The sequence below is a fragment of the Amycolatopsis sp. NPDC043889 genome (genome assembly GCF_056435645.1).
In genome coordinates, this window is the sequence record NZ_JBWKEC010000002.1 from 458,775 (window position 1) to 516,445 (window position 57,671).

A 57,671-nucleotide genomic window follows, 5' to 3' on the forward strand; every position below is an offset into this window, starting at 1 on the left:
GGGGGGGGGGGTGGGGGGGGGTTTTTGGGTTCCCACCCAAAACCCCCCCCCACGACCCCCTCGTGACATCGCCCATCTGGGCATCACTCGGACATTGAGTCAGCGAAAAGTGTCCTTGGTGGAACACTCGGAGGGGGGCGCGGTCGGCTCCTGTCGGCCAGTCCAGAACCACGGCCACGAAGGCCGCCTCTGCCTTAAGCCAGTGAAGGGGTCCTTCACCGCAGAGGCTCGGTCGCGCCACATTCGCCCTTCCCCTCAATAACCGCCTTTAGCACTCACGACCCCCTCGCGAACCCGCGCGAATGCCTCAAACCGGGCACCGGATTCAAGGAGGGTGTCCCTTGTGGACGGTCGCTGGAACTTCGGTTTCGGCATGGACTCGCTCGGCGCGACGGTCGCGATCCGTCCTTGCGTCTCCATCGGCGCCCGAGCGTTCGGGTAACCGGCGTAGTAGCCGGGCACGACCCCGTTCCACGGCGAGCGCGGCCGCGAGATTCTGCTCGGCCGCCGCCCACGACGTCGAGCCGCACGACGGTTCCGAGGAGATGCCACCGGTGGAGGTAGTCGTCCATGGCCCGGCGCCGGTGTTCACCAGTCCGTGCACCGGCGATGATCTCCGGCGGTTCCCGCCCACCCGGCGGGCGACCTCCTGGAGACCTCGGATGTGGGGCAGCACCTTGTCGCGGAAGTCCTCGTCGCCGGAAGCCTGAGCCGATGGAGGCAGGCCCGGCCGCAGGGCGAGCCAGAGGCCGAGAAGTCAGACGTATCCCGCGGCGAGCGGTGCCCGGAGCTCCCGCAGCCCGGGAAGAAGACTCGACAGCATGACCCTCCGCCCGCCGACGACCGGTCGCACCAAAGGCGACGTCTCCCGGTCTCTCACCGTTACAGAACCCGCGACGTGAGCCGAACGGCGCAACCCGCACCCCCACCAGCGCCAATCGGCGGGCCTTCGGGTTTAGCGCTCGCACCGCGGGGTAACGGGAATCGGCACGACGAACGAGGGGCCCGACATGACACTCACTGCCAAACGCGCGCACATCGTCGCCCGCGATCTCCTTTCGCTCACCAGATCGGGTGAAGCCGACCGGCTCGCCACCGCGCTGGTGTCCATCGCTTCCTCCACCCGGCGCGCACCGGCGTTCGGCGACGTCGTCGGACGACTGGTCGACACGTTCTCCTTGGCGGCCAAGGATCGCCGCCGGTCGCTGCGGATCGGCGAACCGTTCACCCTGCGACTGCGGGATCACGCGGGTATGGCGGTCCGGCCGGACCGGCTCGATCCCGGCGTGGCCGCGATCGTCCGCGCCATCGCCGCCAGCGTCCGCGACGACCGGGTCACCTGCGCCGACCAGATCGACGAGGCCTGCGAGAACGCCGATCTCGCCCAGCGGATCCGGGTTCTCGCGCATTGCCTGGTCTGGACGTCGGATCTCCTCAGCACCGATACCACCGCCTATCCCCCAGTACTGTCCTGCTTCAAGGTGGCGCGCGACCAGTGTCCACAGTAGACATTGCGCGGTTCGGATGACTTCCGGCACGTCGTGTGGACATCCCTCTCGGGGAGCGGCAAGCTGGACCACCGCGCACGAAGTCCCAGTCCCCGATGACGGGCGCACCTTGGCAGGCAGTTCCCCTGAACCAGGAGTGCAGACTTGGACGAGGTAGCGCCATCGACGGTCCCCGCGGACTCCCGTGCCGCCGCCACGGCGGGACGACTGCCCAACCCGGACAGCAGAGTGGTCCGGGCGGCCGTGGCCGGTGATCCGGACGCGATCCAGGAGTTGACCCGTTTCCTTTGCCCACATGTGTTCCGCTACTGCGCGAGCAGGCTCGGGAGCGCCGGAACGGGAGCTTGCGACGCACAGGACTGCGCACAGGAGGTACTGCAGGCGGTCCTGATCGCCTTGCCCCGCTACCGGTACCGCCCGGACCGGTTCCTCGCGTTCGCCCTCGGGATCGCCGGGCACAAGGTGGCCGATCTACACCGGCGCCGTTCCCGCGAACCGGTCGCCTCCGTCCCGGAGATCGGCGACGGGCTGCCGCTCTGGACCCGCCGCGACCCGGACGAGATCGAACGCCTGGAAAACCGGCTGCAGGCCGGTGTCCTGCTGGCGAGATTGCCGATGCCGCACCGGCAGGTGCTGGCGCTCCGGTTCGTGTTCGGGCTTTCGGCCGAGGAGACGGCCGAACGGCTCGGCCTGCCGAGCGCGGGAGCGGTCCGCGCGGCCCAGTTCCGCGCGCTCGCGCGGCTTCGGACACTGCTCACCGAGCGGAACGCCCATTGCGCGAATGATGTCCCGATCATCGGTCAGGCCGCCGAACCGGAGCTCGTCCCGGTATAGAACCGTCCACTTCGGACAGTTGATTTCTTGTACGCGCCTTGTACGGGGATCCGCCATCCTGTCCCCCTATTCGGGGAAACCACTGGAGGACAGAGATGAAGATCCGATCGAGGATCGCCAGAGGCGCGGTGGGCACGATCGCCCTGGCCGGGGCGATCATGCTCGGCGGCGCGGGCGAGGCACTCGCGGCGACGGGCACGGTGAACACCGACTCCGGGGTGGCGGTGACCGTGCGGTCGAGCCCGAGCACCAGCGCGAGTTCGGTCGGCACCGTCGCGAGCGGCACCGCCGTCACGATCGACTGCCAGACGAACGGCTCGACCGTGACCGGGAAGTACGGCACCACCGACATCTGGGACTACGTGCCGTCGAAGGGCGGCTACATCAGCGACGCCTACGTCTACACCGGTTCGGACGGCCGCGTCGCCCCGGACTGTGCCGGCAGCACCCTTTCCTGCTCCACCGCGGGCACCGGCAACCCGCGGACCTGCGCCGAAGCCGTCGCGTGGGCGAAGGCGCACGTGCACACGAACAACGATCCCAACTACTACCGCTGGTGCGACCGGATCAACGCGTGGGCCTACGGCTGGACCGCGAGCGGTTCGGAAACCGCCTACGTGCACTGGACCCAGATCCCGGGTTCGTACAAGCACCCCGGTGACACCCAGGTCCCCGCGGGCGGGCTTGCGTTCTTCAGCAACGGCGGCACCGGGCACACGATGATCTCCATCGGCGGCGGCAAGTTCCTGTCGAACGACATCCACGGCCCCGGCAGCTTCACCGAGACCACGATCTCGGAGATCAAGAACGCGTGGAACTACACCTATCTCGGCTGGTCGCAGCCGTGGTTCAAGATCAACCACTGAGCGCGCGAGTGGCCTCGAAACGCTGCCGGACGAAGGGGTCCTCGTCCGGCAGCGTTTCCTCCGCCCGCCAGGAGAAACTCTCGCCGGTCAGCTCGGAGAAGATCCACCGGCGCCGGACACCGTCGGTGTCGGCTTCGATCTCGAAGCCGTCCCCCGTCGGCTTCCCGAGGAACGGGATCACCCAGCCCTTGCCGGGGCCGAGCCAGGCCGACCGGAACGCGCCGATCTTCTCGTCGTAGAAGCGCAGGCTCATCCCCCACTCCCCGTCCACCCCGTCGCCCTTGCTCGCCCGGGCGGGACTGATCCACACGTCGGCCAGCGCACGGCCGTCGAGCGCCCAGCCGAAATGCCATTCACCGTCGACGGTCCGGACACTCCCGTCCTCGGCGTAGTCGTGCACCACGAGATCCCAGCCGCCGATCAGCGGCTCGAACACGTCCAGCCGTCCGGCGAGTTCGGGACGCGGTCCCTGGGCGGTGAAGACGGCGGCGATCCGTTCCGTGACGTCCATACGGGCCAGGATGACGATTTGACAGCATGCTGTCAAATATGACCGACCTCGTCCGCGACTACCGGCTGCTGATCGCCGACGTCTACGAAGTGGCGGGCCTGAGCCGCCGGATCAGCGAGCGGGAGGCCACCGGACCGGGCACCACGGTCGCCCGCTGGCACGTGCTCAGTACGGTGTCCGAGGAACCGCTCGCCGTCCCCGCCATAGCGCGGCGACTCGGACAGGTCCGCCAAGCCGTGCAACGCGTCGCGGACGACCTCACCGAGGCGGGCCAGCTTCGCGCGGAGCCGAATCCCGCCCATCGCCGCTCGCCCCCGTACGCCATCACGCCCGCGGGCACACGGTTGCTGGAGCGCCTGTGGGACGCGAGTGAATCCCGGCGTCGCGCCGTGCTCGACGACAGCGGTGTCACCCCCGATGAGCTGCGGCAAGCCCGCGACACACTCCGCAGGTTGTCAACGGCGCTCAGCTCGTGAAACCACCCTTTCGTCGCATCGTGATAAAAAGCGGCCACTCGATCGGGTTAGAGTTGACGGATGGGCACCGAAGCTCTCGCTACTCCCGCACCCCGGGAGCAGCGTGTGCTCATGCAGGCGATGCTCACCCGGCTGCCCGAATTCAGTGATCGCCTCGCCCAGCTCCTCAGCGACGAGGACGAGTTCTATCACCAGGTGGACAGCACCGCGCCGGACGAGTTGCGCAAGGTCTGCCGCGCGAATCTCGAACGGGCGCTGACCGCGCTCGTCGAGGGGCGGGGACTCCCGCTCGACGCGGCCCGCAAGACCGGGCTGGCCCAGGCCAGGCAGGGTATCCCGCTGCCGTCCGTGCTCCGCGCGTTCCGGATCGGCGGGATCTTCGTCTACGAGCGTCTGCTGGAGCTGGCCGGCCCCGGCTTCATCAACCCCGCCCGCACGGTGGAGATCAACTCCAACGTGTGGAAGACCATCGACCTCTACTCCGACGCGCTGACCACCGCGTACAGCGAGGTCGCCGCCGAACTCTCCCAGGAGAAGCTCGCCCTGCTGGACGGCCTGCTGCAGGGCCGGTTCGCCACCCAGGCCGAGCTCGAGAACGCCGCAAAGGAACTCGACCTCCCGGCGGCGGGCACCTTCGTCGCCGTCGTGACCGAATCCATCGAACCGGACGAACCGCCCGGCGTCGAAGCCCTGCTGCGAGCCCGGCGCTGGAAATCGGCCTGGCGGCCCGGCGCCGAGGTCGGCCTGGTCGTGATCGACCGCGTCGAGGACGTCCGGCGGCTGCGCGACGTACTGGGCACCCTGCCCCTGGCGGTGGGGATGAGCAGGCCGTTCAACGGATTCCTCGAGATACCGGACGCGGTACACCGCGCCCGGATCGCCCGCCGCTCACTGACCACCGGTGCCGCCGGCGTCGCCGTCTTCGGCGACTCCCCGGTCACCACGCTGGTCGCGAGCGCGCCGGAGATGTCGCGGGACGTCCTGCGCTCGGTGCTGGCCGGGCTCCTGGTGCTGCCCAAGCCGGAACGGCAGGTCCTGCTCGACACGCTGGTCGCGTGGTTCGCCGGGCACGGCTCGGCCAAGGAGGCCGCGGACCGGCTGATCGTCCATCCGAACACGGTCCGGTACCGGCTGCGCCGGGTGCAGGAACTGACCCGGCGCGATCTGTCCGACCCGGTCGACGTCGGTGAGCTCTACGTCGCGCTGGAGGCGGTCCGGCTGGCGGACGCCTAGCTCCTTCTCTCCGGCGCCATGTCGGCGTCGATGATCCTCGCGAGGTCCAGCAGCGTGTGCCCGAGACCGGGCCGCGCGGTCAGCCGCACCGCGAGGGTCCGGCCGCGCGCGGTCGTGGCGACCGGCAGGGTCACCTCGGGGTTCGCCGATCTCGTCCACTGTGGACGCCTGCCGGCCGCCGACAGGACGATGTCGGGATGCGGGGACCGCCGCCCGGGGCGCCACCGTGATCTCCTGGCGTCGAGATCACGGATCACGTTGCCGTGCAACGAAAGCAGCGCGGCGACGTCGGCGACCGCGTCGCGGAGCTCGACGTCGGTGATCGAATCCGAGTAGGCGCCGATGTCCAGCGCGCGGGGATCGTTCAGGTCCTGCGGCACAGAGTTCCTTTCCACGCACCGGAAGTCGTCCGATGGTGGTCCCGCTCACGTTGTTCCCGGGAACAAACATGTTTGGCTACCTGCGCCGAATGGCGGCGCGCGTACCGCCTTCCGGTCGCACGCGGTGCCTATGACCGCCGGTCACACCTTTGACGCTGACCGGCCCAGGAGCCAGTATCTGGCGACTGATTACCGATGGGTAATGTGGATTTTTCCGTGGTCTCACCAGGAGGACCGTTGCGTCGAGCGTTGAGCCTGATCTTCTTGGCACTAGGGGTGTTCGCCGTCGCCGGCGCGGTGTTGCTGCCGACCTACGTGAAGCCCGAGCTCGCCAAGGTGCCGCTGAACCAGGAATCGACGTCGGTCCTCGAAGGCACCGCGTCCAAGGTGCTCGCGGTGAAGACCGAAGGCGGCAAGACCGTCACGGAGATCCGTGACGACGCCAAGCTGAAGGCGACCGCCCGCGTGGTGGCGAACTTCGCGCCGCCGGAGATGCGGGAGGGCACGGACGTCGCCGTGTGGCTGATGGCCGTCTCGGTCGTCGACACCAGCGACCAGACCGTGGTCAGCGCGAGCAAACGCCAGGTCTGCTTCGACCGCCGCACCGCGGAGGGGTACGTCCCGCCGGGCGGCGACCAGGAGGCGAAGTGCTCGGCCAACAGCAGCTTCGTCACCAAACTCAAGGAGAAGCCCGAAAAAGAGGGCGAGAAGCCCGAGGAGGTCCAGGAGTACAAGCCGCAGCCCGGCCTGAACTTCAAGTTCCCCTTCGGCACCGAACAGAAGGATTACCAGGTCTACGACGACAACACCGGCCGCCCCGTCCAGGCCCGGTTCAAGGGTGTCGAGGACATCAAGGGCGTCGAGGTCTACAAGTTCGTCCAGGAAATCCCCGACACGAAGATCTCGACGAAGAAGGTGCCGGGCTCGCTCATCGGCGCCGCCGGCGGCTCCGTCGAGGCGGGCCAGTTCTACCAGGGCACCATCACGAGCTGGATCGAGCCGGTGACGGGGATCCAGGTCAAGCAGGAACAGCGGTCGCACCAGGAACTGCGGTCGGCCGCGAATCCCACGCCCACGGTGGTCTTCGACGGCAAGCTGGCCTTCACCGACGCGACGGTCGACGCGATGGTCAAGCAGGTGGACGAGAACAAGGGCAAGCTGGACTTCATCGGGAGCACCGGGCCGATCGTGCTCGGGATCGGCGGCGCGGCTTTCCTCGCGCTCGGGGTCTTCCTGCTGGTGAAGCGCCGCCCCGCCCCCTCACGTCACTGACGCTTGCGCAGCACCATCACCAGATTCCACGACGCGACTTCCCGGATCCCGGGGACGTGCGCGATCCACTGGGCCCAGGAGGGGTGGTAGCGCGGGTAGACCTCCTGAAGATCGGCGAGCGGCGCGGCCTTCCCCCACCGGATGGCCGCGCCGGCGGAAAAGGCGAAAAGGCTCTCCCCGAATTTGTTCTTCGGCTCCTTGCCGTTCTTTTCGAGATAACGCCGCCGGGCGTAGTGGCCGCCGAGGAAATGCCACGGCGCCGTCTCGTGACCGCCCCACGGCGAATACCACGGCGTGAACGAGGCGAAAATCGTGCCGCCGGGTTTGGTCACCCGGCACATCTCGGCCAGCATGACCTCGGGTTCGGAAACGTGTTCGAGGACGTTCGACGAATAGCAGACGTCCACGGACGCGGTGCGCACCGGCAGTTTCGTCCCGCTGCCGCGGACCATGTTCTCACCTGCCTCTCCGCGCGCCGTCAGCTCTCCGACGTCGGGATCTATGCCGAGGTACGTGGCTCCGGCGGCGCGAAACGCATCAGAGAAATAGCCGGGCCCGCCACCGACGTCGACGATGGTCCGTCCGTTCAACGGAGTGTGCCGCGCCAATTGACGGACCGAGTCGTCGGCGAGCACCGAGTAGAAACCGTCCGGATCCGTCTGTTCGGTGAGAAAGGCCCGGAACAACGTCACCGATCTGCGCAAAGTGGCGCGATGAGGCATCGTTGCTGGGGTCACCGACCGATTACCGACCATCGAACCATCGCTTTCCGAGAATGATTCCTCTACCGTGTACGCACCGGTAACCTAGCATTGTCGCTAACAGGTTGGGAGAACCACGATGGAAAGGCCACGTGTGCTGCTCGTCAACTGGCGCGACACCGGACATCCGGAGGGCGGCGGCTCCGAGCGGTACGTCGAGCGGATGGCCGAGGGACTCGCCAAAGCCGGATACCGGGTCGAGATCCAGTGCGCCGCGTACCCGGGCGCGAACGCCGGGGAATGGCGCGACGGTGTCCGCTACCGCCGCCGTGGCAACAAGTTCGGTGTCTATCTCCATGCGCTCCGGGCGATCCGTAAAGCGCACGCCGACCTCGTCGTCGACGTCCAGAACGGGATGCCGTTCTTCGCCAGGCTCGTCGCCGGCTGCCCGGTTCTCGTGCTGGTGCACCACGTCCACAAGGAACAGTGGATCAGCGCGCTCGGCGAGACGCTGGGCCGTATCGGCTGGTGGATCGAGTCGCGGCTGGCGCCGTGGCTGTTCCGGCACTGCCGCTACGTCACGGTTTCCGAGATCACCAAGGGCGAACTGACCGGACTCGGTATCGAAGGCTCGCGGATCACCGTGGTACCCAACGGGTTGGACACTCCCCCGCGCGGCAAGGCCGTCCGCGAGACCGAGCCGACGCTGGTCGCGGTCAGCAGGCTGGTGCCGCACAAGCGGATCGAGCACGCGATCGACGTCGTCGCGGAACTGAGCCGGCGCTGGCCGACGCTGAAGCTGGAGATCGTGGGCCAGGGACCGTGGGAAGAGGTCTTGCGCAAACACGCCCGCGACCGGGGCGTCGAAGACCGCGTGCGGCTGCACGGCTGGGTGGACGAGGACGAGAAGCACGAGATCCTGGAACGGTCCTGGCTGCACCTCTGCCCGTCGGTCAAGGAAGGCTGGGGAATCGTCATCATGGAGGCCGCCGCGCACGGCGTGCCCTCGGTGGCCTACCGGGCGGCGGGCGGGGTGGCCGAATCCATCGTGGAGGGCAAAACCGGGCTGCTGGCCGACGACTTCGCCGATTTCACCGCGCAGGTCGACGGTCTGCTCGCCGACCGGGTGCGGCGGACCGAAATGGGCAAGGCCGGCATCACCTGGGCGAGCCTGTTCGACTGGGAACACAGCGTGAACCGTTTCGAATCACTCGTGCGCGACTTGGCCGGGGTGGCCATCCCCCATCCCAGGGTCCTTACGCCTGTTGGCGGAGCTGAGGTTTTGTCCGGAACGTGACCCTAGCCGTGAACCCGCTGTGTCGAATCACCGGCGGGTTCACCTACAGACACTGACGCCGCAAGGCTTCCACGATCCCGTCGGCCAGGTCGGCCGTGGCGGCGTCGTCGAAGTCCTTGCGGCGTGCGCGCACGGTGACGGTACTCGTCTCGCCGACGGTCACCGCACCGAACGCCACGCCTGAGCGGCCGCTGGCGGCGGGATAGAACGCGATCGACGTGACCGCGTCCGCCGCCGAAACGACGCCGAGATTGGAAACCAGGTAGGTCGAACCGAGCCTGCTCGCCAGCAGCCGGGTGCCCAGCCGGGCGATCCTGCTGCTGCGGGCGGGAAAATCGGGTTCCGGCGGCTGCGCGGCCAGCAGCGCGCCCACTTCGGCGACCGTGGGTTTCCCGCCGAGTCGCAACCGGAAGAACGCGCTGTCGTGCAGGGGTTCGGGCGCGGCTCCACTTCGCCAGGACGCGCCGACCGCGGCCACCACCCTGATGGCTTCCTCGCCGTGGCGGGCGTTCCACGTCTCGGTCAGCTTGGCGGCGGCCGCCGCGAAGGCCGAAGACCCGAGCCGCGAGCGAGGGAGAATCCTCGCGCTGAACACGTCTCCTGGGCGGCTTTCGGCCCGTTCCGGGGTGATTCTCGCCGGAGGCGCGAAAAGTGCTTCCGCGAGGCGCTGGAAGGCGGAAACGAGAAAGGATCGATCGGCCGTGCGTGCGCCGATTCCCTTGGCGGCGGACGAGATCGGGATGTCCAGGGTCAGCCCGAGAACGGCGAGCAGGCCGAGACCGTCGAGGGCGCCGTGATGCGCGGCGATCAGCACGACGGGCTCGTCGACACCGACCGCGACCCGGATCAAGGGCGCACCGCGTTCGTACGAGGTCTCGGCGAATCGATCGCGGATCGCCGGAAGTTCTTCGCCGGAAACGGCCACGACTTCGGGAGCGGCTCCGAGCCACGGCCGTTCCTCGACCGCGACCGCCAGCCGCATCCGCGCCTTTTCCGGCGTCAGCACCGAAGACAGTCTCGCTTCCAGGAGGATGCTCCAGGAAACGGTGGGGTCGCCGTAGAGCCCGACGACCCGGCCGGCGTGGTCGGAAGCGAGCTCGGACACCGGCTCAGCGGTTGCCGTAAATGACGTGCTCGGGGCTCGAGTTTGGGTTGAACTGCTCCTTGATCTTCGCCTGCACCTGGGGTGCGGCGTCCGGATCTGCGGTGTTCGTCAGCGCGTAACTCCCGCCCGCGGCCGTCGCGAGCCCGATGATGACGGCGGCTGCCGCGCCGATGAGGGTGCCCAAGACCTACTCCTTCCGAGACAGGGAATTCCTGCGTCGGCTCAATGTACGCACCGGTAACTTAAGGCACAACAGTGCGGCCGCGATCGATAACAGCGCTACTCCGTTTGCCAGCACCACGGGGATCGGCGATCGCGTCCCGGTCACGGCGGGCTCACCGGGAGTGCGGTAAAGCGTGAGCCAGTCACCGGACCACACCGGTTCCGCGCCGGTCAGCAACCGCGGGTCTACCCGGCCCGGCGTCCCGTGTTCGACCAGGATCCAGCCGATTCCCGCCGATGACAGGTCTTCCGCCGACCGCGCGGCACGGACACGGTCCATTCTGGAATCCTCGCCGGAGATCTCCTCGCCGCCGACGCGCAACGTGTCGTCGACGAGCACGGTCTCGGGCAGTGCCCGCGGCGCCGGATCCAGCTGTGTCCGGTGGTCATTCCAGGCGAAACTCCGGAACGTGGACAGCGGCAGCGTGACGACGTCGCCGGGCCGGCCGTCTTCCGCCAGCACCCGGTGCACTTCGCTCCAGTCCGCCGGGTAGCGCACCGCTTCGAGCCTTCCCCAGCCGCCCCAGGCGAGATCGGGCATGGTGAGCAAGGGAAAGAGCGCGGCGGCCACGACGAGAGCCCCACGCGCCGCCCCGGTCCGCAGGCGCGCGGCGGCGGCTTCGACCGCCAGCGCGAACCCGAGCGCGACCGGAAGCGCCCACCAGGCCACCCATTTCTGCGCGTCCCGCAGCAGTCCCGCGCCGGGGACGTGCCCCATCGCCCAGGAGAGCACGGGCTCGCCGAACGGCAGTGTCGCCAGCGCGGCGAGCACGACACCGAGAACTCCCAGCAGCAGCAGCGCTCTCGCCGGCGGTGTCCCCCACTTTCGCGCGAGGGGGCGGAGCCCGGCCAGCGCCACGGCGACCGTGACGAGGATCAGCACCGGGGCCATCGGCGCGCCCCGGCTGCCGGGGACGACGTCACCGTTCCAGATCCCGCCGAGCCCCAGCACGCTCAGGATCGCAGGGCCCCAGCTTTCCGCGCGGGCACTGAAGGTGGCCACTCCGGCGGGATCGGACAGCGTGCCGCCGTCGTGCAGGAGAGTCGGGACGAGCCACGGCAGATTGAGCACGAAGGCGAGACCGAGGGTATGGCCGAGTTTTCGCGGTCCGGCCAGCGCGATCGCGGTGAGCGCGGCCAGCACGCCGCCGGGTGGCGTGAGCACCGCGGGGGCACAGGCGAGCACCAGTCCCGCGAGCGCCCTCGGTTCGTTCCGGCGTAGCGAGAGCGCGGCGCGCACGATCCACGGGAGACAGGCGTACGTGAGCAGCAGCGGCCAATGCCCGATGAACAACCGCTCCGCGAAATAGGCCGTCCACGCGTACCCGGTGGCCGCGACGATCCGCGTACCGAGTTGCTCCGTCGGGACCAGCCGCCCTGCGCCGTATGCCGCAAGGAACAGCGAGAGCAGCAGAATGATTTTCTGGACGACGTCGCCGGGGACGACCGCGGTCGCGAGCGCGATCACGGCGTCCGCGGGAACCGATCGCGGCAGGGCGGAACCGAGTCCGAGCGCGTCCGGGATCAGCGACTGACGCTGGGCGAACACCATGTCGTAACTCAGCACGAAGCCGCGTCCGAGCACGGGCAGGAACACCAGCGACGCCAGCCCGGCCGACACCGCGGCCAAGACGAGACGTTCGCGCCGTGCGTCCAACTGCTCTTCCCTTTCCGCCTCGATCGCGGTTATGGTCGCCCGATTACTCGCCGGTAATGGGAGCACCGTTGAGCGTAGACGTCGAGGTCGAAGAGACCAGGACCGACAAGCGTGTCGCGGCGATCCTCGTTTCGCTCGCGCTGGCGGCCAACAACGCCGGCGCCTACGCGCTGAGCATCATCGCCGCCCGGCTGCTCGCGCCGAGCGCTTTCGGCGAGCTGAGCTCGCTGCTGGCGGTGCTGGTGATCGGCGTCGTCCCCGCGATGGGTCTGCAAACCGTCGTCGCGCTGCGGGTCGCCCGCAAACCGCAGGACAGTGGGACACTCCTCGCGCTCGGCCTCACGACGAGTGCCATCGTCGCGACCATCGGCCTGCTCCTGGCGCCGGTACTGGTCTTCGTGCTGCACCTGGATTCCGTGGTGCCCGCGCTGCTGCTCGCCGTCACACTCGGCCCGCTGACGCTGCTCGGCCTCTTCCACGGCCTTTTGCAGGGCAGCGGCCGCTTCGCCCTCCTGGCCGGACTCATGGCGCTCGAAGGCGCGGGCAAGGTCGGCGGATCGCTGATCGGCCTGCTGATCGGCGGCGACGCCACCGGCGCGCTGGCCGGTACCGCGATCGGCTCGTACCTGGTGATCTTCTGCGGCTGGGTCCTCTGTGGACGGCAGCGACCGCGGAAGGCGGGCTGGCACGCGGGCGAAGTCCTGCACGCGGCGCAGGCGATGCTGGCGCTGGTCCTGCTGGTGAACCTCGACCTGGTGCTGGCGCGCCACACCCTCCCCGCGACCGAAGCCGGCGAATACGCACTCGGCGCGATCGTCACGAAGATCGCCTACTGGCTCCCCCAAGCCGTCGGCGTCCTGGTACTCCCCCGCTTCGCGAACGGCGACGACCGCCGCCGCATCCTGCCCGCCGCCCTGGCCGTCTGCGCCGCCCTCGACGCCGTCGTGCTCCTCGTCTCGGTGGTCGCCGGCCCACGCCTGCTCTCCTTCATCGGCGGCTCCGGCTACGCCGCCAGCACCATGCCGGTCTGGCCGTTCGCCCTCGCCGGCTCGATGCTCGCACTGGTGCAGATCCTGCTCTTTTCGCGCCTCGCCGCCGGTGACCGGCGGGTGACCGTGCTGATGTGGACGACCGTCGTGGTGGAAACGGTGCTGGTGACCGCTTGGCTGCACTCGTCGGCTGTTCAGGTGGTGACCGTCGCTGCCTGCTGCGCCGGGGGTCTGGCTCTGTCCGGTGCCGTCCTGGAGTTGCGGTCGCGTCGCGCCTGACCGGCACTGTGTGGATTTTGGGACGTCAGATGTCCCAAAATCCACACAGTCACGCATCAAAGGTCCGGTCACGAAGCCGGGCGCCGGGTTATGTCGGTGATCGACTCCATGCTGGTCCCGTGCGAAGGGGAGACTGGGCTCGCCACCCACTGATCACCAGCGGTTCGCGGGTGATCACGGCGAAGGAACTCGAAGCCGTGGGCATGCCGCGCCGGACGGTCTCGCGACGCTGCGAGCCCGGCGGGACGTGGCGGATGCTGCTGCCCGGCGTCGTGCTGCTCCAGAACGGCGAGCCCACCGACGAACAGCAGATCCACGCCGCCCTGCTGCATTCCGGCAGCGGCTCGATCCTGACCGGTGTACGGGCCCTGGAGCGATATGGCCTGCGCAATCTCCCGGACACCGAGGAGGTCCACGTTCTCGTCCCGGCGGAACGCTCGGTCACGAACAGCGGCTTCGTCCACGTCGAACGGTCACGACGTCTCCCGAATCCCAGGCCACGGTCCGGCGTCCCGACAGCTCCAGTACCCCGAGCCGTGATCGACGCGGCGCGGAGGACACCGGATCAGGACACCGTCACGGCGATGATGGCCGAGTCCGTCCAGCGCGGCTTTTGCCTTCCGCGGGCGCTCGCGGACGAACTCGACGAAGGCAGGCGGCCAGGCGCAGAGCCGTTGAGAAGCATGCTCCCGCCGATCCTGGGCGGTGCCCGGTCGGTCGCGGAAGCCGATGCCTGGCGTCTCTGGCAACGATCGGACCTTCCCGAATGCCGCTGGAACGTCAAGATCTTCGACGCGAACGGCACCTATATCGCCCAGCCGGACGGCTGGTGCGACGAATTGGGCTTCGCCTGGGAAATCGATTCCCTCGGGTACCACGCGGGAGATGCCGGCTTTCGGGACACGCTTGCCCGCAACGCCCGCTATGCCGCGGCCGGGATCGTCGTACTCCAGACGCTGCCCTCACGGCTGCGTTCGGAGCCCGGCAGGGTCGCGGCCGAACTTCGGGCGGCACTGGACAGTGCCCGCCTACGACCTCGGCCCGACGTCCGTCTCAAGTGAACGTCCACCGAACCAAGGCACACAAGTCGCCACCATCGCCGCCGCCGCCAGCAGCAGCGAAGCCTGGGTCACCGGACCGTAGGCCCACTCCTGACCGTGCCCCAGCAGCCGCCCCACCACCGCGACGATCGTTCCCACGACCATGCCGCCGACAGCGAGGTACCGTGGCGCGCGTTCGCTGAACTGGCGGGCGAGCAGGACGGCGATCAGCAGCACGATCGGCAGCATCCCGCCCAGTACGGCCAGCAGTCCGATGAGGACCACCGGGACCACCCGCCCGGAGCCCGCCTCCACCGGAAGACGTCGACGGCGGGCGGGCCAGAGCGCACCGATCAGCACCAGCAGGATCGCGACCGCGCCGATCAGCAGACCCGACCGGTACTTCCAGTCCGGGGCGAACTCCAGCTGCACCACGCCACCGGAGCCGGCGGGCAGGATCCACGCCTGCTGCCAGCCGTCGACGCGGGTCTTCACCAGCGGAGTCCCGTTCAGCGAGGCGGTCCAGCCCGCGTTCGCGTTCTCCGGGACGGCCAAAATGGACTCGTCACCACCCGCGACGGTGACCGACCGGGACGTCGCGTCCCAGGAGTCCACGGTGACTGCACGATGCGTAGCGGGCGAAACGGCACGGCCGGCGGGTTTGAGCCACAGGTCCTGGACCACAAAGGACTCGGACCGGTCGGTCCGCAGTTCGTGCCCGCCCGCCGCCAGGTCGACGCCGCCCGCCGAATCGGGGCACGCGGACAGCGTCAGCGGCCGGTGCGCGACGAAGTCGGCGAGGGTGCCGCGTACGGACGTGTCGTAGTCGAAGCCGTCCAGGCGGACGTTCGGCCCCGATCCACAGGGCAGGGTGAATTCCGCTGCCGGGGCGGGAAGTTCAACACCGGTCAGGGACAGGCTCCCGATACCCAGCGAGTTCCGCGTCCGCTGGTCGTCGTCGAGGCCGGCGAACGTGATCTTCAGCTGCGAGGTTTCCAAAGGGGCGAAGGTCGCGGCACCGGAGGAGTCGAGTTCGACCGAACGGCTCGACGTCGGTGTGGTCAGTTCCAACCGCGCGGGCGCGCCGGTGTCGGCGGCGACGCGGATTCCCGAGATCGTCTGGGGTTTCGCCCAGTCCAGGGTCAACGTCGGCCGCAGGTCGGTGACGTCGGGCAGCCACGTGGTCTCGGGATTCCCGTCCACCGCGGCGAATCCGCTCGCCGAGGGATCCCCGCCCAGTTGCGAAGTCGCCGATACCTGCACGCCGGGCAAGGTCACCGGGAACCGGCCACCGCCGGCGGGCAGCACGGTGCCGCCGAACTCGTAGGCGCTCGGCGACGTCGTCGAGAACAGCCGCCGGATCCCGTCCGGTTCTTCACCGTCGCGGCCCGCGTTGGCATCGCAGCGGACATGCCCTCCGTCGGGCACGCACGCGTAACGCGGTTGCGCGCCCCTGGTGAACGCGAAGCCCGGCGCAGGGCCAGGCCCGAGGTCGGCGGGGACTTCGAGCGCGCGTTGCGGGTCGACGCCGGGGATCTTCAGTTCCGAGATCCCGACGTTGCCGTCCTGCCTGCCGACCACGAGCGACAGCAACGTGATCCGCACCTTGCGCGTCACCCCCGCGGGCGCCGGGTAGGTATGCGCCCCCGCGCCCCGGACGACCTGGTGATCGACGGAACCGTTGTCCGTGGTGATCCGGATCCGGGTCGGCGGCCAGCCGACGCGGATGTCGTCGACCATCGCGAGATCGACCGAGTTCACCAGCCGCGGGGTGTCGAGTTCGACTTCGAGCCACTCGCCGATCGGGCCGGTGAAACTCGACGAATGCCAAGCGGTGCGTGGATCCCCGTCCAGCGCGGCGAACGGCTGATGGCTCGGGTCCGAACCGCCGAACGCGTCCGCGAACGAAGCCGCCGTCGACGCGTCGACCGAACGGATCCCCCGGTACGCGGCCACGGTCTGGTGCTGCTCGCCGGGGAACGGCAGCACGTCCAGGGCGGCTCGTCGCTGCCGCGCGGATTCCCCGGCGGTCAGGGTCTGGCTCAGGTTGTCCCGCACGCCGCCGACGTTGCGTTCGGCGCGACGCAGCCCGTCGGTGACCAGCCGCGGCCCGGTCGGCGAACCACCGTCCCCGGTCAGCACCGTCGGCGTGCCGGGGTCGAGCTGCCCGGAGTTCATCAGCGGCAGCAGGTTCTCCGGACCGCCGCTCACCGTCGGGACGTCCTTCGCGGACGTCGCGGTGACGAGCGGCACCGGCCGTTTCACCTCGAAGATCTCCAGCGGCCCGAACTGGGCCGACTTCTCGATCCCCGGTGACCCGGCCAGCCCGGCGCGCAACGTCGTGAAATCGGGCGCGCCGACCTTGGCGCGGTCGATGTCGCCGCGCAGCACCAGGAACCGGTAGCCCGATCGCGCGAGCAGCGCCGCGAGCCCGGGATCCCCTCTGCCGTCGGCCAACGCCGCGTCGATGGAGTCCATCAGGCGGGTGTTGCCTTCCGAGCCCAACGGGACCTGATTCCGCACCGCCCACGGACTGTCCGCGATGGCCTGCGCAGGTTCGTCCACCGTGCGGCCCCAGTCGTACTCGCCGAACCCGGTCGCGGGCAGCAGCAGGGTACGTGCCGTCGCGTCGGTCTTGGCGACGTAGCCCATGGCGTCGTACCAATATCCCGGCACTTCGTCCCAGCCCGGTCCTGGCCGCAACGTCAGCAACCACACCGGTGCGGCCATCGCCACGACCAGCAAGGCGCCCAGCGCGGGCCGCAGATTCCGGCGCAGCGCGGGCGCGGCGCTCGTGATGCCGTGGACGAACGCCAGCATCAACGGCAGTCGCAGCACCGGTTCGAACTTGTGCACGTTCCGCAACGGCGCGAGCGGGCCGTCGAGCAGATGCCGCACCGGTTCCGCCAGCGGGCTGTCGAGCGTCCCGACATAGCCGACGGTCAGCAGCGTCAGCCCGGTCAGGACGCCGAGCACCAGGAAACGCCGTTCGGGCAGGCCACGCCGCGCGAGGCCGAGCAGCCCCACCGCGGCCACCAGCCCGGTGGCCGCCATCAGCACGGGATTGTCGATCAGCGCCCAGCCCGACGGCCACCACGGCGTGCCCTGCACGACGTAGGCGACCCACTGGTTCGTGCCGCGCAGCACCTCGAACAACGACATCGGCGCCGTGGTGTTGGTCGCGGATTCGATGTAGTCGAGGAACGGCAGGCTGTATTGGCCGAGCAGCACCAGCGGCAGGAACCACCACAGCACCACGCCGACGACGAAGACGAACCACCAGATGACCAGCGCGACGTGTGTGCTCCGCCATTTCCGGGTCAGCAACCACAACCCCGGGAGCACGAGCGCCATCACGACCATCGCGCCGTTGATCCCGCCCATGCACAGCACGGCGAGCGCGGACAACCCGGCGGCACGGCGCGGCGAGCCGATGCGGTCGGCGAGGATCAGCGGCAGCAGCACCCACGGCAGCAGGACGGCCGGCAGCATTTCCGAGGACAGCGAACCGATTTCGGTGACCATCCTCGGCGCGAGGGCGTAACCGACTGCTCCGATCAGCCGAGTCCGTTCGTTCCCTATTTTCAGCGCGCGGGCCACCAGCAGGGCGCCCCCGAAGGCGACCGAGAGCAGGATCGCGCACCACAACCGCTGCGCGATCCACACCGGGATCCCGACCGCCTGGCACAGCGCGAAGAACGGTCCCATCGGGAACAGGTAGCCGTATGCCTGGTTCTGCAACTCCCCCGCCGTCGCCTGGGGATTCCACAGGTGCAGCGCCCTGCCGAGGAAGGCGAGCGGATCCACGGCGAGATCGAGTTTCGTGTCGAAGGTCGTCCTGCCGGGACGCTGCACAAAGGACAGCACGGTCAGCGCCAGCACGATCCACGTGCTCGGCCGTTTCACGAGCGCCCCGGGGGTTACCATCCGGTAGATACTAGGCGGAAACGTGGCTACTATGCGCCTACCCATTCGTCCCCGCGACCTGAGCAGGTGCGTCATCACGCAGAAGCAAAGACCCCTGACGGACGGTTTCGAAGAAGCGTGGTCGCTCGCCGAGCCGGTCAAAGGCTGGATGACCCGCGATCAGGGCCTGGCCTTATGGAACGCGGCCCGCCGCCTGTCCGAAGGCGAACTGATCGTCGAAATCGGCAGCCACCAGGGCCGTTCGACGATCGTGCTCGCCAGTGCCGCCCGCACGGTCGGCGCGCGGGTGGTCGCCGTCGACCCGTTCGTCGACGGCCGCCTGTTCGGCGGATCGCCGACACGCCAACGGTTCGAGGCGAACCTGAGAAAGGCGGGTGTCGAGGACGTCGTGGAGCTCGTGGCGGAGTACAGCACGAAACTCCGCCCGACCTGGGACCGTCCGATCCAGCTGCTCTACATCGACGGCAAACACGACTACTGGACCTACACCGACGACCTGCGCTGGTCGGCCAACCTGGCCGATGGCCGGGAAATCCTGGTCCACGACTGTTTTTCGTCGATCGGCGTCACCCTCGGCACCATCGCGAAAGTCCTCTTCGGACGGCGCTACACCTATCTCGACCGCGCGACGTCGCTGGCCCGGTTCCGGCTCTCCCCACCGTCGCTCAAGGACAGACTGCGCGTGCTCGCCCAGATGCCGTGGTTCCTGCGCAACGTCGGGATCAAGGTCCTGCTGCGGCTCCGGCTGGCGCCCGTTGCCAGGGTCTTCGGCCACGACAGCCCGTACGACCCCTACTGAGTGAGCGGCTTGCCGACGTCGACCTTCGCGAGACAGACGGGAGCACCCTTGGCGGACAACTGAAAGCCGATCTTGTCGAACAGGCCCTCGATCGGCAGATACATCGTGTGCAGGCCGGGTTGGAACCACACCGGCACGCGGATTCCGTCGCGGTCCACGAACCCTTCGCCGCCGTCCGAGGTGAAATAGTCGATCCGCAGCAGGTGGCGACCGAGAACCGGCGTGTCCAACGGAACGCGGACCAAGTGTTCCCCGACGGTGTACCCGCAGCCCGCCACCGGGCCGGGCACGCCGCGGGAAACCGGTTCCACACCGGTGATCGTCCGCGCGGTGCCCGCATCGTCCAAAAGGGACATCCGGCTCGTCGGCTGGTCGAACAGGAAGCCCGGGATCAGCCCCACCACCCGTGACGTGCGGGCGTTTTCGCCGAACCAGCCGTGCAGGACGTCGTTCGGCACAGCCGTGTCGAACAGCACGAGATCGGGGTCCCGTTCGATCGAGGCCCGCGCGTTGGCGAGGAACTCACGGGAGTGGTCGAACCGCAGTCCGGGCGCCAGCCGGGAGAACCCCACGGCGGAACTCGCGAGCAGGGCGAGGCACAGCGCCAGGGCGATCGGGCGTTTCGCCGCGGACGGCACGATATCCGAAGGCCGGTCGAGCGGTCTCGGTTCCAGGAAGGCGAAAGCGAGACACAGCACGACGACGAGCGCCAGATCGGCGACGTAGCGGGGATCGCTGCCCAGTTCCGGGCCGACCTCGGTGAGCCGGGTGGCCGCCGAAAGCCCGATGTCCGCCACGAACACCAGCCCCAGCAGCAGCCACGCCTTCTTGGCCCGGAGCCCGCCCACGCGGATCCCGGCGACCAGCACCACGACGGCCAGGAGGAGCAGTGGAATCCGCACCGCCACGGGTGAAGCGGCGAACGTCGCCCCGGGCCCCGGGCCCGACCAAGGCCCGCCCACGAGTCCGGGGATCAGGGTGTCACCGAGCATCCGGCCCGTCATGTCCGCGACCGTGCCGACGGTGACCGCACCGCCGCCTTGCCCGACCTGGCTCGTGGTCAAGGCCAGGAAAACGACGGCGTAGCCCGCCAGGACGGCGGCGAGGACACCCATCAGCACGAGGTGACGGCGCAGGGAAATGCCGAGCAACACGGTGATCCCGGCGATCAGCACCGGGATGAACACGGCCTTCTCGTAGAAGGCCAGCCCGAACACGGTCCAGGCAATGGTGGCGATCGCCCAGCGCCCGCCGTCGGCGAGATACCGCATGTGCGCGTGGAGGGCGGCGGTGGCGGCCAGCAGTACGGGCGCGATCTGGATGGCGTACGCCCACCACAACGTCGGGACGAGCAGCAAGGTCGACGTCGTGAACATCGTGAACGGGACGAGAATCCCCCACCGGCGCCCGAAGCAGCGCACGAGTATCGCCCACAACAGCACCGAGGACGCCGCCTGCATCACCAGGACCGGCGCCATCAGCGCGGCGAAGTTCAGGGGCGCCCACGCGGTCAGCACGTCGGCGAGCAGGAATCCGCCCGGCGCGAGATGGCCGTGGTAATCCTGGAAGAAGTAGCCGAAGTCGAACGGGCCCGACTTCGCGGCGTGGTAGGTGATGACGAAATCGTCTTGTGCGAGGCTGCCGTGCAGGGCGGCCCACGCGTGCAGCACGAACGGAATCACACCGGCGGCGAACGCGGCCAAGGTGACCGGCGAAGGTCTTTTCCCCCGGAGAGCCACGGGTCGCCTCAATTCTTGCAGGTCGGCGGCTGGCACATGATCTTGCTCAACGCCTGGTAGAAGACGTCCGAGATCTTCCTCGGATCGGGGGTGGTGAACGAATCCCCGCCGGTGGCGGTGGAAACCCGCCGCAGTTCGGACGCGTCGATATCCGGCCCGATGCCGATCCCGATGACGGGCAGCGGTTTCCTCGGGTCCTGGAGTTCGCCCAGTTCCTCCAGCAGCCGCGGCAGCCCGATCGTCTCGCTGTCCTCGTTGCGCCCGTCGGTGAGGACGACGACCAGGTTGATCCGGCCGGGTTTCCAGTTCTGCCTGGCGTTCTGGTACGCGGCGAGGATCGAATCGTAGAGCCCGGTCGCGCCACCGGCTTTCGGCCGCACGGCTTGCAGCCGCTCGACCCCGCCCGACGACTTCTGCTCGGCGATCGTCTTCATCGGCAACAGGATCCGATGGTCCTTGTCACCGTCCAATTTGGTCGAGAACAGCCACAACCCCAGCTCCGTGGAGGGCTTGAAGAGCCCGAGCCCCTGCGTCGCGGCCTGCAGGGTGAGCTCCATCCGGCTCTTCCCCGTACCCGGCACGGAGGCGGCCATCGAACCGGAGACGTCGAGCAGCACCTGGACCCGGGCGCTCAGGTTCGTCCCGGCCCAGGCCTGCAGCGCGGCGTACAGGTCGGTCACCGGCGGCGGTCCCGGCGGATGCGGCGCCGGGTCGGTCCGGCTGTCCTGCGCCCGCGGCACGGCGAACTGACCGCTGGGCGCCCGGAATCCTTCGTCGGCGAAGATGCTCCCGGCGAGCGGATCGAGCAGCAGCCGCAGAAAACGTTCCGCCGCGGTCCGCGACGCTTCGGATGCCTTGGGCAGCACGACATACGGGTAGTCGAACCCCTGCACCGGGACACCGGGGTACGCGGCGACCAGATTCCGTGCGAGTACCGCCTGTTCGGTCGCCGGGGCAGCCGCCGGGGCCTGGCCCGGCGCGGGGTTCAGCTTCCGCATGGCGGCGGTGAAGGCCGCGGCCGGATCGGGCTCCTTCTCGGTCACCTTCCGCAGGGCGAGCAGGGTGCCGACGCCGAGCGGATCGCGCGCCGGGTCCGGGATCCCGACCAGGGAGCCGTCGAGGATCTCCTGCCAGGAAGGCGCCTTCCCCGGCCAGCCGAACCGCCGCGCGGTTTCGTCGGGAAGTCCCAGCACCACCGGGGAATTCGCCACCGACTGACCGGATTCCGGCAGGTTCCACGCGCCGGCGTCCCTGGCTTGCGACAACATCGTGCTCGACTCGGGAACCCAGACGTCGGGCCCGCCGGAGGCGGTGGTCCCGAGCAGATCGGCGACTTCGGCCGACTCGCGCGCGGTCACGTTGACACTGAAGCATTCTTCCTGCGGCACGGTCTTCGCGAGCCGCGTGAGCACCGGTGCCACGTCGGGCGCCGCGGTGATCTCGACCGGCGTCAGGGCGTCACAACCGTTGCCCGCCAACCGGGCCCGCAGATAGTCCACGCCCCACCAGGCACCGAGCGCGATCACCAGCAACAGGCTCAAGACGACGACGGGCGCGTTGAAACGCCCGCCACGCCTCGGGCCTACCTGCATGTGCATGCCTCCGAGGTGCGGGGTGAGGACCTGGGATGTTGCCCAATCCGCCCGCGAACGTCAACCCTCGGGTAACTTAGCGCCTTCGGCTGCGGCAAACGGCCTAACCGAAATCGTGACTCGTGTGCTCAAACCCGGAACTCACGTGCTTGGAGGCGGAACTCACGAGTTACGGCTCCAAGCACGCGAGTTACGGCTCCAAGCACGCGAGTTACGGCTCCGAGCACACGAGATCGGCCTAGCCGAAATACCTTCCGGCTCCGATGTGGGCACCGGCGTTCTGCCACCATCCGGCGTCGCCGGTCGAGTCGATCCCGTCCGCGATCACCGTCGCGCCCGCCATGGTCGCGGTGTCGATGAGGTTCCGCAGCGAACGTTCCGCCAGTGGTTCCGTCCGCCGCTCCGCCAGCCGGGCCGCGATCCGGACCGTCCGCACGGGTACGTCGACGAGGCAGACGACGTCACCGGCCGCGCCGAAGTCCTGCAGTTCCGCGTCCACGCCGATCTCGGCGAGGAGATGCAGGTTGTCGACCGTCTCGCCGAGTTCGGCGAGCACCGCGCCGACGGGGAAGCCCAGCCGCAACCGTGACGGCCCGACTCCGGTCGCGGTCAGGATGGTCCGCACCGACCCGACGAGATCGGGATCGGCGGCCTGGTGCGGGGTCAGTCCCACGACCATCGGGAGCCTGTCGTCCGACTCCTCGCAGGCGATGCGGATGAGCCATTCGCCCAGTGGCGTGATGAGACCGGTCTCGTCGGCGAAGCGGGCGCAGGTGTCGTGACCGATCCGGCCGTGGCGCGGGTGGTTCCACGCGAGCCTCGCCTCGATACCCGCCGGCCTGCTGTCCGCCAGCCAGGTCAGCGGCCGGAAGCCGACCTCGATCTGGCCGGTCTCCCAGGCACCCGCCATGGAAACGGCCAAGCCGAACTCGTGCCGTTCCCTGATGTCGAGAACGGAATCGGACAGCGCCCACTGACGGTAGCCGTTGGCCTGCGCCCGGCGCAGCGTCATTCCGGAGACGCGCAGCAGCTCGTTCGGCGCGATGTCTCTCGGTGGCCGGTGCACGACCCCGACGCAGGCCGAGACCGCCACCCCGCTGCCGCTTTCGAGGTAGACCGGTTCGGAGAGCTCCTGGTTGATCATGCCGATGACGGTGGCGACGTCCGGGCTGGCCGCGGTGTTCTGGATGAGGATGCCGAATTCGTCGCCGCCGATCCTGGCGACGAGCGCGTCCTCGCCGCCGACGACGGCCCGCAGCTTCGCGGCGACGTTCTTCAGCAGGTCGTCGCTCTGTTTCTGGCCGAGCCCGCCCGCGATCAGGGAGAAACCGTCCAGGTCGAGGTGATAGACGGTGACGCCGAAGGACGGGTCGGCGTGCTGCAGTGCCCGTTCCAGGCGCGTTCCGAAGCACTGCCGGTTCGGCAGGCCGGTCAGCGGGTCGTGCAGGGCTTGACGGCTCAGCTGCCGCTGCAGCAACGAGACGTCCGTGTCCCCGTCGACCAGGGTGACCAGCTGCTGGGCCTCGCCAGCCGGGTCGCGGATGACAGCGCCGGAGAAACCGGCCCACGTCGGTTCCTCGTCCTCGGCTACGAGTCTTCGCGACAGCTCGAGCCGCTGGCTCTCGCCTTCGAGCAGCTTCCGGTAGCCCTCGCGCAGTCCCTCGGCGTCGTCCGGATGCACGAGGTCGTAGAGGTTGAGCCCGGTCAGGTCCGCGACGGGCCGGTTCAGCATTTCGGCGAACGCGGGGTTCACCCGCTGGACGCGGCCGTCGACCCTGGTGACGGCCACGCCGGTGGCCGAACCGGTGAAGAGCTGTTCGAAACGTGCCTGGGTCAGCACCAGTTCGCGCCGGGTCTCGCGTTCGAGCGTGACCAGGGTGCGGCTCAGATCCTCTTGCTGTGTCTGGATGCTCTCGCGCAACGCCTCGCCATAACCGGCCGCGAGCGCGCCGAGCACCTGCAGTACCCGTTCGGGGAGCGACTTCACGCTCCGCAACTCCGGCTCGTGCAAGAGCCCCTTGCCGAGCACCTCCATCGTGCGACGGAGGCTGTCCGGGCCGACGCATCTGAGCGCGACGAGCCGCGCGCCGGCTTCGGCGGCCTGCGCGGGCTCGGCGTCTTCGCTCAGCACCGCCGCGAAGACCTCGTCCAGCAGAGCGGCGAAATGCTCTTCGATCTGCGCGTGGGTATACGGAAGATACGCCGTACCGGTGACCAGGTAAGCCCACTTGCGGGCCAGCGTGGCGCGGGTCGGCGCGGTGTTCTTCCGCTTCGGGGATGCGGAGGATGAAGTTCTCTTCGGGGCGTCCGGCGATACGGGGAACTCTTCGCCGTCCGAAAGTGGGGCAGTCACGTCCGCCGGTCCTGGGGTCGCTTTCGTATTCCGTGGTGGAGAACCATCTTCCACGATTCTCTAACCGTACTCACGGTTCGCCGATCATCCAATCGGGTGGTCACCCTACGGTACTGCAACTCCCACCTTGTCCCTCAGCCAAACGCGGGTGGCGTCCCGATATTCGGACGCGTTGCGGTGTAAGGCCAGCGAATGTCCGGCACCGGACAGAACATACGTGGAAAGCTGTGCCTCAGGCCGGTAGAACGGCGCTTCCGCCGGGCGCAGCGTCTCGCCGCTCGAGCAGTCCCGAAGCGCGAAAAGGCCGCAGAACAGGATGTCCTTCGAGCCGACCGCCTGGAGAACCGGCACCCGGATCGCTTTCGTCGCGGGCAGCACGATCCCGAACACGGCGACCGTTCCCATTCCCGGGACCGAAACCTGATCCTTCGTCGCCTCGTCGGCTTCGATGACCCGGGGGTCGGCATTTTCCGTCGCGTAGAACAGTCCGGCACGTGCTCCCGGTTTCGTCGTGAAATACAGCGGATCGCTGCCGAGCGAACCGAGTTTCCCGTCGGTGAACGCGGGCTGGAGGCCGAAGAGCACCCCGAAGGTCAGCGCGGGGACCGATGGCAGATGCGTCATTCCGGTGAGGATCACGCCGTCCACGTCCTGATACGTCGAAGCCTCGGCCGCGACGATGCCGGAACCGACCGAATGCCCGACGATCACGACCTTCTCGAACGGCGTGCCGCCGACCCGGCCCGCGCGCAGATGGCCGATCACCTCGTGCATCGAGCGCGCCAGCACCGGCAGCAGGAGCGGAAGGCTGGGCGGTTTGCTGCTCCCGCCCGTACCGAGCTGGTCCGCGGCGAAGGTCGCGTAACCGTGCTTGGCCATGTCCCGCTGGTACGAATAGCGATCCGGGTCGTAGGGCAGGTCCCAGTAGGCGCTGTTGTAGGTACCGCCGTGCACCAGCAACTGCACCGCGCCGGGTGCCGGACCGCCGGGCAGGCAGAGCCGGCCGTGGACCGTGGCGGGTTCGCCGAGCGGGCCGGTGACCGGCAGATCCAGATCGGAACAGCGGACGTCGACGGCTTCGGCCGGGGCCGCGACCAGGAAACCACCGAGGAGCACGCAGCAGGCGGCCACCGCCGTGGCCAGTTTGAGCGGCATTCTCACAGAACCCTCTCCGGAATCGGGACGCTCGGAAGGAGCATGAACCCTACACGGGGTGATCGGACGCTCACCGTCAGCCCGAGGTTCTCGGCCGCGCGATCATCGGCAACCGGTTCGGCTGCATCGTCGCTTTGATCTTGGGAAAGACCTTCACACCCGGTACCGGTTCCATCCGCCACCGGGCGCCGATCGTCGCCGCCACCAACGCGATCTCGGTGGGTGCGAACTGATGTCCGGGGCACAGCCGGGCTCCGGCGCCGAAGGGAATGAACGCGCCCTTCGGTACCTCCGCGGCGCGCTCCGGCTCCCAGCGATCCGGATCGAAGCGGCCGGGATCGGGGAACCAGCGCGGATCGCGGTGCAGCGTGTGCTGGCTGACCGCGACCTCGGTACCGGCGGGGACGCGCACGCCGCCGAGTTCGACGTCCTCGCGCGCCCGCCGCATCAGGATCACCGGCGGGGTGCGGCGGACGACCTCGTTGATGATCCGCTGCGTGTAGACCAGGCGCGGCACGTGTTCGAACCGCGCGGGCCCGCCTGCCAGCACCTCGTCGACCTCCGCGTGGAAGCGGCGCTCGATCTCCGGCCGCGCCCCGATTTCGTGGAAGAACCACGCGAGCGCGACGGCCGTCGTCTCGGCGCCGGTGGTGAGGATCGTGATGACCTCGTCCTCTACTTGACGGTCGGTCATCTTCTCGCCGGTCTCGTCGTCTTCGGCCAGCAACAACATCGACAGCAGGTCGCCCTGATCGCCGCCCTTCTCGCGCGCCCGGACGACGGCGTCGCCGATGACCCGCCGCAGGCGTGCGGCCGCCGCGTCGAACTCGCGGTTGGCCGGGATCGGCAGGCGTTCCACGAACTTCGGCGAGAACGCCCTGACCATGACGTACTTCAACATGATCGGGATCGACCGCTGGATCTCGGTGAGCGCGTCGTCGCCGAGTTCGGTGGAGAACAGCGTGCGCCCGGAGACGGTCAGCGCGAGATCCTGCATGCGCCGGTCGAATTCGACCACCTCGCCCGGTTTCCACGCGTCCGCAAGGTCTACAGCGACCTTCGTCATCGTCGTCTCGGCGTAGAGCGCGATACGGCTTCGCTGGAAGGCGGGCAGCATCATCCGTCGTTGCCGCTGGTTGAAGGCTCCGTTGGAGGTCGCGAGCCCGTCGCCGAACAACGGCCGCATCTTGTCGAACACGATGCCTTTGTCGAACTTCGCCGCGTCGACGGCGAGCAACCGCCAGGCCAGTTCCGGCGTGGTGACCAGGTAGACCGGCATCGGGCCGAAGTCGAGCCGCACGACGTCGCCGTGCGATCGCAGTGAGGACAACAGTTTCACCGGATCACGCAGCATCGGCACGGTATGTCCCAGCAGCGGCCACCGGCCTGGTGCGACGGCGACGTCCGGAGGTGGTGCCATCGTGCTCGTCTCCCCGGTGACTGGGCGCTGAACCCAGCCACTTTAGGGCCACGAGGCCGCGAAGACGGCTCCGCCGTCGGACATCCACACGATCGGACGATGGCGGCCAGTTCCCGTGAGCCCGCTAGACTCCTGTGCCCCAACGGATCCCAACCGAACGGCGGCGACGACGGTGACTTCGAACCTGAGCTGGGTACCCCCCGAGGTCGACACGACCGTGCCGAATCCCGCCCGAGTCTACGACTACTGGCTCAACGGCGACCACAACTTCCAGGCCGACCGTGTTCTCGGCGAGCAGATCCTGAAGATCATGCCAGGGATCCGCGACGCGGCCCGCCTCAACCGGGCGTTCCTCCGGCGCGCCGCGCTGCACATGGTGGACGCGGGCGTGCGGCAGTTCCTCGACATCGGCTCCGGCATCCCGACCGTCGGCAACCTCCACGAGATCGTCCAGCGGATCGACCCGTCCTGCCGGGTGGTCTACGTCGACCGCGAGTCCGTCGCCGTGGCCCACGCCAAACTGCTGCTGCGCGGCAACGACCGGTGCGCGGCGATCCAGGCCGACCTCCGCGACGTCAACGACATCCTCGACGCTCCCGAAACGAAGGAACTGCTGGACCTCGACCAGCCGGTCGGCCTGTTCATGTTGCTGCTGCTGCATTTCGTGCCGGACTCATGGGATCCGCACGCGATACTGGCCCGCTATCGGGAGCGAATCGCCCCCGGCAGCTTCCTCGCCATCTCGCACGTCGCCGCCGACGCGAACTCGAGCGGCCTCGACGAGGCCATCGAGGCGTACAAGAGCACCCAGAACGACCCCATCCCCCGGACCCACGACGAGGTGCTTTCGTTCTTCGACGGATTCGACGTCGTCGAGCCCGGCGTCGTCGGCTGCGCGATGTGGAACCCCCAGGGAGCCGGCGACATGTCCGAGGACCCGGAGATCAACGCGTTGCCGTACGCCGGGGTGGGCCGGAAACCCTAGGGTCACCTCGTGAGTGGTAAGGACGGTTAGAACCGTCCTTACCACTCACGACCTCCCTCAGGGCAGCACGTCGGTCACGGTGTCCTTGATGACCAGCCACTTGCCGTGCTCACGCACCAGCGTCAGGCTGATCGTGTAGTGCCGGTCGATGTTCTGCGACGGAGCCTTGTAGTAGGCGTCGAGGATCGCGTAGCCCATCTTGCAGTCCTCGACGACGGTGTGGGTCACCGTCCACGGCATGCTCCACTCGTACGGGAGCTTGAACTGCACATCGACCACCGGGTCCACGTTGGCGTCGTAGCCGATGATCGTCTGGCCCTTACGGCCGATGGTGACCATGTTCTGGTGGATGATCGCCCGGTAGCGGGCCTCGTCGCGTTTGTTGAAGCTGTCCATGTCCTCCCAGACCGCGCGGTCGAACGCGCGCTGACAGACCTGCCGCTCCGTCTCCGCCCGTTGGTCACTGGCCACCGCCGCGGCGGGCACGCCGATTCCCGCCGCGGCCACGACCAGCCCGGCCAACGCCGCGTAATACCGCTTGCGCATGGGTTCTCCTCATCACGTCCCGTATTCCGTCCTCAGCAGGTTCGCCGGACGGCGCATCACAGCTGCATCACTTCCGCACCGGCGCGGGCGGGCGGCCGGTTAACCTCGCGGAAGGGGGTGCGATGGAGTTTCGGATACTGGGTCCGGTGCAGGTCCGCGGCGGCGCGCGGGCGCTGAAGCTGGCGGGCTCACGGCAGGAGCGGATCCTGGCCGCGCTGCTGCTCGGCGCCGATCGCGTCGTCTCGGTCTCCCGGCTGGTGGACGTCGTCTGGGACGAGGATCCGCCCGCCACGGCCACCCGGCAGATCCGCAATCTCACCACCGCGCTGAAACGCGCACTCGTCGCCGAGGGCGCCGACGACGACGTCCTGACCGCCGAAGGCCCGGGCTTCGTCCTGCGCCCGCGCCCCTTCGATCTGCGCACGTTCGAGGAGCACGTCTCGCGCGGCGAGTTCCGTGAAGCACTCGGGTGCTGGCACGGCCCGGCTCTGTCCGGTGTGGACAGTATGGCGCTGCGCGGCGAGGCCGAAGAACTCGACGAGCGTCGTCTGTCCGTTGTGGAGCGTTGCCTCGACGAAGAGATCTCCGCCGGGGAGGACACCGTCGCCGAACTGACGGCGCTGGTCGCCGACCACCCGCTCCGGGAGCCGTTCGCCGGGCTGCTCATGCGCGCGCTGCACCAGCAGGGCAGGCAGGCCGACTCGCTGAACGTCTACCGGCAGGCGCGGACGCGGCTGGTGGAGGAACTCGGGATCGAACCCGGGCCGAAGCTGCGCGAACTCTACGAGCGGATCCTCCGCGACGAGCCGGAGTACGGCAAGACCCGGTGCTTCCTCCCTTACGACGTCCCGGATTTCACCGGCAGGGAAGCCGAGATCGGCCGTCTGCTCGACACCATCCGGCTCGGCCGCCCGGTGGCCGTCGACGGGATGGCCGGCGTCGGCAAGACCTCGCTCGCCGTCCACGTCGCGCACCGGCTCGCCGCCGATTTCCCCGACGGGCAGCTGTTCGTGGATCTGCACGGGCATTCCCCCGCCCGTGAACCGCTCTCGCCCGAGGCCGCGCTCGAAGCCCTGCTCGGCCAGCTGGACATCCCGGCGAGCAGGCTCCCCGGCGGCGTGGAGCGGCGGGCCGAGCTCTGGCGCGCCCGAACGGCGGGCCGGTCACTGCTCGTGGTGCTCGACAACGCCGCGAGCGCCGAACAGCTCAGACCATTGGTGCCGGGTTCCGCCACGGTCGCGCTCGTGGTCACCAGCAGGCGCCGGCTGGCCGCGGTCGACGGTGCCGCGTCGATCAGTCTCGAAGTCCTGCCGGACGAACAGGCGGGCGCCCTGTTCGCGGCGGCGTCCGGACGACCCGGCTCGGGCGTGGCCGCGTTGTGCGGGAACCTGCCGCTGGCGATCCGGATCGCGGCGGCCCGGTTGCAGAATCGTCCGCAATGGACCGTGGAGACCCTGGCCGAACGGCTGGGATCCGAACACGACAGGCTGGCCGAGCTGAAGGTCGGCGGACGCGACGTGGCCGCGGCGTTCGCACTGTCCTATCGGGAGCTCGACACCGCGCAGCAGCGCATGTTCCGTTTGCTGGGGCGGAATCCCGGCACCGACATCGGGGTACCCGCGGCGGCCGCGCTGGCCGGTACCGGCGAGCACGAGGCCGAACGGCTGCTGGAGGACCTGCTCGACGCCCACCTGCTCAGGCAGCCCGCGCTCGGCCGCTACGCGTTCCACGACCTGATCGCCGAGCACGCCCGCACCGTCGCGCGCGACGAGGAATCGGGTCCGGCGATGACCAGGCTGCTCGATCACTATCGCGACGGCGGCGGCCCCGGCTGGTACCGCGAGGAGCGGGCGAACCTGGTCGCGGTGACGCGCCACGCGCTCGACACCGGTCTCGACGAGTACGCCTGGCGGATCGCCGAGGACACCACGGAAAACCTTCGGGAATGCGGGTATCTCGACGAGCTGCTCGCCGTGGCGCGGACCGGGGTCGCCGCCGCCCGCCGGATCGGGGATCCGCACGCGGTCCAGCTGAGCCTGGCGAGCCTCACCCTGGCGTTCTGGGAGAACGGGCGGCTCACCGAGGGGATGGACTGCGCCATGGAGCGGCTGGACGTCGTCCGGAGATCCGGCGATCGCGCGGCCGAAGCGATCGCGCTGTCCCGGGCGGGCGCCCTGCACAGCATGCTCGGCCACTACGCCGAAGCGATCCGGTTCTACCGGGACGGCCTGGCTGTCGCGGACGGCAACACCGACGCCGCCGCGACGCTGTGGACCAACCTCAGCAACACGCAGGAGGTCCTCGGCGACTTGGCCGACGCGCTGGAGTCGGCCCGGCGGTCGGTGGCGCTGCGCGAGGACGACCGCGGCACGATCCTGAGTTCGGCCCAGCTCGGCCTCGTCCTCGCCCGGCTCGGCCACTTCGACGAAGCCTTCGCGACCATCGAGCGTTCGATCGACTCATCGCGGGAGCTCGGGTACCTGTTCGGCGAGGCGTGGAGCCGGATCGACCTCGCCGACGCCCTGCTGCTCGCCCATCGTCCGGGCGACGCGCGTGAGCAGGCCGGACGCGCGTGCGCGATCCTCACCCGGCTCAACCATCCGCTGTTGCTGGCCATGGCGGCGAACAGCCTCGGAACCGCCTGCCTCGCGGTCGGCGAGACGACGACGGGCCTCGGGCAGCACCGGCTCGCGCTGGAAACGGCGAGGCGGATCGGCTACCGGCTGCAGGAAGCCCGCGCGCTGGCCGGGTTGGGGCAGACCCGCGCCGCACGAGACCACTACGCCGCGATGGGCCTGCCCACCGAACCCACCAGCAGGGAGACCAGGGCGAGCGCCGCCGTACTCCACAGCAACGGCACGACACCCGCCCCCTCGACGACCAGGCCGCCGACGAAAGCGCCGAGGGCGATCGAACCGGTGAACACGCCGACGTAGAGACCGGTGACGTGCTCGACGCGATCCGGCGCGAGGGCGGTCATCCACAGTTGCGCGCCGACCGACAGTCCGCCGTAGGCCATCCCCCAGAGGGCGATCGCGACCCAGGCGATGAGCGTGGAGGCGCCGAAAAGCGCCAGAAGCCCGAGCGCGACCGCGATACCGGACGCCAGTAGCAGCACGGTCGGCCGAGGCCTGCGCCCGGCCGCGGCTCCGGCCACGAAGTTGCCGATCAGCCCGAACACACCGTAGACGAGCAACAGCGACGCGATCGCGCCCGCCGGCATCCGGGGCAGTTCTTCGAGGACCGGACGCACATAGGTGTACGCGGCGAAGTGCGCGGTCACCAGCAGCACCACCACGGCGAGGCCGGTGACCACGGCGGGACGGAACAACGAGCGGTGCCGTCCGGTGCCGGTCCCTTCGACGACCACGGGACGGCGTAGCTCGGGCAAGGCCAGCAGCAAGGCGGGAACGAGCAGCGACGCGCACACCGCGAGCGACCAGAAGGCCGCGCGCCAGCCGAAAGCGTTCCCCACGAACGTGCCCAACGGCACTCCGAGCACCGAGGCGACGGCGACGCCCCCGACGGTGAACGAAACCGCCAGTGCGCTGTCGCGAGCCGTGACCAGCCTGACGGCCACGGCAGAAGCCATCCCCCAGACCGCGCCCATACCGACACCGAGCACGATCCGCGCGACCATGAGCAGCCCGAAATCGACGGCGATCGCGGTCAGCCCGTTGCCGACGGCCAGCACCGCCACGGCCGCGGCCAGCACCCGGCGGCGGTCGAGATCCCCGAGCAGCCGCGGCACCACGGGAGCGGTGACCGCCGAAACCAGACCGGTGACGGTCAGGCTGAGACCGGTCGCGCCCGCGGAGACACCGAGACCGTCCGCCATCGGGGTGAGCATCCCGACCGGCAGCATCTCGGAGGTCACCACCAGGAACGTGCTCAGCGTCAGCACGCCGACGGCGGCCCATCGCGGCAGGGAAGTCCGCTCCGAAAGGACCGGATCCGGGTGAGAGACAAAGGAACTCATGCCGTCCAGCCCATCACCGCGCGGCACCCGGAACAACGACGCTTTCCTCATCGATCGATGAGTCAGGCTCATCGATCCGGTGTTATCGTCCGAGTATGGGTGACGCGCTTCCGACCATGCACCAAGCGCATCTGCAGCAGATCGAATGCCTGCTCACACTGGCGGAGGAACTGCATTTCGGGCATACGGCAGAGCGGCTCGGCTACTCGCAATCGCGAGTGAGCCAGCTCATCGCCACGCTGGAGACACGGGTCGGCGCGCGACTGGTCGAGCGCACCAGCCGCAAGGTCGGGCTCACCCGCGTCGGCGCGCAGTTCGTCAGGGAGATCCGGCCCGCCTACCGCGCGCTGCTCCGCACCTTCGAGCGCGCGCGTGAGCGGGCGATGCGCGGCGCCGTCGAAGAACTGCGGGTCGGGTTCACCGGCATGGTCTACGAGGAGGTCACTTCGATCTTCCGCGCGCTGCGCGATCGGCACGGCGTGGCCGTGCACACCCACGACGTCCCGCTCGGCTCACCGTTCACCGCCGTGCTCGACGGCGAGATCGACGCCGTCATCGCCGAACTCCCGGTCCACGAACCCGAGCTCACGGTCGGCTTCCGGTTCCCGCCGCAAGACCAGTACGTGATGGTCGGAACCGGTCACCCCATCGCGGAGCGCGAGTCGATCGATCGGGAAGATCTCGCGAAACTCGACCTGCTCCACCGTGCCGGCGACGGCCCCGGCTACTGGAAGGCCGCGCGCACCCCGCCCGCCACTCCGTCGGGAACGCCGATTCCCTCGACCGCGGGGATCACGACCGTCCAGCAGGGAATGGCGCTGGCGGCGTCCGGGATGCACGCGATGCTGGTGTGCCGTCCGTTGACGGAACAGCACACCCGCACCGATCTGCGCTACGTCCCGGTCCGCGGCCTGGAAGCGTCCAGTCAGCTCGGTCTCGTCTGGCGGACCGGCCACGTCAGCCCGCCACTGACCGCGCTGGCCGAACTGCTCGAACAGGCCGAGCCTGTCAGCCGAAAAACTCGCTGAGCAGATCGCGCAAGCTGTCCGGCTGGTGGAGGACGCCGTGGTCCTGCCCCTCGACGGTGGCGTACCGCGCGCCGGGGACCGTGTCGGCGACCGCGCGGCTGCCCGCCCGCATCCAGGCGTCGCTCTCCCCACCGTCGATGACCAGCGTGGGCACCGAAATCTTCGCCAGCCTTTCCGCGGGCAGCACGTTTCCGGGACCGCAGAGCGCGAGGTCGTAGGGCAGTGTGTGGGCGAGTCCGGTGAACCACGTCCAGAACGCGTCGTCCCGCATCCCTTTCACGACCTCGGCCGGGGTGGCCGTCCCTTCGACCAGGAAGAGCTCGGCCGCGCCGTCGCGGTCGCCGTCGGCGATCAATGCCCGGACGCGGTCGAAGAGGTCGGGCGCGGGCCGCGTACGGCTGTCGTCGACGACATACGGCGGCTCGTACACGGCGAGGCTTGTCATGGCGACGCCTCTGGCCGCCGCCTCCAGCCCCAGCACGGCACCCGACGAGTGCCCGAACACCGCCGCCGAACCACCGACGTGCTCGACCAGCGCGGCAAGGTCCTCGACCTCGCGTTCCACCGAATAGACCGCGCCCGCGCCGCTGTCGCCCCGCCCTCGCCGGTCGTAGGCGATCACGGTGAAGTGCGGGGCCAGTGTCGCGGCCAGGCCGGCGACGGTCGTCCGGTCGTTGAACGCGCCGCCGACCAGGATCACCGGCGCGCCCTGTCCCGTGCGCTCGAAGGCGATCGCGGTGCCGTCAGCCGAGGTCACGGTCTCGAACGAGGTGGTCATCAGGTTCCTCCATGGGGTCGCTCGCACTTTAGCTTCGTCCCTGGGTCGGAGCCGACGACCACCGCTCGACATCACTTCGCGAGGTTTCCGAAGAATTCGCGGAGTTCGGTCACCACGTCGTCCGGGACGGCCATCGCGACCATATGGCTCGGGCTCTCGTGATCCGCCCAGCGCACGATGTCGTTCTTGCGGGTGGCGATCGTGCGCAGCGCGGACGGTCCGCCGTGGGAGACGCCGGTCGGCACCACGGTCTGGTCGATCGGCATCGCGGCCGCTCCCTCGTAGTACGGCCACAGCGAGGTGCCGCCAGTCCCGGTCAGCCAGTACAGCGTCGCGTTGGTGAGCAGCAGGTCGCGGTCGATCGGCTCGGCGGGCGCCGCGCCTTCGGGCCAGCCGTCGAACTCCTTGAACCGTTCGACCAGGTACGCCAGCTGCGCGACCGGCGAATCGAGGAAGCCGAAACTGAGCGTCTGCGGCCGGTTCGACAGGTACGGCGCGTATCCGCTGCCGCCCGCGAAGCGCTCCAACAGTCCCGCGAGATCCGCCTGATCCCGTTCGGTGAGCCCCTCGAACTCGGCAGGATCGCCGGTCGGCACGCCGAGTCCGGAGGTGATGTGCGAGCCGATGACATGCTCGGGCACGTGCACCGCGAGGCAGGGCGTCACCAGCGCTCCGGCGTCGTTCCCGTGCGCGCCATAGCGTTCGTAGCCGAGACGGCTCATCAGCTCCGCCCAGGTCCGCGCCACCCGCGCGATGTCCCACGGCCGCTCGTCGGCCGGCTCGGGAAACGGGGAGAAGCCGAAGCCCGGCAGGGACGGCGCGACGACGTGGAAGGCGCGCGACGGGTCGAGGCCGTGGGCTCGCGGATCGGTGAGCGGTCCGAGGACGTTCAGGAACTCGGCGATCGAATTCGGCCAGCTGTGCGTCATGATCAGCGGGATCGCGTCCGGCTCCGGCGAGCGGACGTGCAGGAAGTGGATCCGATGTCCGTCGATGGTCGTGGTGTACTGCGGAAAGTCGTTGAGCCGCTTCTCGTACGCGCGCCAGTCGTAGCCGTCTCGCCAGTATTCGGCGAGGTCCTTGAGGTACGCGACCGGGACGCCCCTGCTCCACTCGGCACCGGGCAGCGCCGACGGCCAGCGGGTGCGGGCCAGCCGGTCGGTCAGGTCGTCCAGATCGGACTGCGGGATGTCGATGCGGAACTGCTCGATGTCGGTCATGAGATGACCGTAGGGACCATTCAGGTCAGAACGTGACCTAAATGACAGTCGGCCGGGGATCGTCGGCACGATCGAGTCAGAGGCAGGAGCGGGCGCGTCCGGCCGTGAAGGCCTCCTTACCTACCCTGAAGGTAGGTAAGGGGCCCTTCACGGACCAGCCTGAGATTGACCGCGGCCGGGAATCCCCACAGGTGCCGACCTGACGCATCGCATTAAGTCCCCTAAACGCGGACGACCTGCGTGGCGCCGAAGGTGTCCTTCACCGGCACCTCGACGGTCTTCCGCCGCACGGTCACGCGCAGGACGTCCTGCCGCTGCGTCGGGTCCGAAACGGCCATCCGCCAGCCGTCGCGGGTCCGGCCGAGCGCCACCGACGCCGGACCGGACACCGACACCTCGTCGACGGAGCCCGCGGCGAAGAAGTTCGCCAGCAGGGTCGCGTCCCACAGCCGGACGGCCTGCACGGTCGCGGTGTTGGACCGCACACGCCACGACCAGGCCGAGGCGATCGTCTCCAGCACCGACGCGGTGGGAAGGACGGCGTAGGCGTAGCTCGCGTTCGACGGCTTGGCCCCGTGTTCGATGACCAGCTTCTGGTAGCGCCGCGTGTACGGCACCGTGGTGCCCTTGGTGTTGGCGCCCTTGTCGATGTCGCGCCAGGTCCCCGTCCGGTCCTCGCGCAGCGCGGTGACCTCGGCGTCGTCGAGCAGGACGTAGCCGCCGACCTTCTCCAGATGTAGCCATCGCTTGCGCCGCAAGGACTCCGAGCCGTCGACGAGATGGCCATCGGCCAGCAGGACACCGGAGCCGTTCTCGCCGAGGTTGCGGTTCTCGATCGTGGTGCGGATCCGCTCACCGGAGGAGTCGGTGATCCCGGCGCCGAGGCACAGCACCCCCGACGGCGTGAAGAACCACGACTTCTTCGCGGTCAGTGTGCCGTCTTGGGAGATGAAGTCGAGGGCGTGCGCGCCGTGCCGCGCGTCCCAGCGGACACCACCGCAATGATCCTTGCTCGTCAGCGGCACCGACTCCAGTTTCGGGGTCGGGCCGGTCTTGGTGGTGGTGCCCGGGAGCAACAGCGGGTCGACCGTCGGCCAGTAGGCGTCGGTGAAATGTCCCTTCGCCTTGGGCAGGAACAGATACAGCGAACCGTCACCGACGTACCAGCCGTGCAGGTTCATCGAGTTGATCGACTCGTACCGCGAAATCCGGGTCGAGGCGACGCCGAGCGAGGCCGACCAGCCTTCGGTGATGTGCACCATCCGGTCCTGCTGGCCGAACACGCGATGCGCCGCGACCGTCCGCGCCGGCCGGATCTCGGTCGCCAGCAGCTCCTGCGCGAACTCGATACCGGGGATGCCGACGAGGTCCGGCCCCGGCGCGAACCGTTCGGGATCGGGAATTTCAAGGTACGGCGCGAAAGTGTCTTCGGTGATCCACTTCGCGGCGAGGCCACCGAGCTCTTCCTTGCGCTTCCCGCTCGCCGACCGCGCCAGCAGGACCACGGCGCCGGTGAGCTGGTGCCCGATGTCGTACGCGGATTCCCCTTGCCTCGAAAGGAACCGGCCGCGGACCGACTCCATCATCGCACCCGCGTAGACGAATGGCGCGAACGTGTCGGAGACCAGCGCGTACGTCGCCTCGCGCACGTCGGCGGGCAGTGCGAACTCCGTGCCCTTGGTGACGTGGATGGCGGACGCGACCGCGGTGAGCAGGATGATCCCGTAATGCCCGGGATACGGCACCGAGTCGTGCTGCAGGAACGAGCCGTCGGTGTGGAAACCGTCGCCCGCCGCGCGGTGGAGTTTGGCGATGACACTTGCCGCTCCCCCGCCTTCGACGTCGGTGAACGCGCCGACGCCCCGCTTGATCCGTTCGACGTCGCCGAGCATCGCGCCGGAGACGATGGAGATCGTCGACTTGTCCGCACGGTTGGCGCCGGTCTCGACGACGCTCGGATTGTTGGTGCGGCGGTTCGGATCGCCGGAGAACTTCAGCACCGGCTTCAGGTACTTGGCGAGTTCGTCCTCGGTCAGTTCGTCGGCGACCGTCGCGAGGATGTGCAGCAGGTAGAGCGGGATGCCGATCTCGTAGGTGTACCAGTTGCCGATCTCGGCGGTCTTCTCGCTGTACTGATCGCTGGTGTACAGCAGTTCCAGCGCGCCCTTGATCCGGGCGAGCACGGCGGGATCGCCTGCCAGCGCGCCTCCCGGGGTCCCCCAGTTGACCGCGATCGCGCGGAGCCGCGCGTACATCGACGTCGTGAACTCGCTGCCGGGACCGAGCGGAAGGTCTTTCCACAGTGGACCGCCGCCGACCGTCATGCTGTCGTGGTAGGCCTTCGCGACCCGGTCCAGGTTCGCCAGCGCGGCGGTGCGTTCCGCCGAGGGCCGGTTGATCCCGATCTGCAGTTCGCGATAGCCGGTGACGATGGGGGCCGAACCCGGAGCCGCGGGCCGCGCTGACGAAGGGCTCGCGAGAGCGGTCGTGAGCGCCACCGAAGCGGCCGCGGCCGCGCCTCCCCTCAAAGCCGTTCTCCTGTCGAAGTGACCGAATCCGGACATGACGGTGCCTCCCAAGGGGGTCGAGACGGGATCAAGGGCGGCGGCGGGTGGTGGTGGGTCTCGTGAGTGGTAAGGACGGTTCTAACCGTCCTTACCACTCACGAGGTTTACTGGCGTTTCCCGTCGATCCTGCGGGGCAGGTCCCACGGGTTGTTCTCCTGCAACGGTTCCGGCAGCAGCGTGTCGGGGAAGCCCTGCCAGGCGATCGGTCGCAGGAACCGCTCGATCGCGGCGGTGCCGACCGAGGTGCTGGTCGGCGCGGTGGTCGCCGGGTAGGGACCACCGTGTTCCTGTGCCCAGGTGACCGTGACCCCGGTCGGCCAGTCGTTCCACAGCAGACGACCGGCGACCCGGGTCAGCGACGGGAGCACCGGGCGGATCCAGTCCACATCGGACTCTTCACCCTGGATGGTCGCGGTGAGGCCGGGTTCCATCACGCCGAGCAGGCTGATCAGTTCGTCCTGATCTGCGTAGGTGACGATCAGCGACGCGGGGCCGAAGCATTCCTCGCGGACGGTGTCGGCGTCGGCCAGGAAGGCCTTGGCGGTGGTGGCGAGCAGGGTCGCACCGTGCGAGATCCCTTCCGCGCCAACGGATTCCGACAGCACCTCGACACCGGCGACGTCGCTCAGCTTCGCCAGCCCGTCGGCGAATCCGGCCGCGATACGCTCGTTGAGCATCGGCTGCGCCGGGATCGCCGCGACGGCCTCGCGCAGCGTGTCTTCGAGGCCGTGCCCCTCGGGCAGGAACAGCAGCCCCGGCTTGGTGCAGAACTGGCCGGCACCGAGGGTGAACGAACCCGCGTAGCCCTTGGCGATCGCTTCACCGCGCGCGTCGATCGCGGCCCGCGTGACGACGACTGGGTTGACGCTGCCGAGTTCACCGTAGAACGGGATCGGCGACGGCCGCGAGGTCGCGATGTCGAACAGCGCGCGCCCGCCCGGCACCGAACCGGTGAACGACGCCGCCTGGATCCTCGGGTCCTTCAGCGCCGTGACGCCGTTCTGCTGGCCGTGGATGACCGCGAAGATCCCTTCCGGCGCACCGGCCCCGACGAGCGCGTCACGCAGGACCTCACCGGTGCGGACGGACAGCTGCGGGTGCCCCGAGTGCGCCTTGAGCACGACCGGGCAGCCGGCGGCCAGCGCCGACGCGGTGTCCCCGCCCGCGACACTGAACGCGAACGGGAAGTTGCTGGCGGCGAACACCAGCACCGGTCCGATCGGGGTGAGCAGCCGCCGGATGTCCGGCCGCGGCCCCATCGGCCACGCGGCATCCGCGTGGTCGACGGTGGCGCCGAGGAACGCGCCGTCGGCCAGCACTTCGCCGAACAGGCGCAGCTGGAACGTCGTGCGCTTCAGCTCGCCCTGCAGTCGCGGCGAGGCCGGGAGATGGGTCTCCCGGTTGGCCAGCGCGATCAGCTCGTCGGCGGCGGCGTCGAGGGCGTCCGCGGCCGCGTTGAGCCATCCGGCGCGCTGGGCTGGGGTCGCGGCCGCCGCCGTGCCTGCCGCATCGGCGGCGGCCGCGAGGATCTGTTCGAGCGTGGCGGGATCCGTTGCCTGGCTCATTTTTCTTGCGTCTCCTAGAGTTCTTGCGCGGCGCTGACGGCGGCGATGAGATCCGTCCAGCGCCCCGGGCCGGCGAGGCCGAGGTGGTACAGGTGCAGCTCGGTGGCGCCTGCCTTGCCGAGTTCGATGGTGTAGGCCTCGATGTCGGGTACCGGGCTCGCCGCCACCGCGGTGATGTAGCTGCCGACGGCGACCTTCTCCGGCAGTTTCGCCCGTGCCGCCGCGACGGCGCCCACGCTGGGCCTGCCGGGTGCCCAGTTCTGCAGCACCACCGCGTCGACGTCGTCCGGGGCCGACGGTGTCAGCCCCGGCAGCGCGCCGGTGACCCACGGGTCCATCGCGCCGTGCAGCACGATCCGGGGCCCGGACGGGATCTTCGCGAGCACCTCGCGCCGGAGGGCGTCGGTCGCCCGCTGCCGTGTGTCGAGCAGGACCTGCCGCAGGGTGGGCAGGATCTTGTCCTCGGTCGTACGGAGGTCACCGCTGTCGATCAGCCGCCGGACCTCGGCCCGCAGCTTGCCCAACGCCTTCGCCGGGTCCTGCCCCGCCGCGGCCCATGCGTCGAGACACGCGTCGCAGCAGCAGATCGAGAGCAGCCGGGCCACCGCGGGCGACCAGACGCCGTCGGTCTTCTCGTGCTGGTGCTGGTGCACGGCGCCGAGCGGACCGCAGGCCTCCAGGATGACCGTGGCGAAGTCGAGCCCGGCGAGGCTTTCCGCAGTCACGTTCGCCGCGTACTCGCGGACGGCGGGCTGGCCGGGGCACAGCGCCCACGGGTACCGCTCGCCGAAACAGTTGCGCACGGTGAAATCCGGGAACTCCGTGCCCAGCTGGGAGTTGTGCGTCAGCACGAGCCACGCGGCCGCCGGGACACCCGCCTCGTTCAGCATCCGGACGGCGTCGCCCGCGCTGTCGCGGCTTTCGACCCAGTCCGGTTCGGCGGGCTTCAGCTCACCCCAAGCCTCCTCGCGCACCGGCCGGTACAGCGCCGCGTGGCGCGCGACGACCGAGGTGCGCTCGGGCGACCAGGGCGTCGCCGCGCGGGCGCTGTGGTACGACACGGCGACGGCGACCTCGTCGACGCCGAGCTCCCGTACCCGCTCGACGAAGCCGGGATCGTCGACGACGTCCCAGGGGTAGGCGTATCCGGTGACCTTCACCTCGTCACCACCGTGCCGTGTTCGGTTCGAAGCTTCCGACGAACTTCCGCATATAGGTCACGTCATCCCGTTTGGTCTGTCCACTTCGGACATAGTCTTCATGGGCCCGCGCCAGCGCGTCGGGGTCGAGTTCGACCCCGAGCCCCGGCTTGTCGGGCACCGCGACCGCACCGTCGACGAACTCCAGCGCACCCGGGGCGATGACGTCGGCCGTCTTCCAGGGCCAGTGGGTGTCGCAGGCGTAGGTCAGGTGCGGCGTCGCCGCGGCCACGTGCACCATAGCGGCCAGACTGATCCCGAGATGACTGTTCGAATGCATGGACAGCCCCACGTCGAAGCATTCCGCCGTGGTCGACAGGGCTTGGGTGTCCCGCAGGCCACCCCAGTAATGATGGTCCGAAAGTATTACGCCGACCGCTCGCTGCCGGAACGCCGGCTCGATGTCCGCGAAGCGCACGACGCACATGTTCGTGGCCAGCGGCATGTTCGCCTTCTCCGCGACCCGCGCCATGCCTTCGATGCCCGGCGTCGGGTCTTCGAGGTACTCCAGGACGCCGTCGAGTTCTTCGGCGACCCGGATCCCGGTCTCGACGGTCCACGCCGCGTTCGGGTCGATGCGGAGAGGGTGGTCCGGGAACGCGTTCGCGAGCGCGCGGATCCCGTCCATCTCCTGGTCGGGCTCGAAGGCGCCGCCCTTGAGCTTGATGGAGCCGAAGCCGTACTCCTCCACCATGCGGCGTGCCTCGCCGACGAGCGCCTCCGGCGTGGTCACCTCGCCCCACGAGTCCTCGTCGGCACCGATGTGGGCGCCGAACTTGTAGAACAGGTAGGCGGAGAAGTCGACGGCGTCGCGCGCCTTGCCGCCGAGCAGGTCCACCACGGGCCTGCCGAGATAGTGGCCCTGCGCGTCGAGCGCGGCCACCTCGAACAGCGAGTACACGCTGGCGACGGTCTTGCTGACGGAGAAGCCGCCGGTGAGCCCGTGCGCGTCGGCGAAGACGACTTCGCCGAGGGTGGTGGCGACCTTCCGGCGGAGGCCGGGAAGGTCGAACACGTCATGTCCCTTCAGTTCCGGGAGCACCTTCCGGACCTGGTCGAGGAACGCGAGGTCACCGTAGGACTCGCCGAGGCCGACCACACCGTCCTCGCAGATCAGCTGGACGACACCGCGCAGCGCGAAGGGCTCGTGCACGCCCATCGCGTTGAGCAGCGGGGGGTCGGCGAAGGCGACCGGGGTCAGGACGACGTCGAGAACCTTCATCTTCAGGCACCGGCCTCGACGGCCTTGAGGACGGCGAACCCGTCGTCGATGATCTTCTCCAGGCGGGCGATCTGGTCCGCGGCGGGCTCGACCAGCGGCGGCCGGACCGAACCGACCTTGTCACCCCGCAGGCGCGCGGCGGCCTTGACCAGTGACACGGCGAAGCCCTTCCCTTCGTCCCGCAGCGCCACCAGCGGCAGGTAGAACCCGGCGAGCAGCGCCTCCATGACGGCGTCGTCGTTCTCCGCGAGCGCACGGTGGAAGCGGGCCGCGATCTCGGGGGCGAAGCAGTGCACTGCCGAGGAGTACCGCGCCACGCCGACCGCGGCGTAGGCGCGCGCGGAGACCTCCGCCGTCGGAAGACCGTTGAAGAACAGGAAATCCCGGGCCCGGTCGGTGCCGACGGAGCGGATCGTGGTGATGATCCGGCTCATGAGTTCGACGTCGCCGAAACCGTCCTTGATGCCGACCACCGACGGGATGCCGAGCAGTTCCACGGCCGAGTCCGGGGTGAACACGCCGGTGGAACGGTGGTAGACGATCACCGGGATCGAGGAGTCCCCGACGGCGTACCGGACGTGGTCCACCAGACCGGACGGCGGGCCGGTCACCAGGTACGGCGGCAGGAGGAGGACGCCGTCCGCGCCACCCGCCTCCGCCGCCGCGATCCCGGCACGGGCCGACGCCGCGCCTCCGCCCGCGCCGACCCACACGGGCACACGCCCGGCGACGACCTCACGAGCCTTGCGCAGGATCGCTGCGTGCTCGTCCGGGGACAGCGAGCTGAATTCGCCCGTACCGCAGGCGACGAACAGCGCACCGGCTCCGGCGGCCACGTGGCTCTCGACGGTTTCCGCGAAGGCGTCGAGGTCGAGTTCCAGCCCCTCGGTGAAGGGGGTCAAGGGGAACGCCAGTAGGCCGTCGAGTTCGATCTTGGGCTGTGCCATGGATTTCTCTTTCGTTCTTTGTGGATGGTCCCGGGTACGGGCCCGGTCAGGCGGGCACGGTGGTGCCGTCCTGCGACTTGCGGGGTAGGACGTCGTCGTCGCGGTCGATCGTGTCGATGAGCTCGTCGGTGGAGGCCTTGCGCTCGGGCATGAGGTAGCCGAGCCCGATGAACAGCCCCAGCGAGACCAGGATCGGGGTGGACACGGTGACCGCGAGGGTGGCGTTGTAGCCGTAGTAGGCGATCGCGTAGGCGATGAGACCGCCCGCCCACGAGATCAGCGCCGCGCGGGAGCCGGACCGGCGGAACCAGGGGAGCATGCCGAGCAGCAGCGGCACCGAGATCGGGCCCATCAGGGCCGCGACCCAGAGCACCACGATCCCGAGCACACCGCCGAGTTTGGGGGCCTGCGTGGCGACCGCCATGGTCAGCACGATGAAGATCGCGGTCGTGATACGGGCGGCCAGCAGACCCTGCGCTTCGGTCCACCGCCGGGTCTTCTTGATCAGCACCGGCAGCATGTCGCGGGTGATGACCGCGGAGATCGCGTTCGCGTCGGACGACACCATCGCCATCGTGTGGGAGAAGATGCCTGCCAGCACCAGCCCGATCAGGCCCGGCGGCAGGAAGGTCGTCGTCATGATCGCGTAGGCGTTGTCCGGGTTCTCGATGTTCGGGATCAGCAGCGGTGCCGCGAACATCGGGAACATCATGAACAGCGGCCACACCAGGTACAGGATCGAGGAGAGCCGTGCGCCCCGGCGTGCCGCGTGCGTATCCGGCGCGGCCATGTAGCGCTGCGCCAGGTTCCACATACCGCCGTTGTACTCCAGTGTCTTCACCAGCACGTAGACGAGTAGCACTACGGTGGTGAACTTCGACGTGGTCGGGTTGAGGTGGCTCGGCGGGAGGTCGCCCCACATCGTCCACAGACCGGAGACGCCGCCGAGTTTGCCCAGCACCACCCAGAGCATGGCGATGGCCGCGATGGCCTGGATCACGAACTGGCCGAAGTCGGTGAGCGCGTCGGCCCAGAGACCGCCGACGGTGCAGTAGACCAGCGTGACCGAACCGGTGATGATGATGCCCCAGGTGTAGTCCACCCCGGCGAAGACGTTGAGGATCGTGGCGATCGCGAACCACTTCGCCGCGATGTCGAAGATCTTCAGCAGGCTGCCGCTCCACGCGAGCGCCTGTTGCGTCGGGACGTTGAACCGCCGCGCGAGGTACTCGAGCGGGGACGCCACCCCCAGCTTCGACCGGAGCCTGTTCCACCGTGCGGCGAACAGCCAGCTCCCGATACCGACACCGATGCCGATGCTGGCCATGCCCCAGAAGTAGACGGTGATCCCGCTCGTGTAGGCCACGCCCGCGTAGGCCACGAACAGCACCGCGCTGTAGCCGGACATGTGATGCGAGATCCCGGTCAGCCACCAGGGCATTCGGCCCCCGGCGGTGAAGAAGTCCTTCACATCGTGGATCCGCTTGTGCGACCACCAGCCGATCACGACCATCAACGCGAAATACGCGCAGACCATCGCCCAGTCGAGTACGTGCACCGTTGACTCCTCTCCGCGTTCACGAAGGCCCAGCCCGACCTGTTCACATCCATGAACGGAGTCTGTTATAGTGATTATGTTCATCTATAAGAACGCTGTTCGGGACGCTAATATGGCCGGAGTCACAAGTCAACGGCCGGATGGAGGAGCGCGGATGCCACAGCAGAAAGCCGCTGTCACAGTGGCGAACGGTGCGCCCGCCGCCGAACCCGCAGGGGTCAAATCGGCCCGGCGGGCGATCGACCTCATCGAGACCTTCGCCGCGAACGACGTTTGGCTCTCGCTGTCGGATCTCCACGCGCGGACCGGATTCCCCAGGTCGAGCCTGCACGGGCTGCTCCGCACCCTGCTCGAAGCAGGCTGGCTGGAGGTGGACACCAACACCGCCCGCTACCGCCTCGGCGTCCGCGCGCTGATCTGCGGCACGGCCTATCTGGACCGCGACCCGGTCGTCCCGTACGCGACCGAGGCGCTGGAGCGGATCCGGGAGAAGACCGGCTACACCGCGCATTTCGCGCGCCGCGAGGGCACCGACGTCGTCTACCTGGAGACGCGCGAGTCACGGCACTCGACGCATCTCGTGTCCCGGGTCGGCCGCACGCTGCCCACCCACGCGACCGCGCTGGGGAAGGCGTTGCTGGCCGAGCTGACGCACGACGAGATCGACGGGCTCCTGACCGGAGAGCTGTCGGCGCTCACCCCGAACACCATCACCACCGTCGAAGCGCTGCACGCCGAATGCGCGAAGACCCGCGAACGCGGCTATGCGGCGGAAATCGAGGAAGGCAGCCTCGGCGTCCGGTGCGTCGCGGCCGTGATCCCATACCGCATCCCCGGCACCGACGCGATCAGCTGCTCCATGCCGGTCACCGAGGTCACCGACGCCGATGCCCAGCGCGTCGGCGAACTCCTCGCCGAAATCACCGCGGAACTCGGCCAGCAACTGCGTCGCGCCGGCATCCGCTGATCATTCCCTACTTTCTTTCACTGACAAGGGGTTCACATGGCAGACCAGCGCGTCCTGATCACCGGCTCGGCGGGCATCGTCGGCACCCTGATGCGGCCGCGGCTGCGCCGATCCGGCCGGGTACTGCGGCTGCTCGACCTGGCTCCGCAGCCCGAAGCCGAGGCCGGCGAGAGCGTCGAGCTGATCACCGCCTCGGTGACCGACCCGGAGGCGATGGCGGAGGCGTGCGCCGGTGTCGACGCGTTGATCCACCTGGGCGGGCACAGCCGCGAGAACTCGTGGGAAGCCACCCTCGACGTCAACATCAACGGCACCCATACCGTCCTCGAAGCCGCGCGAGCCGCCGGTGTGCCGCGCGTGATCCTGGCTTCCAGCAACCATTCCGTCGGCTTCCGCCGCAACGACGAAGCGGGCGAGCACGGCCTCCCCGCCGACTCCACGCCCCGGCCCGACACCTACTACGGCGTCAGCAAGGCGGCCATCGAAGCGCTCGGCAGCCTGTACCACTCGCGGTTCGGCATGGACGTGATCGTCATCCGGATCGGCTCCTGCTTCGAAAGCCCGCTCGTCCTCGGCCCGCGCGGCCTGACGACCTGGCTCTCCCCCGACGACGGCGCGCGCCTCTTCGAGGCCTGCCTGAGCTACCCCTCCCCCGGCTACCGGCTGATCTGGGGCGTCTCGGACAACACGCGCCGGGTCTACTCGCTCGCCGAAGCCGAGGCCCTGGGCTACAAATCGCTCGACAACGCGGAGACCTACGCCGACCAGCTGGCCGACCTGCCCGCGCCGACCGGGGTCGCGGCGGAGTACGTCGGCGGACCGTTCTGCACCGCGCCACTGGGGGCGCACAACCCGCTCTGAGCCGCGACTGGCCGGTCACGCCGTCTGGGAATGTCATGAAAGGGTCGTTCAGGACACTTTTCGTCCTGAACGACCCTTTCATGACACTTGGACGTGGCTTCGGGAATCCTGTCCAGGCCTGCGGTCAGCCTGTCAGCCGTTCCCCGAGCCGGCGCGCGAGATCGGCCAGGTCGTCCCCGGGGATGTCCAGGTAGCCGCGCGCCGGGTCGAATATCGCGGTCTGCTGCTGGTCGTACGGGACGCCAGGAGGCAGAGGCGCGAGGTGCCAGTGGACATGTCTGTTGGCTTGTTGACTGCCCAAGGACAACACGTAGAGCCGTTCGATCGAAAGCAGGGCGCTCAAGGCGCTACCCGCACGATGCACGACCCGCTGGATGGCCAAGTACTCATCGACGGTGAAGTCGCTGACGACGTGCTCGCGATGCTCGACCGGGGCCACCAGGAAGTGCCCGAACACGGAGGGAAAACGGCTGGCGAAGACCACGGCGTCGGCGTCCCGGTACGCGACGTGATGCGGGTATTCGGCGTTGCCTACGAGAAGTTCGCAGACGAAACACGCCCGGCGGGTGAGGTCGAAATAGGCGTCGGCTTGCCACGGAACACGATCGGTCATACCACGCAGACCTTCCCAGTGCGGAGTTTCGCCACGCGAAGCGTTGCCACCACATAGGATCACCTCGGCGCGGTCCGGACGGCCCGGCCGATCCCGAACCAGGCCTGATCGCGCGTTTCCATGGCCTCGCTACGACACCCACTCGTACAGGCTGTAGTGCATGAACTTCAACCTGCATTGATATTTGGGCCACCAGTCCTTCTTGACGCCATACCTCCCCCAGGCGTGGCAATTGGCGCGGGCCGCCCACATGCTGACACCGTCGACGAACCAGTAGCGCGAGTGCGCCCACTGCCAATGCCCCTTCTTCGCCTCGACGGTGACGACGCCATCACTCGGCGCGCCGGCCGTCCCGGCCATCGCCGGAGCAGTCACCACACTTGTCGATGCACCCGCTATCAGCAGCGCCGTCGCGAGACGTACGAAGACGAGTTTGAGCGACATCATTCTCCTTCCGTGAATCACCGGATCCCCTTTGGGCCATCGAAGCCAGGATGGGTAGTACATCCCAGAGGCTCCAACTCCTTTTCGCTGGAGCGAAAAGTCCGAACACACGACCAAGCGGTCAGCGGCAGGCAAGTGAGACATCCGTCCCGTTGCGCAAAGCGGAATTTCATGGCTCGTACTGGCGGAGCCCACCCATGGCAGACGCCGTGACCTGCGAGGATCATCGCAACTCCGCAGAACGAGTCCACGAAGGGGCCTTTCTGTTGCATGACTAGGAATTTCGTGCCCCCGACGGCACGCCGATAGCGTCGAATTCATGGAATCGACCTTTCAGACGGCCGAAGAAATGATTGCCGCGTTGCGCGCCGGTGCGGTGACATCGGCGGAACTGACCGGCGAGGCGATCGCCCGGATCGAGCGCGACGACGAGGTGATCAACGCGATCTGCGTGCCGGACTTCGACCGCGCGCGGGCCGCCGCGCACCATGCCGACCGGGCACGGGCGCAGGGTGAGGACCGGCCGCTGCTCGGCGTCCCGGTGACGGTCAAGGAGTCGTACAACATGGCCGGGCTGCCCACGACGTGGGGCATGCCGGCACACCGCGACTACCTGCCCGCCGAGGACGCGGTTCAGGTGTCGCGGCTCAAGGCCGCGGGCGCGGTGGTGCTCGGCAAGACCAATGTGCCGCTGGGGTTGCAGGACATCCAGAGCTTCAACGAGATCTACGGCACCACCGTCAACCCGTGGGACCACGATCGGACCCCGGGCGGGTCCTCCGGCGGGTCGGCGGCGGCACTGGCGTGCGGGTTCGGCGCGCTGTCCATCGGCTCCGACCTCGCCGGCTCGCTGCGCACCCCCGCGCATTTCTGCGGCGTCTACGCGCACAAGCCGACGCTCGGACTGGCGACCGTCCGCGGCATGGTCCCGCCGTCCGAGCCTGCCTTCCCGGCCGACTTCGACCTCGCGGTCGTCGGTCCGATGGCGCGCACCGCCCGCGATCTCGCGCTCCTGCTCGACGTCATGGCCGGACCGGACCCGTTGACGCACGGCGTGGCGCACCGTTCGGCACTGCCGCCCGCCCGCCACGAGCGGCTCCGCGATTTCCGGGTCTTGGTCCTCGACGACCATCCGCTCATTCCGACCGGGTCCGCCGTGCGAGCGGGCGTGCACCGGGTGGCCGACGCGCTCGTCGACGGTGGCGCCCGCGTCGCACGGCGCAGTCCGCTGCTGCCCGATCTGACCGAGGCCGCGAAGCTCTACATGGAGCTGCTGATTTCGGGCTCCGTCGCGCGTTTCCCCATCGAATCGCTCGAGCGGCTGCGGGCCGGCACGGACGACCAGAGCCTTGACGCCGTACGGCTGCGCGCCATGCTGTTCAGCCATAGCGACTGGATGGAGGCGGACAAGCGTCGGCAAGTCCATCGCCATGGTTGGCGGCGACTGTTCGCCCAGTTCGACGCCGTGGTGTGCCCGATCACGCCGACGCCCGCGTTCCCGCACGACCACCACCCCAATCCGATGGCACGGCGCATCGCCATCGACGGCGTCGAGTACCCGTACTTCGATCAGCTCGTCTGGGCTGGCCTGGCCACCATGCCCGGCCTGCCCGCCACCGCGATACCCACGGGCCGGTCCCCCGAGGGCCTGCCGGTCGGGGTGCAGCTCATCGGTCCGATGTTCGAAGACCGCACCCCGTTGCGACTGGCCGAACTGCTCGAGCAGGAGATCGGCGGCTTCCAGGCACCGGAGTAGCGGCGTGCGCTACGTTGCCGCCCATGACGAAGCTCGGTCAGGTCGCCTGGCCTCCTGCCCCGATCGAGACCGAGCGGCTCGTACTCCGCGGGTCCGAGGCCCGGGACCGTGCGGCGTTCATCGAACTCTTCGCCTCGCCGGAGGTGGGCACTTACATCGGTGGCGCTCGGCCGCGGGACGAACTCGAGCGCACGAGACCAGACGTGCCGGGCCGGCGCCCGGGGCTCTTCGTCATCGAACTCGACGGATCGATGATCGGCATGATCACGCTCGATCAGCGTGACGCGGAACGTCCGGGGCATATCCGTCCGGATGCCGGGGAGACCGAGCTCGGTTACCTGATCTTGCCGCAGGCGTGGGGACGCGGGTGCGCCGCCGAGGCGTGCGCGGCGGCGCTCGACTGGTTCGCCGACGCGCTGCCCGGCGAACCGGTGGTGCTCTGCACACAGACTGCCAACGAACGCTCGATGCGCGTCGCGGCGAAGCTCGGTTTCACTGAGGTGGAGCGGTTCGAGGAGTACGACGCCGAGCAGTGGTTCGGTGTTCGGTACCCGCCATCCCGCTGAGTGCACGAAGCGGGTCGTCCTGCCGGTGCTGAAACCTCGTGAGTGGTGAGGACGGTTATTGAGGGGTAAGGCAAATGTGGCGTGTTGCGAAAGCCACTTTCGCACCGTCAGTTCAAAGTGATCGACCCAGGTGGTGGTGAAGGCCTCCTTGCCTACTCTGAAGGTAGGGAAGGGGCCCTTCGCTACGCCGTCGACGTGGCTTTCGCGACACGATCGAAGGCGGCCATGAGCGGACCGCCCACCGCACCCGACACATTTGCCTTACCCCTCAATAGAACCGTCCTCACCACTCACGACCGGGGCGGGAAACCGTGTCACCCCACCGCGATCGACTGGAACGTCACCGGGATCCGCGGCGGTCCGGTCCCGTCGCCCGGCCCCTTCTCGTCGTCCACCCCGCCGCGCGCGACCTTGTCCAGGGTCTGGAGTCCGGCGTCCGAGATGCTCCCGAACACGGTGTACTCCGGCGGCAGTTCCGCTTCACCGAAGACCATGAAGAACTGGCTGCCGCCCGAGTTCGGCGCCTGCTTCTTCGCCATGGCGAGAATGCCCCGCCCGTACTTGAGTCCGGAGAAGACCTCGTCCGGAACGGTGTATCCCGGCCCGCCCATTCCGGAGCCTTCCGGGTCGCCGCACTGGAGCATCTGCAGTCCCGTGGTACCGAGCCGGTGACACGAGGTGCCGTCGAAGTAACCCTGCTGCGCCAGCGAGAGGAAGCTCGCCACGGTGCACGGCGCGAGCCCGCGGTCCAGCGACAGCCCGACTTCGCCCGCCGTCGTCTTGAGGGTGACGGCCATCGTGCCGGACGCCGGGGTCGGGCCCGCCGCGGGCGGGTTCACCTTCTTCGGCACGGGACCGGAGGAATCCGCCGGGAACGCGCAGTCCGTCGGATCCGCCAGCGGCGTGCTGCGCTGCGGCACCGGAACCCTGCTCGCAGGGATGTTCACCGGACTCTGTGTCGCCGTGTCCTGCGCACTGGACGTCGGAGCCGACGAGGACGACGACACGGCCGTGTTCTTGTCCTTCGAGTCCGGCAGGAAGAACCCCGGCGCCACGAAGCCGGTGATCGCCACGACGGCGACGATCACGACGAGCCCCAGCGCACCCAGGCCCACCCAGAGCACCGTCTTGTTCGACGACGGCGGCGGCGGCTGTTGCGGCGCGCCGTACCAGCCTTGCTGCTGGTACGGCTGCTGCGGATAGGGCTGCTGGGGATGCTGCCCCTGCGAAGCCCCGGGGTCGGGCGCCTGACCTTCGGGCTCGCCCGGCTGCGGTGGCTGGGACATCTGTGCTCCTGTCGTCCGGAAGAAGTACAGGAACACTCTCGCGTATCGCCGCTCACGACGTCACGGCATCCCCCATGACGCGCTGTTCCCGTTCGCCGGGACGGGCCGGATCTCGAGGTCGGGCCGGTCGCCCGCGCGATGCACGACGGCCTCCTCCCCACGCCGCAGGTCGAGGTGGACGTCGCCGTTCGGTAGCCGCCGCCAGCGTTTCGGCCGCCCCCACCGGTCGCGGACGGTCAGCTCCCCGTCCATGTCCGTCCGCAGCACGCACGGCGCCCCCGCCTCGCTCGCGACCTTGACCCAGCGTGTCTTCCCGGCCTGCCGGGAGGCACTGAGCAGGAACGCGCCCTCCGTGCGGAAGTCGCGCAACGCGGCGTCCGCCCATGCGGCGGGCACGGCCGGGAACAGCCGGATCACCCCGCCCCAGCTCTGCACGAGCATGTCGTGCAGCGACTGCGCGGCCGAAAGCGGCGTCTCGATCACCGGACCGGATTCCTTGTACATCGTGTTCGGCTGGATGTAGCGCCGCTGCAGTTCATCGAGGTAGAACGCCGCCTTGTCGCCGCGCAGCATCTGCGCCGACATCGACGCGGCGCCGGTGAACGTGTAGCCCTGCAACGCGCCTTCGAAGCCCACCCAGTGGTCGAGCGAGGTCTCGATGATCCGCCGGTGCTCCGGCCGCTCCCAGGTGATCTCGTACAACGGGTAGATCTGCAGCAGGTGCGAGTAGTGCCGGTGCGATTTCGCGAACGGCACACCCGCGCCGATCATGTAACCGTTGGCGTCGGCCGGATACGGGACCAGCGTGGCCGGCACTTCCCGCCATCGCCCCGCGAGCGGGTCGTCGACGCGCAGTTCCGCCGCCGACTCCAGCAGGATCTTGCAGCCCCACCGGATCAGCGCGAGGTCGTAGTTGCAGTCCGGCGCGTTCACGCCGTACTCCGGGGAGAACGTCGCCGGCAGATGCAGTTTCCCGTCCGGCCCCGGTGCCAGGAAATGAAGGTAGTAGTTGATCGCCTTGCGCAGCAGCGGGAACAGCGTGTCGCGCAAAAGGCGCCGGTCCATCGTGTGCCGATAGGACAGCCAGACGTTGTGCAGCGCCCAGGTGAGATTGCCGACCTCCGGAGTCGGCGTCTCCTTACCCGGGATGCCCACCGGGAACCCGGCGTTCGTACCGACCGCGCCGTTGAGCAGGGTCATGTCGGTCGTGCGCGGGATGCCCGCAGAATCGTGTCGGTAGGGCTCGGCGACCTGGCTCGTCAGGTTCGCCCGGAACTTGCCGAGCGCGTGGCTCACGGCGTCCAGTTCGAGGTGATTGGACCCGTGGATGAGCCAGTACTCGAGCTGGACGTTCAGGTTCCACCAGGTCGCGGGCCACGGGGTCGGCTCCAGCCACGGTCCGCAGGTCGCCATCACCGGCGCTTCGCGGCGCGCGGCGGAGGCGATCTTGTACAGCTGGATCCAGTAGAAACTCTGGAGCCGGGTGTCCGGAACGGACAGGAAACCGTGCCGGTAGTAGTCGTGCCACCAGCGACGATGTCCGATCGTCAACGCGGAGAACGGCTCTGCCCGGCGGACCGTCTTCAACGCCTCTCGCGCGGCCGTCCGCTTCGGGAACGACCATGCCACGGACGTGTACAGCGTCCGCTTCGATCCGCGGGTGACCTCGCGCCACGCCGTGACGTGCTCCCCGCCGGACAGCAGCGTCTGCACGGAAAGCCTGGTGTCACCGCTACTTTCCAGGCTCGCGGGCGGGTTGGCGACATACCCGGCGGGCGGCGGCTTACCGAACTTCGGATCCGTTCTGGGGCTCACCGCTTCGGCCGGGTGGAAGACCCACTCGAAGCCGCGCTCCCCCTCGGACGGCTCGATCTCGACGGCCAGCAGCGACTGTCCGGTGTGGACGATCGCGCGCAGCGCGAGACTGCCCGCGGCCGTGGTGATCGTGCCCCTGAGTTCGGCGTTCCAAAGGTCCATTCGCCAGTCGATCCCGGTGATCGCGCCGACCGGTTCGAGGGTGAAGTACCCGATCGGCAGGCGCGCGAGGCCGAACAGCGAGCCGAATTCCGGCCGGTGATCCTGCACCTCGCTGTGCTGGACGGTGAAGCGGACGGCGTTGCGGCCCGGTTCGGCGTAGCTGCCCGAGCCGAGGAAACCGTTGCCCAGGAAGGGTCCTTCGTACCAGGTCTTCGGCATGCGGCGCCAGATCAGGTCCGCCGTGCCGAGGAAGCCGGGCCAGTCGAGGCCGCCGAGCGCGAAGTCGTTCTCCACCGCAGACACCGGCGGCGCGAATCCGGCCGCCGCCACGCCCGCCAGCGCCCCGCCGAGCATCGTCCTGCGTGTGATGTCCATCTTCAGACCCCCCATGCCGGAATTCCACGATCGCCAGGAACGTCCCTTGGCTCCAGCGCCGGACGCGTACCGCGTCGCGTGACGACGGCCGTCCCGCCGCGGCCGAGTGGGATCGAGATCGCGCCGGGACCCGCGTGCCGCCAAGGAAGCCGCCGTCCGCGCCCGTCACGGACGTCGATGTCGCCGGGGATCCCGTGCCGCAGTGTGAGCGGCTCCCCCGCCTCACTGTGGACACGGATCCATTCGGTCGCGCCGTTCGCGCGGGAAGCGTCCACGAGGAAGGCACCCTCCGCGCGCAAGCTCTCGAAGGACGCGTCCGGCCACGTCGACGAGACCGACGGGAAGACCTTGAGCACTCCGTGATCGCCCTGCAACAGCATGTCCACTATGGACTGCGCGACGGTGATGGGACTTTCGATCGCGAGGTTCGCACCCTCGCGGTACATCGTGTTCGGCGTCAGCTGCGTGTTGGCCACGACGGTCCCGTCGAGGAAGATCTTCAGGTACCGCAGGGCTTCCTCGGGCGCGTCCATCACGGAGCTCATCGACGACGCCGCCGCGAAACTGTACCCGTGCCATTTCGCCTGGGCACTGGACCAGTGCGCGAAAGTGCGGCGCATGATGTCCCGGTCACCGGGACGGTCCCAGAGTTTCTCCCGCAACGGATAGAGCCAGAGAAGATGCGAGAAGTGCCGATGCGAGTCGGCCAGCGGGACACCATCGCCGATCAGCACGCCCTGGGCGGGATCCTGGTGGTACGGCACCAGCTTCTCGCCGATCTCCCGCCACGCCGGTACCCGCGGGTCGTCGATCCGCAGCTTGGCCGCCGATTCGACGAGTGTCCGCGCGGCCCAGCGGATCAACGACAGGTCATAGGTGCAGTCGGCCGCGTCGGCGTACTCGGGTGACCTCGTCATCGGCAGGTGCAAGACGCCGTCCGGGCCGGTGGCGAGGAAGTGGCGATAGTAGTTGAGCGCCTTGGCGAGCGTCGGATACAGGACGTCGCGCAGGACGCGGACGTCCATGCTGTGCCGGTACGCGAGCCACACGTTGTGCAAGCCCCAGATCAGGTTGCCGGTCTGGTCGTTCTTGGTGGCGGGCCCCGGGATCCCGACCGCGCGGGTGCCGCCGGGCCGCAGCCGCCAGTCCCCCGGATGCGAGAGGGCGTACGTGTCACCGTCCCGGTACGCGGGAGGGACCGAGAGTTCGAGGTTGGCGTGGTCACGACGGAAGGTCGCGGTGACGGCGTCGAGTTCGGGATGGTTGCTGCTGTTGACGATCGGATACGTGACCTGGACGTTGAGGTTCCACCACACCGCCGTCCAGCTGTTGCCGACCTCCGGGAACCACGGCCCCCATTCGGCGACGACCGGTCCGTTCGCGCGGGTGGCGCAGGCGGTCTTGTACAGCTGGATCCAGTAGAACCGTTGGACCCGCTTGTCCGGAACGGAGACGAAACTGCGGCGGTAGAAGGCATTCCACCAGCGTCGATGGACGGCGACGAGGCCGTCCGGATGCACCGCCGACGCTCGATCGACCCTCCTGATCGCCTCGGCGGTGTGAGTCGGTTCGGGGAACGCGTACGCGACCGTCGCCGCCAGGAGCCGTCGCGTGCCGATCGTCCGCTCACGCCACGCCGTCGTGTACCCGCCGCCCGCGTGGAGCGGCTGCTCGCAATACCGGGTCCCGCCCGCACTGGCCAGCTTCGGAACGGGATTGGCCGTGTACTCGGGCGGTTTGCGGATCGTCCTGGTCGTCGCCGATTCGAGCGGCGTGAACCCCCATTCCGCGGACGCCTCCCCGGTGAGCGAGACGAGGAGGAGGTCCTGGTCGTTGTGGACCAGCGCGGAGAACCGCACCGAACCCCGGGTGGTGGTGATCGTGCCGCCGAGTTCGGCGTTGTACAGGTCCAGGTGCCAGTCCACCGCCGTTATCGCGCCCTCGAAGGTGAGGGTGAGGTAGCCGATCGGGAGCCGCGAGTACCCGATGCCCGCTTCCCACTGCCCGCGCTGGTCCTGGACCTGAGAATGGCTGAGCATCACCTTGAGGACGTTCGGCTGCGCGCCCGCGTAGAACTGCACGCCGAGGAAGCCGTTGGCGAGGAACGGGCCCTCCTGCCAGTTCTTCGGCATCCGCTTCCAGAGCATGCGCGCGTCGTCGACGATCCGGCGATGGACGTCCTGCCCGGCGACCGCCGGCGGAGCCCCCTGAGCCCAAAGGCCACCGAGCGCGGCCGCCCCCGCCGCGACCCTCAGCATCGATCGCCTGGACAGCTCGGCCATGGGTCGCCTCCAGATTCATACTACGTTTACCGCAGATCAAGTCCTGGCGACCGGCATGTTTCCAGAGATAGTCGAGCTTTGGCCACCCCCTTCACTCGCGCAGCGGTACATACATCCGATGTCTTATCGGACAATTCATCTGTTGCTGAGTAAATTCGCGCGCAGCGCCCTGACCGCAGCGTCGGACACGCCACGTTGCCGCGCCCAGCCCGCGAATCCGCCGAAGTCGTCCTCGACGGTGTCCAGCAAGACGTTGATCGTGCCCTCGGTGCACCGGAACAGTTCCTCCGGCAACCCGAGCGACCGGAACCGCGCGATCACCCGGGGCAGGCTGTACGCGCTGCGCAGGTAGTCGCGGACGATCACCTCCCGCGGCGCCCCGGCGAGGCCGAGCGCGAGGGCGGTGACGATCCCGGTCCGGTCCTTGCCCGACGCGCAGTGCACCACGACGGGCCGGGACAGCAGGACCGCCAGGATCTCGACGGCGACCATGAGGTTGTCGTCACGCCGGAGATGGTCGGCGTAAATCTCCTCCAGTGCGGTCGATCGTCCTCTTTGGACGGCTTGGAGGGGCACGTTCACGTAGTGGGCGCCGGGCAGCTCCGCACGGCCCTCGCTGACGGTCTCGGCGCTGGAGCGAAGATCGAGGACTCCTTCGATACCGAACCGCCCGAGCAGGAGCTCCTTGTCGGTCGAGGTCAGCGCCTGCAGGGTGTCGCTGCGGAACAGCCTCCCCCGCCGGATCGGCCCACCGCCGGCGTCGCGGAAGTTGAACGCGCCGGTGAGCGCGTAAGCCACCGCCGTCACCGGGACTCCTCGCCGAACTTGATGGTCCCCGCCGAACCGTCGACGGTGATCACCTGCCCGGTGGTGATCACCGCGGTCGCGCCGGGAACGCCGACCACGGCCGGGATCCCGTGCTCCCTGGCCACGGTGGTGCCGTGCGAGATCATCCCACCCGTTTCGGTCACCAGCGCGGCCGCCGTCAGGAACAGCGGCGTCCACCCGGGGTCCGTCGTCGCGGCGACCAGGATCTCGCCCGGCTCGATCCACGCCCCGTCGGGATCGTGGATCACCCGCGCCCGGCCCGTCACCACCCCGGCCGCCGCGGCCTGTCCGGTGAGACCGCCGCCCGGATCGGCTTCGAGGGCGGGCACGGTACCGTCGGAAAGCACGACCGACGGCACCCTGGGCCTGCGGGATTCCCGCTCCCACAGCTGCCGCCGCCGCGCCACCGTCGCTCGGAGATCCCTGCCGCCCAGGGCTTCCCTGACTTCGGCGAGGTCGAGGAACATCACGTCGCCTGCCCGTTCCAGCCGCTCCGACCGGACGATCTCCTCGCCGACAAGGAGCAGCTGCGTCCGGAGTGCGGCGAAACCGCGCATGAGGCAGAACTTCGGGAACTCGCGCAGTCCCCGCAGCCGCCTCGACCTGTGGAGCAGGAAGCGCGCGAGTACCGCCCGGTGCAGCTTGGTCGCCGGGAGACGACGGGTGAGTTCGACGATCCGCGCTTCGGCCGCCGCCGCCGCGTGGGCGAACCGGGTTTCCGCGTCCTGCTCCTCACCTTCCGCGCGAAGCAGATTCGACAGCATCGC

At 68.9% G+C, this 57,671-nt stretch carries 45 protein-coding genes and 1 pseudogene (1 of these 46 only partly in view); 17 read left to right on the forward strand and 29 right to left on the reverse strand.

Annotation, left to right across the window (positions count from 1 at the left end; genetic code table 11):
* Positions 1–1,010: 1,010 nt before the first annotated feature.
* From AC0685_RS07500 to AC0685_RS07510, 3 genes are all read left to right on the forward strand, one after another.
* Positions 1,011–1,508 carry a hypothetical protein gene (locus AC0685_RS07500; RefSeq protein ID WP_478224816.1) on the forward strand — a complete coding sequence of 166 codons (498 nt, stop codon included), beginning with the start codon at positions 1,011–1,013 and terminating at the stop codon, positions 1,506–1,508.
* 144 nt (positions 1,509–1,652) lie between these two features.
* Entirely contained in the window at positions 1,653–2,342 is a 690-nt protein-coding gene (locus AC0685_RS07505; RefSeq protein WP_478224817.1) for a sigma-70 family RNA polymerase sigma factor, read from the forward strand.
* 95 nt (positions 2,343–2,437) lie between these two features.
* Positions 2,438–3,208 carry a hypothetical protein gene (locus tag AC0685_RS07510; RefSeq protein WP_478224818.1) on the forward strand — a complete coding sequence of 257 codons (771 nt, stop codon included), beginning with the start codon at positions 2,438–2,440 and terminating at the stop codon, positions 3,206–3,208.
* Here the strand turns inward: AC0685_RS07510 and AC0685_RS07515 are convergent.
* Entirely contained in the window at positions 3,198–3,719 is a 522-nt protein-coding gene (locus AC0685_RS07515) for a hypothetical protein (protein ID WP_478224819.1), read from the reverse strand. The genes AC0685_RS07510 and AC0685_RS07515 overlap by 11 nt on opposite strands.
* 38 nt (positions 3,720–3,757) lie before the next feature.
* Between AC0685_RS07515 and AC0685_RS07520 the strand changes: the two genes are divergently transcribed.
* Both AC0685_RS07520 and AC0685_RS07525 read left to right on the forward strand, forming a co-directional pair.
* Positions 3,758–4,195, forward strand: a complete 438-nt coding sequence (locus tag AC0685_RS07520) for a MarR family winged helix-turn-helix transcriptional regulator (protein WP_478224820.1) — start codon at positions 3,758–3,760, stop codon at positions 4,193–4,195.
* 60 nt (positions 4,196–4,255) lie between these two features.
* The gene (locus tag AC0685_RS07525) at positions 4,256–5,428 is read left to right on the forward strand and encodes a PucR family transcriptional regulator (protein WP_478224821.1); all 1,173 of its coding nucleotides are present in this window, start codon (positions 4,256–4,258) and stop codon (positions 5,426–5,428) included.
* Here the strand turns inward: AC0685_RS07525 and AC0685_RS07530 are convergent.
* Positions 5,425–5,808: a hypothetical protein gene (locus tag AC0685_RS07530; protein WP_478224822.1), complete on the reverse strand. Its 384-nt coding sequence runs from the start codon at positions 5,806–5,808 to the stop codon at positions 5,425–5,427. The genes AC0685_RS07525 and AC0685_RS07530 overlap by 4 nt on opposite strands.
* Before the next feature lie 237 nt (positions 5,809–6,045).
* Here AC0685_RS07530 and pgfA point away from each other — a divergent pair, with 237 nt between their 5' ends.
* Positions 6,046–7,080, forward strand: a complete 1,035-nt coding sequence (pgfA, locus tag AC0685_RS07535) for a cell envelope lipid trafficking protein PgfA (RefSeq protein WP_478224823.1) — start codon at positions 6,046–6,048, stop codon at positions 7,078–7,080.
* Here pgfA and AC0685_RS07540 read toward each other — a convergent pair.
* The gene (locus tag AC0685_RS07540) at positions 7,074–7,772 is read right to left on the reverse strand and encodes a class I SAM-dependent methyltransferase (RefSeq protein ID WP_478224824.1); all 699 of its coding nucleotides are present in this window, start codon (positions 7,770–7,772) and stop codon (positions 7,074–7,076) included. The two genes, pgfA and AC0685_RS07540, sit on opposite strands and share 7 nt — an antisense overlap.
* A gap of 148 nt (positions 7,773–7,920) precedes the next feature.
* On the opposite strand from AC0685_RS07540, the gene AC0685_RS07545 reads away from it, so the two are divergent.
* Positions 7,921–9,078 carry a glycosyltransferase family 4 protein gene (locus AC0685_RS07545; protein WP_478224825.1) on the forward strand — a complete coding sequence of 386 codons (1,158 nt, stop codon included), beginning with the start codon at positions 7,921–7,923 and terminating at the stop codon, positions 9,076–9,078.
* A 43-nt stretch (positions 9,079–9,121) separates the two neighbouring features.
* Here AC0685_RS07545 and AC0685_RS07550 read toward each other — a convergent pair whose 3' ends face one another.
* From AC0685_RS07550 to AC0685_RS07560, 3 genes are read right to left on the reverse strand one after another with little or no spacing between them, the layout of a single operon-like run.
* Entirely contained in the window at positions 9,122–10,183 is a 1,062-nt protein-coding gene (locus AC0685_RS07550) for a hypothetical protein (protein ID WP_478224826.1), read from the reverse strand.
* A gap of 4 nt (positions 10,184–10,187) precedes the next feature.
* Positions 10,188–10,367, reverse strand: coding sequence for a hypothetical protein (locus AC0685_RS07555; protein WP_016335312.1), 180 nt, complete (start codon positions 10,365–10,367; stop codon positions 10,188–10,190).
* A 3-nt stretch (positions 10,368–10,370) separates the two neighbouring features.
* Positions 10,371–12,062 (reverse strand): MmpA family trehalose lipid delivery protein, encoded by a 1,692-nt coding sequence (locus tag AC0685_RS07560; protein WP_478224827.1) that lies wholly within the window; start codon positions 12,060–12,062, stop codon positions 10,371–10,373.
* 68 nt (positions 12,063–12,130) lie between these two features.
* On the opposite strand from AC0685_RS07560, the gene AC0685_RS07565 reads away from it, so the two are divergent.
* Positions 12,131–13,330, forward strand: a complete 1,200-nt coding sequence (locus tag AC0685_RS07565) for a lipopolysaccharide biosynthesis protein (RefSeq protein WP_478224828.1) — start codon at positions 12,131–12,133, stop codon at positions 13,328–13,330.
* A gap of 119 nt (positions 13,331–13,449) precedes the next feature.
* Positions 13,450–14,391, forward strand: coding sequence for a hypothetical protein (locus AC0685_RS07570; RefSeq protein WP_478224829.1), 942 nt, complete (start codon positions 13,450–13,452; stop codon positions 14,389–14,391).
* Here the strand turns inward: AC0685_RS07570 and AC0685_RS07575 are convergent.
* Positions 14,359–18,297 (reverse strand): alpha-(1->3)-arabinofuranosyltransferase domain-containing protein, encoded by a 3,939-nt coding sequence (locus AC0685_RS07575; RefSeq protein ID WP_478224830.1) that lies wholly within the window; start codon positions 18,295–18,297, stop codon positions 14,359–14,361. The two genes, AC0685_RS07570 and AC0685_RS07575, sit on opposite strands and share 33 nt — an antisense overlap.
* Positions 18,298–18,328: 31 nt before the next feature.
* Here AC0685_RS07575 and AC0685_RS07580 point away from each other — a divergent pair, with 31 nt between their 5' ends.
* The gene (locus AC0685_RS07580) at positions 18,329–19,096 is read left to right on the forward strand and encodes a class I SAM-dependent methyltransferase (RefSeq protein WP_478224831.1); all 768 of its coding nucleotides are present in this window, start codon (positions 18,329–18,331) and stop codon (positions 19,094–19,096) included.
* On the opposite strand, the gene AC0685_RS07585 is transcribed toward AC0685_RS07580, so the two are convergent.
* The 5 genes from AC0685_RS07585 to AC0685_RS07605 all read right to left on the reverse strand — a co-directional run bounded on the left by AC0685_RS07585 (position 19,090) and on the right by AC0685_RS07605 (position 27,355).
* A complete protein-coding gene (locus tag AC0685_RS07585; RefSeq protein ID WP_478224832.1) occupies positions 19,090–20,835 on the reverse strand; it encodes a hypothetical protein in 1,746 nt (581 codons plus the stop codon). The two genes, AC0685_RS07580 and AC0685_RS07585, sit on opposite strands and share 7 nt — an antisense overlap.
* 8 nt (positions 20,836–20,843) lie before the next feature.
* Positions 20,844–22,433, reverse strand: a complete 1,590-nt coding sequence (locus tag AC0685_RS07590) for a substrate-binding and VWA domain-containing protein (RefSeq protein ID WP_478224833.1) — start codon at positions 22,431–22,433, stop codon at positions 20,844–20,846.
* A 232-nt stretch (positions 22,434–22,665) separates the two neighbouring features.
* On the reverse strand, positions 22,666–24,780 hold the full coding sequence (locus AC0685_RS07595) for an EAL domain-containing protein (protein WP_478224834.1): 2,115 nt from the start codon (positions 24,778–24,780) through the stop codon (positions 22,666–22,668).
* Positions 24,781–24,885: 105 nt separating this feature from the next.
* Positions 24,886–25,935: an alpha/beta hydrolase gene (locus AC0685_RS07600; protein ID WP_478224835.1), complete on the reverse strand. Its 1,050-nt coding sequence runs from the start codon at positions 25,933–25,935 to the stop codon at positions 24,886–24,888.
* Positions 25,936–26,011: 76 nt separating this feature from the next.
* A complete protein-coding gene (locus tag AC0685_RS07605; protein ID WP_478224836.1) occupies positions 26,012–27,355 on the reverse strand; it encodes a cytochrome P450 in 1,344 nt (447 codons plus the stop codon).
* A 172-nt stretch (positions 27,356–27,527) separates the two neighbouring features.
* Between AC0685_RS07605 and AC0685_RS07610 the strand changes: the two genes are divergently transcribed.
* Positions 27,528–28,340: an SAM-dependent methyltransferase gene (locus tag AC0685_RS07610; RefSeq protein ID WP_478224837.1), complete on the forward strand. Its 813-nt coding sequence runs from the start codon at positions 27,528–27,530 to the stop codon at positions 28,338–28,340.
* A gap of 57 nt (positions 28,341–28,397) precedes the next feature.
* On the opposite strand, the gene AC0685_RS07615 is transcribed toward AC0685_RS07610, so the two are convergent.
* The gene (locus tag AC0685_RS07615) at positions 28,398–28,886 is read right to left on the reverse strand and encodes a hypothetical protein (RefSeq protein WP_478224838.1); all 489 of its coding nucleotides are present in this window, start codon (positions 28,884–28,886) and stop codon (positions 28,398–28,400) included.
* Positions 28,887–29,008: 122 nt separating this feature from the next.
* Here AC0685_RS07615 and AC0685_RS07620 point away from each other — a divergent pair, with 122 nt between their 5' ends.
* Positions 29,009–31,822 (forward strand): AfsR/SARP family transcriptional regulator, encoded by a 2,814-nt coding sequence (locus AC0685_RS07620; RefSeq protein WP_478224839.1) that lies wholly within the window; start codon positions 29,009–29,011, stop codon positions 31,820–31,822.
* A 20-nt stretch (positions 31,823–31,842) separates the two neighbouring features.
* Here the strand turns inward: AC0685_RS07620 and AC0685_RS07625 are convergent.
* A pseudogene (locus tag AC0685_RS07625) lies at positions 31,843–32,937 on the reverse strand (MFS transporter); the annotation flags it as partial.
* Between the two features lie 23 nt (positions 32,938–32,960).
* On the opposite strand from AC0685_RS07625, the gene AC0685_RS07630 reads away from it, so the two are divergent.
* The gene (locus tag AC0685_RS07630) at positions 32,961–33,893 is read left to right on the forward strand and encodes a LysR family transcriptional regulator (RefSeq protein WP_478224840.1); all 933 of its coding nucleotides are present in this window, start codon (positions 32,961–32,963) and stop codon (positions 33,891–33,893) included.
* Here AC0685_RS07630 and AC0685_RS07635 read toward each other — a convergent pair.
* The 8 genes from AC0685_RS07635 to AC0685_RS07670 form a co-directional block, all read right to left on the reverse strand.
* Positions 33,874–34,671, reverse strand: a complete 798-nt coding sequence (locus tag AC0685_RS07635; RefSeq protein WP_478224841.1) for an alpha/beta fold hydrolase — start codon at positions 34,669–34,671, stop codon at positions 33,874–33,876. The genes AC0685_RS07630 and AC0685_RS07635 overlap by 20 nt on opposite strands.
* Positions 34,672–34,742: 71 nt before the next feature.
* Positions 34,743–35,891 carry an epoxide hydrolase family protein gene (locus AC0685_RS07640; protein WP_478224842.1) on the reverse strand — a complete coding sequence of 383 codons (1,149 nt, stop codon included), beginning with the start codon at positions 35,889–35,891 and terminating at the stop codon, positions 34,743–34,745.
* Between the two features lie 221 nt (positions 35,892–36,112).
* Positions 36,113–38,455 (reverse strand): polysaccharide lyase 8 family protein, encoded by a 2,343-nt coding sequence (locus AC0685_RS07645; RefSeq protein WP_478224843.1) that lies wholly within the window; start codon positions 38,453–38,455, stop codon positions 36,113–36,115.
* 107 nt (positions 38,456–38,562) lie between these two features.
* On the reverse strand, positions 38,563–40,023 hold the full coding sequence (locus tag AC0685_RS07650) for an aldehyde dehydrogenase (NADP(+)) (RefSeq protein WP_478224844.1): 1,461 nt from the start codon (positions 40,021–40,023) through the stop codon (positions 38,563–38,565).
* 14 nt (positions 40,024–40,037) lie between these two features.
* Positions 40,038–41,183: a hypothetical protein gene (locus AC0685_RS07655; protein WP_478224846.1), complete on the reverse strand. Its 1,146-nt coding sequence runs from the start codon at positions 41,181–41,183 to the stop codon at positions 40,038–40,040.
* Positions 41,184–41,187: 4 nt separating this feature from the next.
* Positions 41,188–42,444 carry a glucarate dehydratase family protein gene (locus AC0685_RS07660; protein WP_478224847.1) on the reverse strand — a complete coding sequence of 419 codons (1,257 nt, stop codon included), beginning with the start codon at positions 42,442–42,444 and terminating at the stop codon, positions 41,188–41,190.
* Positions 42,445–42,446: 2 nt separating this feature from the next.
* Positions 42,447–43,391 carry a 5-dehydro-4-deoxyglucarate dehydratase gene (locus AC0685_RS07665; RefSeq protein WP_478224848.1) on the reverse strand — a complete coding sequence of 315 codons (945 nt, stop codon included), beginning with the start codon at positions 43,389–43,391 and terminating at the stop codon, positions 42,447–42,449.
* Positions 43,392–43,437: 46 nt separating this feature from the next.
* Positions 43,438–44,949, reverse strand: a complete 1,512-nt coding sequence (locus AC0685_RS07670) for a sodium:solute symporter family protein (protein WP_478224849.1) — start codon at positions 44,947–44,949, stop codon at positions 43,438–43,440.
* Between the two features lie 154 nt (positions 44,950–45,103).
* On the opposite strand from AC0685_RS07670, the gene AC0685_RS07675 reads away from it, so the two are divergent.
* Both AC0685_RS07675 and AC0685_RS07680 read left to right on the forward strand, forming a co-directional pair.
* Positions 45,104–45,916: an IclR family transcriptional regulator gene (locus AC0685_RS07675; protein ID WP_478224850.1), complete on the forward strand. Its 813-nt coding sequence runs from the start codon at positions 45,104–45,106 to the stop codon at positions 45,914–45,916.
* 36 nt (positions 45,917–45,952) lie between these two features.
* A complete protein-coding gene (locus tag AC0685_RS07680; RefSeq protein WP_478224851.1) occupies positions 45,953–46,777 on the forward strand; it encodes an NAD-dependent epimerase/dehydratase family protein in 825 nt (274 codons plus the stop codon).
* Positions 46,778–46,901: 124 nt separating this feature from the next.
* Here the strand turns inward: AC0685_RS07680 and AC0685_RS07685 are convergent, their stop codons facing one another.
* Together AC0685_RS07685 and AC0685_RS07690 are read right to left on the reverse strand one after the other, a co-directional pair.
* Positions 46,902–47,390 (reverse strand): HIT family protein, encoded by a 489-nt coding sequence (locus AC0685_RS07685; RefSeq protein WP_478224852.1) that lies wholly within the window; start codon positions 47,388–47,390, stop codon positions 46,902–46,904.
* Positions 47,391–47,519: 129 nt separating this feature from the next.
* Positions 47,520–47,837, reverse strand: coding sequence for a hypothetical protein (locus tag AC0685_RS07690; RefSeq protein ID WP_478224853.1), 318 nt, complete (start codon positions 47,835–47,837; stop codon positions 47,520–47,522).
* A 316-nt stretch (positions 47,838–48,153) separates the two neighbouring features.
* Here AC0685_RS07690 and AC0685_RS07695 point away from each other — a divergent pair, with 316 nt between their 5' ends.
* Both AC0685_RS07695 and AC0685_RS07700 read left to right on the forward strand, forming a co-directional pair.
* Complete coding sequence (locus tag AC0685_RS07695; RefSeq protein ID WP_478224854.1) at positions 48,154–49,590, forward strand: amidase; 1,437 nt, start codon at positions 48,154–48,156, stop codon at positions 49,588–49,590.
* Between the two features lie 23 nt (positions 49,591–49,613).
* Positions 49,614–50,156, forward strand: coding sequence for a GNAT family N-acetyltransferase (locus AC0685_RS07700; protein ID WP_478224855.1), 543 nt, complete (start codon positions 49,614–49,616; stop codon positions 50,154–50,156).
* Between the two features lie 314 nt (positions 50,157–50,470).
* Here the strand turns inward: AC0685_RS07700 and AC0685_RS07705 are convergent, their stop codons facing one another.
* The 5 genes from AC0685_RS07705 to AC0685_RS07725 form a co-directional block, all read right to left on the reverse strand.
* Positions 50,471–51,442, reverse strand: a complete 972-nt coding sequence (locus AC0685_RS07705) for a peptidylprolyl isomerase (RefSeq protein WP_478224857.1) — start codon at positions 51,440–51,442, stop codon at positions 50,471–50,473.
* A 60-nt stretch (positions 51,443–51,502) separates the two neighbouring features.
* Positions 51,503–53,794, reverse strand: coding sequence for a glycosyl hydrolase family 95 catalytic domain-containing protein (locus AC0685_RS07710; RefSeq protein WP_478224858.1), 2,292 nt, complete (start codon positions 53,792–53,794; stop codon positions 51,503–51,505).
* Between the two features lie 2 nt (positions 53,795–53,796).
* Positions 53,797–56,076, reverse strand: coding sequence for a glycosyl hydrolase family 95 catalytic domain-containing protein (locus tag AC0685_RS07715; RefSeq protein WP_478224859.1), 2,280 nt, complete (start codon positions 56,074–56,076; stop codon positions 53,797–53,799).
* A gap of 135 nt (positions 56,077–56,211) precedes the next feature.
* Positions 56,212–56,883: a tyrosine-protein phosphatase gene (locus AC0685_RS07720; protein ID WP_478224860.1), complete on the reverse strand. Its 672-nt coding sequence runs from the start codon at positions 56,881–56,883 to the stop codon at positions 56,212–56,214.
* Positions 56,880–57,671, reverse strand: partial view of a PEP/pyruvate-binding domain-containing protein gene (locus tag AC0685_RS07725; RefSeq protein ID WP_478224861.1) — the 3' portion only. Its footprint extends 1,719 nt past the window's final position; 792 of the gene's 2,511 nt are visible here — the last part of the coding sequence; its start codon lies off the right edge, out of view; it ends in the stop codon at positions 56,880–56,882. The genes AC0685_RS07720 and AC0685_RS07725 overlap by 4 nt, the downstream gene beginning before the upstream one ends.

Coding starts and splice junctions, on each gene's coding strand:
- AC0685_RS07500 (WP_478224816.1), top strand. CDS start 1,011: ATGACACTCACTGCCAAACGCGCGCACATCGTCGCCCGCGATCTCCTT.
- AC0685_RS07510 (WP_478224818.1), top strand. CDS start 2,438: ATGAAGATCCGATCGAGGATCGCCAGAGGCGCGGTGGGCACGATCGCC.
- AC0685_RS07515 (WP_478224819.1), bottom strand. CDS start 3,719: ATGGACGTCACGGAACGGATCGCCGCCGTCTTCACCGCCCAGGGACCG.
- AC0685_RS07520 (WP_478224820.1), top strand. CDS start 3,758: ATGACCGACCTCGTCCGCGACTACCGGCTGCTGATCGCCGACGTCTAC.
- AC0685_RS07525 (WP_478224821.1), top strand. CDS start 4,256: ATGGGCACCGAAGCTCTCGCTACTCCCGCACCCCGGGAGCAGCGTGTG.
- AC0685_RS07545 (WP_478224825.1), top strand. CDS start 7,921: ATGGAAAGGCCACGTGTGCTGCTCGTCAACTGGCGCGACACCGGACAT.
- AC0685_RS07575 (WP_478224830.1), bottom strand. CDS start 18,297: ATGGTAACCCCCGGGGCGCTCGTGAAACGGCCGAGCACGTGGATCGTG.
- AC0685_RS07580 (WP_478224831.1), top strand. CDS start 18,329: ATGCGCCTACCCATTCGTCCCCGCGACCTGAGCAGGTGCGTCATCACG.
- AC0685_RS07590 (WP_478224833.1), bottom strand. CDS start 22,433: ATGCACATGCAGGTAGGCCCGAGGCGTGGCGGGCGTTTCAACGCGCCC.
- AC0685_RS07600 (WP_478224835.1), bottom strand. CDS start 25,935: ATGCCGCTCAAACTGGCCACGGCGGTGGCCGCCTGCTGCGTGCTCCTC.
- AC0685_RS07605 (WP_478224836.1), bottom strand. CDS start 27,355: ATGGCACCACCTCCGGACGTCGCCGTCGCACCAGGCCGGTGGCCGCTG.
- AC0685_RS07615 (WP_478224838.1), bottom strand. CDS start 28,886: ATGCGCAAGCGGTATTACGCGGCGTTGGCCGGGCTGGTCGTGGCCGCG.
- AC0685_RS07620 (WP_478224839.1), top strand. CDS start 29,009: ATGGAGTTTCGGATACTGGGTCCGGTGCAGGTCCGCGGCGGCGCGCGG.
- AC0685_RS07630 (WP_478224840.1), top strand. CDS start 32,961: ATGGGTGACGCGCTTCCGACCATGCACCAAGCGCATCTGCAGCAGATC.
- AC0685_RS07635 (WP_478224841.1), bottom strand. CDS start 34,671: ATGACCACCTCGTTCGAGACCGTGACCTCGGCTGACGGCACCGCGATC.
- AC0685_RS07640 (WP_478224842.1), bottom strand. CDS start 35,891: ATGACCGACATCGAGCAGTTCCGCATCGACATCCCGCAGTCCGATCTG.
- AC0685_RS07645 (WP_478224843.1), bottom strand. CDS start 38,455: ATGTCCGGATTCGGTCACTTCGACAGGAGAACGGCTTTGAGGGGAGGC.
- AC0685_RS07650 (WP_478224844.1), bottom strand. CDS start 40,023: ATGAGCCAGGCAACGGATCCCGCCACGCTCGAACAGATCCTCGCGGCC.
- AC0685_RS07660 (WP_478224847.1), bottom strand. CDS start 42,444: ATGAAGGTTCTCGACGTCGTCCTGACCCCGGTCGCCTTCGCCGACCCC.
- AC0685_RS07665 (WP_478224848.1), bottom strand. CDS start 43,391: ATGGCACAGCCCAAGATCGAACTCGACGGCCTACTGGCGTTCCCCTTG.
- AC0685_RS07675 (WP_478224850.1), top strand. CDS start 45,104: ATGCCACAGCAGAAAGCCGCTGTCACAGTGGCGAACGGTGCGCCCGCC.
- AC0685_RS07680 (WP_478224851.1), top strand. CDS start 45,953: ATGGCAGACCAGCGCGTCCTGATCACCGGCTCGGCGGGCATCGTCGGC.
- AC0685_RS07685 (WP_478224852.1), bottom strand. CDS start 47,390: ATGACCGATCGTGTTCCGTGGCAAGCCGACGCCTATTTCGACCTCACC.
- AC0685_RS07690 (WP_478224853.1), bottom strand. CDS start 47,837: ATGATGTCGCTCAAACTCGTCTTCGTACGTCTCGCGACGGCGCTGCTG.
- AC0685_RS07695 (WP_478224854.1), top strand. CDS start 48,154: ATGGAATCGACCTTTCAGACGGCCGAAGAAATGATTGCCGCGTTGCGC.
- AC0685_RS07700 (WP_478224855.1), top strand. CDS start 49,614: ATGACGAAGCTCGGTCAGGTCGCCTGGCCTCCTGCCCCGATCGAGACC.
- AC0685_RS07705 (WP_478224857.1), bottom strand. CDS start 51,442: ATGTCCCAGCCACCGCAGCCGGGCGAGCCCGAAGGTCAGGCGCCCGAC.
- AC0685_RS07710 (WP_478224858.1), bottom strand. CDS start 53,794: ATGGACATCACACGCAGGACGATGCTCGGCGGGGCGCTGGCGGGCGTG.
- AC0685_RS07715 (WP_478224859.1), bottom strand. CDS start 56,076: ATGGCCGAGCTGTCCAGGCGATCGATGCTGAGGGTCGCGGCGGGGGCG.